The organism is Streptomyces sp. NPDC002870, assembly GCF_042888505.1.
Classification (GTDB): domain Bacteria; phylum Actinomycetota; class Actinomycetes; order Streptomycetales; family Streptomycetaceae; genus Streptomyces.
Window position 1 is genome coordinate 1 of the sequence record NZ_JBIAPW010000024.1, and the last position, 55178, is coordinate 55178.

The 55178-nt window shown below is 68.1% G+C and carries 54 protein-coding genes and 9 pseudogenes; 26 read left to right on the forward strand and 37 right to left on the reverse strand.

The features are described 5' to 3' along the window. Positions 1-109: 109 nt before the first annotated feature. The 6 genes from ACFYWY_RS25580 to ACFYWY_RS25605 all read right to left on the reverse strand — a co-directional run bounded on the left by ACFYWY_RS25580 (position 110) and on the right by ACFYWY_RS25605 (position 3746). A protein-coding gene (locus ACFYWY_RS25580) for an IS5 family transposase (protein WP_389190356.1) occupies positions 110-954 on the reverse strand; the annotation gives its coding sequence in 2 pieces (ribosomal slippage) (positions 110-595 and positions 598-954; 843 coding nt in all). 37 nt (positions 955-991) lie between these two features. Then, entirely contained in the window at positions 992-1972 is a 981-nt protein-coding gene (locus ACFYWY_RS25585; RefSeq protein ID WP_389190357.1) for a DUF4253 domain-containing protein, read from the reverse strand. Between the two features lie 284 nt (positions 1973-2256). Next, positions 2257-2601: a DUF397 domain-containing protein gene (locus tag ACFYWY_RS25590; RefSeq protein WP_389190358.1), complete on the reverse strand. Its 345-nt coding sequence runs from the start codon at positions 2599-2601 to the stop codon at positions 2257-2259. Between the two features lie 219 nt (positions 2602-2820). Continuing rightward, positions 2821-3003 (reverse strand): hypothetical protein, encoded by a 183-nt coding sequence (locus ACFYWY_RS25595; protein WP_389190359.1) that lies wholly within the window; start codon positions 3001-3003, stop codon positions 2821-2823. A gap of 32 nt (positions 3004-3035) precedes the next feature. Further along, on the reverse strand, positions 3036-3281 hold the full coding sequence (locus ACFYWY_RS25600; protein WP_389190360.1) for a hypothetical protein: 246 nt from the start codon (positions 3279-3281) through the stop codon (positions 3036-3038). A gap of 234 nt (positions 3282-3515) precedes the next feature. After that, complete coding sequence (locus ACFYWY_RS25605; RefSeq protein ID WP_389190361.1) at positions 3516-3746, reverse strand: hypothetical protein; 231 nt, start codon at positions 3744-3746, stop codon at positions 3516-3518. A 172-nt stretch (positions 3747-3918) separates the two neighbouring features. Here ACFYWY_RS25605 and ACFYWY_RS25610 point away from each other — a divergent pair, with 172 nt between their 5' ends. Further along, positions 3919-4341 carry a hypothetical protein gene (locus ACFYWY_RS25610; protein ID WP_389190362.1) on the forward strand — a complete coding sequence of 141 codons (423 nt, stop codon included), beginning with the start codon at positions 3919-3921 and terminating at the stop codon, positions 4339-4341. Positions 4342-4464: 123 nt separating this feature from the next. Here the strand turns inward: ACFYWY_RS25610 and ACFYWY_RS25615 are convergent, their stop codons facing one another. Further along, on the reverse strand, positions 4465-8820 hold the full coding sequence (locus tag ACFYWY_RS25615; protein WP_389190363.1) for an HAD-IC family P-type ATPase: 4356 nt from the start codon (positions 8818-8820) through the stop codon (positions 4465-4467). Between the two features lie 629 nt (positions 8821-9449). Here ACFYWY_RS25615 and ACFYWY_RS25620 point away from each other — a divergent pair. Further along, on the forward strand, positions 9450-9869 hold the full coding sequence (locus ACFYWY_RS25620; RefSeq protein WP_389190455.1) for a CBS domain-containing protein: 420 nt from the start codon (positions 9450-9452) through the stop codon (positions 9867-9869). An 85-nt stretch (positions 9870-9954) separates the two neighbouring features. On the opposite strand, the gene ACFYWY_RS25625 is transcribed toward ACFYWY_RS25620, so the two are convergent. Further along, positions 9955-10914 carry an SDR family oxidoreductase gene (locus ACFYWY_RS25625; RefSeq protein WP_389190364.1) on the reverse strand — a complete coding sequence of 320 codons (960 nt, stop codon included), beginning with the start codon at positions 10912-10914 and terminating at the stop codon, positions 9955-9957. Positions 10915-11673: 759 nt separating this feature from the next. Here ACFYWY_RS25625 and ACFYWY_RS25630 point away from each other — a divergent pair. Together ACFYWY_RS25630 and ACFYWY_RS25635 are read left to right on the forward strand one after the other, a co-directional pair. Beyond that, the gene (locus ACFYWY_RS25630; protein WP_389190365.1) at positions 11674-11865 is read left to right on the forward strand and encodes a hypothetical protein; all 192 of its coding nucleotides are present in this window, start codon (positions 11674-11676) and stop codon (positions 11863-11865) included. 45 nt (positions 11866-11910) lie between these two features. Beyond that, positions 11911-12261, forward strand: coding sequence for a PRC-barrel domain-containing protein (locus ACFYWY_RS25635; RefSeq protein WP_389190366.1), 351 nt, complete (start codon positions 11911-11913; stop codon positions 12259-12261). 89 nt (positions 12262-12350) lie between these two features. Here ACFYWY_RS25635 and ACFYWY_RS25640 read toward each other — a convergent pair whose 3' ends face one another. Together ACFYWY_RS25640 and ACFYWY_RS25645 are read right to left on the reverse strand one after the other, a co-directional pair. After that, on the reverse strand, positions 12351-12767 hold the full coding sequence (locus ACFYWY_RS25640; protein WP_389190367.1) for a CBS domain-containing protein: 417 nt from the start codon (positions 12765-12767) through the stop codon (positions 12351-12353). Positions 12768-12941: 174 nt separating this feature from the next. Then, on the reverse strand, positions 12942-13112 hold the full coding sequence (locus ACFYWY_RS25645) for a hypothetical protein (protein WP_389190368.1): 171 nt from the start codon (positions 13110-13112) through the stop codon (positions 12942-12944). Between the two features lie 287 nt (positions 13113-13399). Here ACFYWY_RS25645 and ACFYWY_RS25650 point away from each other — a divergent pair. Then, positions 13400-13546 (forward strand): annotated as a pseudogene (locus ACFYWY_RS25650) (IS5/IS1182 family transposase); the annotation flags it as partial. 72 nt (positions 13547-13618) lie between these two features. Here ACFYWY_RS25650 and ACFYWY_RS25655 read toward each other — a convergent pair. Next, positions 13619-14968, reverse strand: coding sequence for a transposase (locus tag ACFYWY_RS25655; protein ID WP_389190456.1), 1350 nt, complete (start codon positions 14966-14968; stop codon positions 13619-13621). Further along, a pseudogene (locus ACFYWY_RS25660) lies at positions 14920-15027 on the reverse strand (hypothetical protein); the annotation flags it as partial. The gene ACFYWY_RS25655 and the pseudogene ACFYWY_RS25660, both read right to left, overlap by 49 nt. 596 nt (positions 15028-15623) lie before the next feature. Here ACFYWY_RS25660 and ACFYWY_RS25665 point away from each other — a divergent pair. Next, positions 15624-16115, forward strand: a complete 492-nt coding sequence (locus ACFYWY_RS25665; RefSeq protein ID WP_389190457.1) for an IS3 family transposase — start codon at positions 15624-15626, stop codon at positions 16113-16115. Here the strand turns inward: ACFYWY_RS25665 and ACFYWY_RS25670 are convergent. The 4 genes and pseudogenes from ACFYWY_RS25670 to ACFYWY_RS25685 all read right to left on the reverse strand — a co-directional run. Then, positions 16035-16925: pseudogene (locus ACFYWY_RS25670) on the reverse strand (transposase domain-containing protein); the annotation flags it as partial. The gene ACFYWY_RS25665 and the pseudogene ACFYWY_RS25670 sit on opposite strands and share 81 nt — an antisense overlap. Next, positions 16912-17573: pseudogene (locus tag ACFYWY_RS25675) on the reverse strand (IS630 family transposase); the annotation flags it as partial. The pseudogenes ACFYWY_RS25670 and ACFYWY_RS25675, both read right to left, overlap by 14 nt. 107 nt (positions 17574-17680) lie before the next feature. Beyond that, the gene (locus ACFYWY_RS25680) at positions 17681-19030 is read right to left on the reverse strand and encodes an IS630 family transposase (protein ID WP_389190369.1); all 1350 of its coding nucleotides are present in this window, start codon (positions 19028-19030) and stop codon (positions 17681-17683) included. A 45-nt stretch (positions 19031-19075) separates the two neighbouring features. After that, entirely contained in the window at positions 19076-19342 is a 267-nt protein-coding gene (locus tag ACFYWY_RS25685; protein ID WP_389190370.1) for a hypothetical protein, read from the reverse strand. A gap of 199 nt (positions 19343-19541) precedes the next feature. Here ACFYWY_RS25685 and ACFYWY_RS25690 point away from each other — a divergent pair, with 199 nt between their 5' ends. Then, positions 19542-20660 carry a hypothetical protein gene (locus tag ACFYWY_RS25690; RefSeq protein ID WP_389190371.1) on the forward strand — a complete coding sequence of 373 codons (1119 nt, stop codon included), beginning with the start codon at positions 19542-19544 and terminating at the stop codon, positions 20658-20660. Positions 20661-21262: 602 nt separating this feature from the next. On the opposite strand, the gene ACFYWY_RS25695 is transcribed toward ACFYWY_RS25690, so the two are convergent. Both ACFYWY_RS25695 and ACFYWY_RS25700 read right to left on the reverse strand, forming a co-directional pair. Continuing rightward, positions 21263-22150 carry a universal stress protein gene (locus ACFYWY_RS25695; protein ID WP_389190372.1) on the reverse strand — a complete coding sequence of 296 codons (888 nt, stop codon included), beginning with the start codon at positions 22148-22150 and terminating at the stop codon, positions 21263-21265. Between the two features lie 337 nt (positions 22151-22487). Further along, complete coding sequence (locus ACFYWY_RS25700) at positions 22488-22718, reverse strand: hypothetical protein (RefSeq protein ID WP_389190373.1); 231 nt, start codon at positions 22716-22718, stop codon at positions 22488-22490. A 251-nt stretch (positions 22719-22969) separates the two neighbouring features. Here ACFYWY_RS25700 and ACFYWY_RS25705 point away from each other — a divergent pair, with 251 nt between their 5' ends. The 3 genes from ACFYWY_RS25705 (at position 22970) to ACFYWY_RS25715 (ending at position 25539) form a co-directional block, all read left to right on the forward strand. Then, the gene (locus ACFYWY_RS25705; protein ID WP_389190374.1) at positions 22970-24037 is read left to right on the forward strand and encodes a TerC family protein; all 1068 of its coding nucleotides are present in this window, start codon (positions 22970-22972) and stop codon (positions 24035-24037) included. Positions 24038-24104: 67 nt separating this feature from the next. After that, positions 24105-24305 carry a hypothetical protein gene (locus ACFYWY_RS25710; protein ID WP_389190375.1) on the forward strand — a complete coding sequence of 67 codons (201 nt, stop codon included), beginning with the start codon at positions 24105-24107 and terminating at the stop codon, positions 24303-24305. Positions 24306-24420: 115 nt separating this feature from the next. Beyond that, a complete protein-coding gene (locus ACFYWY_RS25715) occupies positions 24421-25539 on the forward strand; it encodes an amidinotransferase (RefSeq protein ID WP_389190376.1) in 1119 nt (372 codons plus the stop codon). Between the two features lie 29 nt (positions 25540-25568). On the opposite strand, the gene ACFYWY_RS25720 is transcribed toward ACFYWY_RS25715, so the two are convergent. Then, positions 25569-27290, reverse strand: coding sequence for an ISAzo13 family transposase (locus tag ACFYWY_RS25720; protein WP_389190377.1), 1722 nt, complete (start codon positions 27288-27290; stop codon positions 25569-25571). A gap of 321 nt (positions 27291-27611) precedes the next feature. Between ACFYWY_RS25720 and ACFYWY_RS25725 the strand changes: the two genes are divergently transcribed. Beyond that, the gene (locus ACFYWY_RS25725) at positions 27612-29114 is read left to right on the forward strand and encodes a dsDNA nuclease domain-containing protein (RefSeq protein WP_389190378.1); all 1503 of its coding nucleotides are present in this window, start codon (positions 27612-27614) and stop codon (positions 29112-29114) included. After that, positions 29093-31219 carry a serine/threonine-protein kinase gene (locus ACFYWY_RS25730; protein WP_389190379.1) on the forward strand — a complete coding sequence of 709 codons (2127 nt, stop codon included), beginning with the start codon at positions 29093-29095 and terminating at the stop codon, positions 31217-31219. The genes ACFYWY_RS25725 and ACFYWY_RS25730 overlap by 22 nt, the downstream gene beginning before the upstream one ends. An 81-nt stretch (positions 31220-31300) precedes the next feature. Here the strand turns inward: ACFYWY_RS25730 and ACFYWY_RS25735 are convergent, their stop codons facing one another. Beyond that, positions 31301-31642: a hypothetical protein gene (locus ACFYWY_RS25735; RefSeq protein WP_389190380.1), complete on the reverse strand. Its 342-nt coding sequence runs from the start codon at positions 31640-31642 to the stop codon at positions 31301-31303. A gap of 284 nt (positions 31643-31926) precedes the next feature. Between ACFYWY_RS25735 and ACFYWY_RS25740 the strand changes: the two genes are divergently transcribed. Beyond that, entirely contained in the window at positions 31927-32181 is a 255-nt protein-coding gene (locus ACFYWY_RS25740; RefSeq protein WP_389190381.1) for a hypothetical protein, read from the forward strand. A gap of 422 nt (positions 32182-32603) precedes the next feature. Here ACFYWY_RS25740 and ACFYWY_RS25745 read toward each other — a convergent pair. After that, positions 32604-32843 (reverse strand): annotated as a pseudogene (locus ACFYWY_RS25745) (protein phosphatase); the annotation flags it as partial. Between the two features lie 139 nt (positions 32844-32982). Between ACFYWY_RS25745 and ACFYWY_RS25750 the strand changes: the two are divergent. After that, positions 32983-33765, forward strand: a complete 783-nt coding sequence (locus tag ACFYWY_RS25750; RefSeq protein ID WP_389190382.1) for an IS5 family transposase — start codon at positions 32983-32985, stop codon at positions 33763-33765. 34 nt (positions 33766-33799) lie between these two features. Here the strand turns inward: ACFYWY_RS25750 and ACFYWY_RS25755 are convergent, their stop codons facing one another. Next, on the reverse strand, positions 33800-34366 hold the full coding sequence (locus ACFYWY_RS25755) for a hypothetical protein (RefSeq protein ID WP_389190383.1): 567 nt from the start codon (positions 34364-34366) through the stop codon (positions 33800-33802). Positions 34367-34459: 93 nt separating this feature from the next. Then, positions 34460-34612 (reverse strand): hypothetical protein, encoded by a 153-nt coding sequence (locus ACFYWY_RS25760; RefSeq protein ID WP_389190384.1) that lies wholly within the window; start codon positions 34610-34612, stop codon positions 34460-34462. 422 nt (positions 34613-35034) lie between these two features. Between ACFYWY_RS25760 and ACFYWY_RS25765 the strand changes: the two genes are divergently transcribed. Continuing rightward, complete coding sequence (locus tag ACFYWY_RS25765) at positions 35035-35490, forward strand: hypothetical protein (RefSeq protein WP_389190385.1); 456 nt, start codon at positions 35035-35037, stop codon at positions 35488-35490. A 63-nt stretch (positions 35491-35553) separates the two neighbouring features. Beyond that, positions 35554-36435, forward strand: a complete 882-nt coding sequence (locus ACFYWY_RS25770) for a transposase family protein (RefSeq protein WP_389190386.1) — start codon at positions 35554-35556, stop codon at positions 36433-36435. 150 nt (positions 36436-36585) lie between these two features. On the opposite strand, the gene ACFYWY_RS25775 is transcribed toward ACFYWY_RS25770, so the two are convergent. Then, positions 36586-37602, reverse strand: coding sequence for a helix-turn-helix domain-containing protein (locus tag ACFYWY_RS25775; protein ID WP_389190387.1), 1017 nt, complete (start codon positions 37600-37602; stop codon positions 36586-36588). Positions 37603-37778: 176 nt separating this feature from the next. On the opposite strand from ACFYWY_RS25775, the gene ACFYWY_RS25780 reads away from it, so the two are divergent. The 3 genes from ACFYWY_RS25780 to ACFYWY_RS25790 all read left to right on the forward strand — a co-directional run bounded on the left by ACFYWY_RS25780 (position 37779) and on the right by ACFYWY_RS25790 (position 39753). Further along, complete coding sequence (locus ACFYWY_RS25780; RefSeq protein WP_389190388.1) at positions 37779-38801, forward strand: hypothetical protein; 1023 nt, start codon at positions 37779-37781, stop codon at positions 38799-38801. A 116-nt stretch (positions 38802-38917) separates the two neighbouring features. After that, positions 38918-39472: a ricin-type beta-trefoil lectin domain protein gene (locus tag ACFYWY_RS25785; RefSeq protein WP_389190389.1), complete on the forward strand. Its 555-nt coding sequence runs from the start codon at positions 38918-38920 to the stop codon at positions 39470-39472. Between the two features lie 113 nt (positions 39473-39585). Then, on the forward strand, positions 39586-39753 hold the full coding sequence (locus ACFYWY_RS25790) for a hypothetical protein (RefSeq protein ID WP_389190390.1): 168 nt from the start codon (positions 39586-39588) through the stop codon (positions 39751-39753). Positions 39754-40183: 430 nt separating this feature from the next. On the opposite strand, the gene ACFYWY_RS25795 is transcribed toward ACFYWY_RS25790, so the two are convergent. Next, entirely contained in the window at positions 40184-40477 is a 294-nt protein-coding gene (locus ACFYWY_RS25795; protein ID WP_389190391.1) for a hypothetical protein, read from the reverse strand. A 240-nt stretch (positions 40478-40717) separates the two neighbouring features. Here ACFYWY_RS25795 and ACFYWY_RS25800 point away from each other — a divergent pair, with 240 nt between their 5' ends. Next, positions 40718-41335 carry a hypothetical protein gene (locus tag ACFYWY_RS25800; protein WP_389190392.1) on the forward strand — a complete coding sequence of 206 codons (618 nt, stop codon included), beginning with the start codon at positions 40718-40720 and terminating at the stop codon, positions 41333-41335. A gap of 35 nt (positions 41336-41370) precedes the next feature. After that, positions 41371-41499 (forward strand): annotated as a pseudogene (locus tag ACFYWY_RS25805) (IS110 family transposase); the annotation flags it as partial. 21 nt (positions 41500-41520) lie between these two features. Here ACFYWY_RS25805 and ACFYWY_RS25810 read toward each other — a convergent pair. From ACFYWY_RS25810 to ACFYWY_RS25835, 6 genes are all read right to left on the reverse strand, one after another. After that, positions 41521-42132: a hypothetical protein gene (locus ACFYWY_RS25810; RefSeq protein ID WP_389190393.1), complete on the reverse strand. Its 612-nt coding sequence runs from the start codon at positions 42130-42132 to the stop codon at positions 41521-41523. A 465-nt stretch (positions 42133-42597) separates the two neighbouring features. Beyond that, complete coding sequence (locus ACFYWY_RS25815; protein ID WP_389190394.1) at positions 42598-43686, reverse strand: methyltransferase domain-containing protein; 1089 nt, start codon at positions 43684-43686, stop codon at positions 42598-42600. Beyond that, complete coding sequence (gene tgmB, locus ACFYWY_RS25820) at positions 43683-44663, reverse strand: ATP-grasp ribosomal peptide maturase (protein ID WP_389190395.1); 981 nt, start codon at positions 44661-44663, stop codon at positions 43683-43685. Before tgmB ends, ACFYWY_RS25815 begins: the two co-directional genes overlap by 4 nt. Continuing rightward, positions 44660-44881, reverse strand: a complete 222-nt coding sequence (locus ACFYWY_RS25825) for a hypothetical protein (RefSeq protein WP_389190396.1) — start codon at positions 44879-44881, stop codon at positions 44660-44662. The genes tgmB and ACFYWY_RS25825 overlap by 4 nt, the downstream gene beginning before the upstream one ends. Positions 44882-45102: 221 nt before the next feature. Further along, positions 45103-45258 carry a hypothetical protein gene (locus ACFYWY_RS25830; RefSeq protein WP_389190397.1) on the reverse strand — a complete coding sequence of 52 codons (156 nt, stop codon included), beginning with the start codon at positions 45256-45258 and terminating at the stop codon, positions 45103-45105. Next, entirely contained in the window at positions 45255-45491 is a 237-nt protein-coding gene (locus ACFYWY_RS25835; protein WP_389190398.1) for a hypothetical protein, read from the reverse strand. Before ACFYWY_RS25835 ends, ACFYWY_RS25830 begins: the two co-directional genes overlap by 4 nt. A 125-nt stretch (positions 45492-45616) precedes the next feature. Between ACFYWY_RS25835 and ACFYWY_RS25840 the strand changes: the two genes are divergently transcribed. Then, on the forward strand, positions 45617-46966 hold the full coding sequence (locus ACFYWY_RS25840; RefSeq protein WP_389190399.1) for a hypothetical protein: 1350 nt from the start codon (positions 45617-45619) through the stop codon (positions 46964-46966). Positions 46967-47036: 70 nt separating this feature from the next. Here the strand turns inward: ACFYWY_RS25840 and ACFYWY_RS25845 are convergent. Then, positions 47037-47225 (reverse strand): annotated as a pseudogene (locus ACFYWY_RS25845) (hypothetical protein); the annotation flags it as partial. Between the two features lie 62 nt (positions 47226-47287). Here ACFYWY_RS25845 and ACFYWY_RS25850 point away from each other — a divergent pair. Next, positions 47288-47524 (forward strand): hypothetical protein, encoded by a 237-nt coding sequence (locus ACFYWY_RS25850; RefSeq protein ID WP_389190400.1) that lies wholly within the window; start codon positions 47288-47290, stop codon positions 47522-47524. Here the strand turns inward: ACFYWY_RS25850 and ACFYWY_RS25855 are convergent. From ACFYWY_RS25855 to ACFYWY_RS25870, 4 genes and pseudogenes are all read right to left on the reverse strand, one after another. Continuing rightward, positions 47518-47931: pseudogene (locus ACFYWY_RS25855) on the reverse strand (integrase core domain-containing protein); the annotation flags it as partial. The gene ACFYWY_RS25850 and the pseudogene ACFYWY_RS25855 sit on opposite strands and share 7 nt — an antisense overlap. A gap of 610 nt (positions 47932-48541) precedes the next feature. Beyond that, positions 48542-49366, reverse strand: a complete 825-nt coding sequence (locus ACFYWY_RS25860) for a DUF4832 domain-containing protein (RefSeq protein WP_389190401.1) — start codon at positions 49364-49366, stop codon at positions 48542-48544. Between the two features lie 59 nt (positions 49367-49425). Next, positions 49426-49836 (reverse strand): annotated as a pseudogene (locus ACFYWY_RS25865) (DUF4874 domain-containing protein); the annotation flags it as partial. 221 nt (positions 49837-50057) lie between these two features. Next, complete coding sequence (locus ACFYWY_RS25870; protein WP_389190402.1) at positions 50058-50336, reverse strand: hypothetical protein; 279 nt, start codon at positions 50334-50336, stop codon at positions 50058-50060. A gap of 605 nt (positions 50337-50941) precedes the next feature. Here ACFYWY_RS25870 and ACFYWY_RS25875 point away from each other — a divergent pair. From ACFYWY_RS25875 to ACFYWY_RS25885, 3 genes are all read left to right on the forward strand, one after another. Beyond that, positions 50942-52222, forward strand: coding sequence for a DUF6185 family protein (locus ACFYWY_RS25875; protein WP_389190403.1), 1281 nt, complete (start codon positions 50942-50944; stop codon positions 52220-52222). Continuing rightward, positions 52162-52575: a DUF6185 family protein gene (locus tag ACFYWY_RS25880; RefSeq protein ID WP_389190404.1), complete on the forward strand. Its 414-nt coding sequence runs from the start codon at positions 52162-52164 to the stop codon at positions 52573-52575. Before ACFYWY_RS25875 ends, ACFYWY_RS25880 begins: the two co-directional genes overlap by 61 nt. A 1240-nt stretch (positions 52576-53815) precedes the next feature. Then, on the forward strand, positions 53816-54235 hold the full coding sequence (locus ACFYWY_RS25885) for a DUF3307 domain-containing protein (RefSeq protein WP_389190405.1): 420 nt from the start codon (positions 53816-53818) through the stop codon (positions 54233-54235). 150 nt (positions 54236-54385) lie between these two features. Here the strand turns inward: ACFYWY_RS25885 and ACFYWY_RS25890 are convergent, their stop codons facing one another. Further along, positions 54386-55111 (reverse strand): dienelactone hydrolase family protein, encoded by a 726-nt coding sequence (locus ACFYWY_RS25890; RefSeq protein ID WP_389190406.1) that lies wholly within the window; start codon positions 55109-55111, stop codon positions 54386-54388. Positions 55112-55178 lie beyond the last annotated feature (67 nt).

Consider the following 55178-nt stretch of genomic DNA (forward strand, 5'->3'; position numbering starts at 1 on the left):
AACTCACCCCGGAGCCGTTCCACCTCCCCAAGCCTCATACCTTCACCATGCCCCCGACCAGCCAAGATCGGCAGACCTCACGAAGCACTACTAGGCCGTTTCGTTTGGATCACCGGGCAGACCAGAGGAAGATGCCCGCGACGTGGAGTCCGGCCAGGTAGATGGTCGCGGTCTTCTCGTAGCGGGTGGCAATGCCTCGCCACTGTTTCAAGCGGTTGATGCAGCGTTCGACCGTGTTGCGTTGCTTGTACGCCTCGCGGTCGAAGGCGGGTGGCCTGCCGCCGCGGCTTCCGCGACGAAGCCGGTGGCCGCGTTGATCGGCCGGAACGGGGATCACAGCGCGGATCCCGCGCTTGCGCAGGTGCTCGCGGATCGCGCGGGAGGAATACGCCTTGTCAGCCAGGACCAGGTCCGGCCTGGTGCGGGGCCGTCCTCGTCGTCGAGGAACGCGCAGGCGGGCCATCACGTGCGCGAAGGCGGGCGCGTCGCCGGCCTGTCCGGCGGTGAGATGGAAGGTCAGAGGTCGGCAGTGGGCATCGGACGCGAGATGGATCTTTGTGGTCAGTCCGCCGCGGGATCGGCCGATGGCGTGGTCGTCCGGCTCGCCGGCCGGGGCCCTTTTTTGCGGGCCCCGGCCGCGTGCTGGTGAGCGCGCACGATGGTGGAGTCCACCGAGACGGCCCAGTTGAGGTCTTCTTCGGCGTCGGCCTGCGCGATCAGCGCAGTGAACACCCGCTCCCATGTGCCGTCGATGGCCCACATCCGCAGCCGGTTGTAGACGCCCCGCCAGTTGCCGTACTTCTCTGGCAGGTGCACCCACTGCGAGCCAGTCTGGAACTTCCAGGCGATCGCGTCGATTACTTCGCGATGGTCCCTCCATCGGCCCCCACGCCTCGGCGTCCGGTCTGGGAGCAACGGTTCGATCCGCGCCCACTGCGCATCAGTCAACGGCACATCTGAACCAACGAAGGAGGCAGCCCAGTCGTCATGCCTAGTCCCACCAGAACGACCAGGAAGTCCGTCCCCCGAGGTCCGTCGCGTACTCGGGGAATGGTGTGGGCGGGTCATCGACGATGTTGTCCGCGGTCGACAGAACGTGCTCCAAAGCGAGCAGGTTCGCGTGCTCTGCTTTAACGGGAGGTCTCGCGACCGAGACGTGCAGCTCGCTGCCGAACACCGCCACGACCTGGGCGCCGAAGCGGTCCTCCCAGCTCCGCAGGAGTGCACACACCAGAGGGAGTGGTGCCTCCGTGGACCAGCCGATCAACGCCAGAGCATCGCTGCCGCGATGGGCAGGGACGAGAACGAGTCGACACTGGTCCAGCCCGAACTGGTTCGTCTCGATGAGCCCGGCCAGCAGGCTTGACGCAGCCTCCTGGGGCGTGGGGCCTTCAGAAGTGATGGGCATCTCCGGTGCCAGGCCCGGCCACTGTTCGAAGGGTGGCCCTGGGTCGTGCGGCCACGGTTCGATTCCTTCAGGTACCGGGGCGGGCGTCGGGTTCGTCCAGAACGGCAGCCTCCTGCGGCGGTACTCGGCGAAGTCCGCGGCCAGCACCTCCTCCAGGCGGACGGCGTCGGCATGTTCCAGGCTGAGCGGGCTTCCCATGGCGTTGGGCCAGCACAGAAGCGGAACCAGGCCGTGTTCCCTCTGCTCGCTCAGCAGGCGGGGCCACAGCCGTTCGACGTCTTGCGGGAAGTCGTCAGAGACCCACACACGTGCGGGACCACGAGACAGGAACCGGCCGGGAAGCAGACCATCTGGCAGGGCAAACGACATGGTCGCACCGTAGACCGCGGTACCTTGGCGGAGTCGTGTGGTTCGGCGGACGATGACAGCCAGGCGGGTACCGCGGGGGGTGCCGTGCAGCACGCTGTTGCCGTTGGCCTCGCGGACGACCAGGTTGGCCAGCGCGAGTTCAGAGCGGATCCCGAACTGCCCGTAGGCGTACTTCAAGGTGAGGCAGCTGTCCACGCAGATGTTGGCCTCGGCTGCCCGCTCGCCGACCTCGTACGGGAGTAGAGCCCCGGCCTGCCCCAGGGGGACGGGTGGCAGACCGGGGCGGCACAGGGGCTAGGCCGGCGCGCTACGTACGAGACGACCCTTCGGGGTTGCCCCTCCGCAGGACTCGCACGAGCAGATGACCACGCCCTCATAGACCATCGGGACCGTCTGCCGACTCAGGCACTCCCGGCAGGGCGTGCCGCGGAACTGCTGGATGGCCCTGAATGCTGCGGCAACCTGGGTTGCGTCCATGGTCAGACAGCCGCGGAGAGCTCCTGAGCGGCCTTCAGCTCTTCCTCGCTCGCCCGGAGATGGTCGAACTCGCCCGCGATCACGCCGGCGATGAACTTGCTGATCTCCACGCGGCTCATGTACAGGACCGGGCTGTCCGTGTCCTTGTCGTCGGAGATCGCCACCATGCGAGTGCCGTCCGGGATGCGGTCGTGCGGGTGGTCCTTGGCCTCCGGCGCTTCGGCCAGGATCACGCAGTCCTTCACGATCGGGTCGAGGTCGGTCCGCCCTGCCTTGCGCCAGTCCAGCCCGGGGGCGTTCGCGTTCTCGAACGAGACCGTCGCGCGACCATTGCTGAGTGTGCCCATGAGTGGTGTCCTCTCTCGTGGATGTGCTCGGTCCTTGCAACCCGCCCCGGCCAGGTTTTCCTGGCTGGGAGTGATCGGCCGGGGCGGGGATCAATGGGGCTGCAGCCCTGACCCTGCGGCTGCCTGGGGTGGGGAGTTGCGTGACCGCTCACGGCCAGACGAGAGCATGAACAAAGAACGCGCAGGCCGTGATGTACATCGGCACGGCAAGCCACTGCTTCATAACGACCGCACCTCGCTCTGTGCGGCCTGGTAGGCCTGCCAGACCTTTTCGGCTGTGCTGCACTGGTTCCCGGTGGCACGGCACTCGTCGCACATCGAGGCGTGCTCGATCCATCCGCGATAAGTGCGCTGCACGGCGGTCTCGACCGTGTTGATGGCGCGCCTGACGGGGCTCGACACGCCACCGGGATGGCTCTTCCAGAGGGCTGCTGTCACAGCAGTCCGCCGGTTGATCGAGCGTTCGCCTGCGTCACGCCGAACGTCAGCCGCTCGCTGGGCGTGGCCGGGCGAAGGCCGTCCGCGTCGGCCTCCCACTCGCGTCCGCCCTCCGCCGAGCGGAGCTGCCAGTGCACGCCGACGTGGTCCATAACCTGACCCACCCGCCGGGCGATCGTGTCCCAGACCAGATCATCAATGGCGGGCTCGTACCCGTCCGTTCGGGCGGTACCTTGTCGCATGTCGACTCCTTCGCAGTCGGCCACGCCCCGGACCGTCGCGAGCGGTCGCGGGGGTCAGGCGCCTCGGCTTCCACCCAGCCAAACGCGTGCCGCGTGCGACTGCGCCCAGCGCCGGGCCGGGTAACCGATGGCCGCCTTACCCGCCGGCGCGGAAGCCGGCCAGCCGCTCACCAGTACGGGGCGGGTCACCCTGTCCCGTACCGGCGGCGCCGGCTTCGGCGCGTACGCGCTGCTCTACACCACCAGGCTGGTGCCCGGCGGGGGAGTGGAGGCGATCATCGCCGCCGCCCGCCCCGAGGACACCGACCGGGCCTGGGGACTCCAACAACCCCGGCCGTACGGGCCGCAGGCCAGTGAGAAGCGGCCGCTGATGCGGTGGGCCGCTGCCCTGGACGAGCAGCTCAAGGCCGACAGCGTGGCGACTACCGCGTGCGCCTGGCCGTCGACCTGGTCCGCATCGGCCACAACACGCGGATCAACCCGCCGCCCGGTTCGGTCGATCTCCCGCTCGCACCTGGGAGATGACCACCGAACACCACATCGAGCTCGTCAGCAGGAAGTGGCCGACCGGATACGCCGGCCACACCGTCGCCCGGATCGGCCGCCTGGTCGCCGTCGTCGCGAAGGAGGAATGACCATGCCGATCCGGCCGGAGAACAAGGACCGATACCCCGCCGACTGGCCAGCGATCTCCCTCGCTGCGAAACAAGCCGCGCAATGGCGCTGCGCCTGCACAGGGCAGTGCGGCCGCGGCACCCATCAGGGCCGCTGCCCCAACCGGCACGGCCAGGCCGCGTACGGCACCGGCACGAAGGTCGTCCTGACCACCGCCCACCTCAACCACCAGCCCGAGGACGTGAGCGAGGCCAACCTCGTCGCAATGTGCCAGGGCTGCCACCTTCATCACGACCGGGCCCATCACCTGGTCACCGCGGCGCTGACCCGCGCGGCTGAGCTGGCCGCCGCCGGCCAGCTCGCCTTCGAGGCGATCGCCGACCTCGCCGTCCCGGCCGAGCGCCAGCACGGCTTGGGTGTGCCGTGGAGGGCGTGGCCTGCGTGAAACTGGCGCAGTGCGGCCGCGTAAGGGCCTGGGACACGGGAGTTCCTCCGGGCGGCCGACCGGGTTCAGAGCCTGGGGTACTTGCTCCGCGAAATGGGACTGGTTCCTGCGTACCGGCAGGGATTACTGGTCGTTGTCCACAGTGGTGAGCGAAGCGATCAAGGGTGCCAGGGCGTGTCCTAGCAGGGTGGCGGCGGCGATGGCGCCGAGGGTGATGCCCCAGGCGACGGGGCCAAGAGGGGTGCAGCCGAAGAATTGGCTGATGCCGGGGGTCTGGATGATGGCGACGAGGACAGCGGCTGAGCCGAGTCCTGCTGTGAGGACGTTGCGGTCGAGCCCGCCGGTGGTGAGCGTCTGGGCGAGCTGGGTGCCGACGACGGCGGCGAGGGCGACGGTGCTTGCCCGGCGGCCGCGGCCGGTCAGGCTCGCCGCCGCCCAGGCCAGGCCGGCACCGGCGGCGGTGGCGGTACCTCGCAGGAGCATTTCGTGGGTGAGGGCGGTGCCCAGAGAACGGTGCGGGCCTTCTTTGAGGAGGCGTTGGCCCATCTGAGCGGGGGGTTCGCGTACGGCGATGGCGAGGGAGGGGGCGAGGTCGGTGAGGAGGTTGACGAGCATGATCTGCCGGGCGTTGAGGGGGGTGGTGCCGGTGAGGCCGGAGGCGAGGACGCTGAAGGTAACCTCGCCGAGGTTGCCGCCGATGAGGATGGCGAGCGCGGCGCGCACCGAGGCCCACATGGCGCGCCCTTCCATGAGGGCGGAGACGATGGTTTCCAGCCGGTCGTCCGTGATGACGAGGTCGGCCGCGGCCGTTGCGGCGGGGGTGCCGCGGCGACCGAGCGCGATGCCGACATCGGCGAGCCGGATGGCCGGGGCATCGTTGGCGCCGTCGCCAGTCATCGCGACGACGCGGCCGAGGCGCTGGTAGGCCTGGACGATACGGACCTTGTGGGTGGGGCTGCAGCGGGCGATGACGTCAACGGTGGGCAGCAGGTCGTCGAGGGCGTCGTCGTCGAGTTCATCGAGCTCCGGGCCGGTGCACACCCTGGGCTCGGTGGCGTCGCTGATGGAGGAAGCGATGGCGTCGGCGGTGGCCGGGTGATCGCCGGTGAGCATGACCGTCTGCACGCCCGCCTCGCGCAGTCGGGCGGTGGCGGGGCGGGCGCTGGTGCGCACGGGGTCGGCGAGGGTGAGGAAGCCGAGGAAGACCAGGTCCCGTACGGCTTCGTCGGTGAGGTCCTCGCCTGGTTCCATGCGTCGTTCGGCCACGGCCAGGACCCGGCGGCCCGCAGCCGCAAGTTCCCCGGCTGCTTCGGCAAGGGCTCTCCTGGCTGCGTCGTCAAGGGGTACGGAGCCGTGCGGCCGCCGACGCCGCGAGCATCGGCTGATGACGTTCTCCGGCGCTCCCTTCACGCTGAGCAGGACGCCTCCGCTGGTCTGGCCGGCGGTTGCGTGGTAGGCCCGGGCCGGCTCGAAGGAGAGGGTGTCCGTACGGCGCCAACGCGGGGCGCCGGTGCGGGTCGTGACGTTCGCCCGGCGGGCGCCGGCGATGACCGCCCGGTCGGTCTGGTGTGCCATCGGCTCAGCCTGGCGGGCGGGTGGGGTGGCGCGCAGTGCTGCGGCGAGGATTTCCTTTCGGTGGGTGTCGAGTCGGTCGAGGGGAGCGGCATGGTCGCCGTCGCTGACGTCGGCGAGCTCCAGGGTGCCTTCGGTGAGGGTGCCGGTCTTGTCGAAGCAGAGCACATCGGCGCGGCCGAGTGCCTCGATGGTGCGGGGATTGCGGACGAGGGCGCCCACGTCCGCCAGGCGGCGTGCGGCGGCAAGTTGGGCCGCGTTGACCAGGAATGGCAGGCCTTCGGGTACGGAAGCAACGGCCAGGTTGACCGCGGAGGCGAGATTGTCGGTGAGGGGGCGGCCGTGGAGCAGCCCGGAGAGGGCCACCGCGACGGCGGATCCCAGGGCGATGGGCATGCTGGCCCGGGTGAGGGAGGAAAGCCGTGCCTCCACACCTGTTTCCGGTGCGGCCTGGCGGGCGGTGGCGAGACTGCGCCCGGCTTCCGTGGCTGAGCCGGTCGCCACGACGACGGCAACGGCCCGCCCGGCCGAGATCGTGGTGCCCTCGTAGAGCATCGAGCGGCGACCGGCGATGTGTGCGGCGACCACCGGTGCCGGATCCTTGCTCACTGCGAGCGACTCCCCGGTGAGGGAGGACTCGTCGACCTCGAGGCCTTCCGCTTCCAGCAGACGGCAGTCCGCGGGCACAACATCCTCGGGTCCCAGAGCGACGACATCACCGGGGACCAAATCACCCGAGGTGACCAGCCGCTCCCGCCCAGCGCGTCGCACACACGCCCCGATGGCCGACTGCGCGAAGAGCTCCGCCAGGGCGCGATCGGTCCGCACCCGCTGGAAGCCGCCGACAAGAGCGGAAATGCCGGTGATCGCGGCGACCAGCGCAGCGTCGGTCCGGGATCCCACAGCCGCGGCCAGAGCGGCGCCGGCAGCGAGGATCGGGGTGAGCGGATTGGACAGCTCTTCGATGAAGGCGTACGGCAAGGTCAGCTTCGCCGGCTCACCCGCGTGCGCCTCGGCACTGCGGGCAGCCGCCTCCTGCGCGGAGAGTCCCTCTGGGCGGGTGCGCAACCGCTCCATGACGCGATCTGCGGGCATGAGGTGCCAGGGGACGCTGCTTACCGGCGGGGCGAGGGGCCGGCTCAGCAGCTGCCGGGCCCGCCAGGCGCCCAGGCAGAAGGCCACGGCGCCGGCCGTGTTGCTCACCGCCAGCACCCGCGCGGTTGCTCGCCAGGCAGGTGCCTGCAAAGCGGCAATCGCCCCGACGCCACTCCCGCCGGCAGCCAGGTAGTGACTGTCGCGGTCCACCACGGCTGCCGTCCCGACCGCGTCGACGATCAAGCCCGCCGCCTCGAGGTCCGACCCGACCAGAACGTGGGCCCCCCAGGGGGTGTGCTCCTCATCGCGGTGCACGCCGATCGCGCAGTCGGCCACGCCCAGCGCCCGGCGATTGCCGGAAATCAGCAACACGACCGCACCGTCGGCCTGCAGGCCCCGCACCGAATCCGCCAGGCGGCTGCCCGCCGGCACCACGGCATCGGCGAATGAGAGGGCTGAGCTTTCCCGGTCGGACGCCACCACCACGCGAGCCCCGGCCCGTCGCGCAGCCGCGGCGACCGCTTCAGCGCCGGGCGCGGACTGGGTCCCCAGACCTGCCACGGCTTGGAGGCGCCGGCCCTGAGCCAGACCGAGCACCCTTTCACTGCCGCGGCGCCGGAGCCGTTCCACGGCCTCGCGGCCGGTGGGGCTGTCGAGCTCCAGCTCGTCCAGAGGCCCTAGGACCCAGCCCGCTGCATACCTGACCCCCAGGGGCGTGTCGGATTCGAAGAGCGCGAACAGCCGCTCCGACGCCTGCTCGGGTTCGGCGCCCTCGAGCAGCTCCAGGTCCACCGGCTCGTACCGGTCGCCTCGCAGGGCCTCTTCTTCAAGGAGGATCGTGTCCACCTGCCCCAGGCGCCGCAGGGCGGTGCGGTCCATCGTCACCACACTGCGCAGCGCCAGATACCGTCCCAGGCTGGTGGCGAAGCCCTCACGTCCCGCGCCGGGTGCCTTCGGCACCGAAGCCACAGCGACGGCGATCGCCTTTCGGATGCCGGCGAAGGGCCACCCGGCCAAACCGGCGGCAAGGCCTGCCGCCATCGACCGCTCCGCATAGCGATCGGCACCGTCCTTGGGCGGCGGACCGGCCCGGCCGATCACCACCGCGTCGGCCGAGGCTTCTTCCGGATCGCGGACGAGCCGGGGCTCGCTCTCCCGCCACGCCGTGCGTTCCGCGCTCGCCTCCCGCCACACCGCGAGGCGCTGCAGCACGTCCAGGGCGAGCCCGCCGCCGCCCGTGGCCACACCCTGCACCAGGGCGCCGACTACGGGCAGCAGCGGCTCGGCCTGCTCACCCCCGCCGACATCCTCGACCAAATGCCGCAGCCGCGGGTGGTACCGAACGGCATCGATGCCACCGGCGATCTCGGGCGGCAGCCCGAACCACGGAGCGAGGCGCCGAAGCGTCACGAGTGCCAGCCCCAGCGTGTCCGCCCCCAGGGCTGGCACCGAAGGGAAAGGCGGGCCCTCCGCTGGATGATGCGGCTCCGGCTGCCATTCGTCGAACGCTTCTGCATCCGCGGCATGGTCGCCTTCCGCCTGCTCCACCAGCGCGACCAGCTCGCTTTCGGACGGAGGAGGCGAATCAACCGCAATGATCACTCGTTCCATGGGCGCGTTCACCCGGGCCCACAGCACCCCCAGATGCTGTTCCAGCGCCCCTTCCACACGACGGGTGACGGCTTCGCCCCCGGGGCCGTGCACACCGGACACGGTGATGTAACAGCGCCCGGGTCCCCACCACACCTCACGGCGACGCCCCTCGAGAAGACTCTCCGCCATCCCCCAGGCGGCCTGCGCACCTGCTGCCATGTGAGAAGCAATGCCCGAGAGGATCGAACCCAGAAAAGAAGGCGTCCCCACATGCGAGGCGGGCTCCGGTGGCATGAACCGTGCCTCCTTGATCAAAGCGGTCGATGCGAATGAACCATCAGAAGCAGTCTGAGCGAGACCCATAAAACCGGCGAGACGGGATAGACACACCGATAAGGGAATGACTAGTTCATGATCGAACAGGCGAGGCGATATCCGTGACCTCCACGTCCCGAACCCACTTCCCATCGAGCACTGGAACCGCCGCCCCGGGCGAGCGCCTGGCCCAGCCTTCTGAGGCCCTTCCGCCGTCAGCCAAGCAGCGTACGGTCACCCTGACCCTGCCCTCACTCGGCCAGGTGGCAACCGGTGCTCTGAACACCGCCATGCTCCCCATCGCCGTCGCCCGCCAGGTCCTCCCCGCCAAACGAGGCCTCCCGCTTTACCTGGGCCTGGGCGCCCTCGGAGCCGCGGACGTCCTGGAATGGCCCGTCGCCATCGGCATCGGCGTCGGCTACGCCGTCCTGCGCCGCGGCGGCGCCGTCCTCGCCGGCCCGCCAAGCTCCGCCCCGGGCAGCCACCCCACCACCCAGCCGTCGGCAACGACGGAGGAGGAGAAGAAGGAATTCATGACCACCGCACGCGAGATCATGACTCCGGACGTCACCTGCGTCGGTGCCCGGAAAAGCGTCCTGGACGCGGCAAAGAAACTGACCGAACTCGGCGTCGGAGCCCTGCCCATCTGCGGCACCGATGAAAGGCTCAAGGGAATGCTCACCGACCGCGACATCGTCGTGAAGGTCCTCGGCGTCGGCAAGGACCCCGCGCAGGTGAAGGCCGGTGACCTCGCCCAGGGTGAAGTGGTGACCATCGGCGCCGACGACGGTGTCGAAGAGATCCTGCGGACCATGAGCCAACACAAGGTCCGCCGCCTTCCCGTCATCGACGGCCACACCCTGGTCGGCATCGTCGCCTTGGCCGATGTGGCCCGCGCCCTGCCCGACACTACGGTGGGCGATCTTCTGGAGACGCTCTCGACGGACTACTGAGATTTTCGGTTCAGGGTGACGTCATGTGTCAACGACCTTGAACAGTGGAGGGCCCCGGCGGGGAATCGTGCTCAGCACGCCGAGGTCAGCGAAATGAGTCGATGTTCTCGCTCACCCAGTCGTCGTAGGTGCGCAGTGGGCGGCCGATGATGTCCTGCACTGACGGCCGCTGGTCGAGTGTCCACTGAACGAGTTCGGCGAAGCGGGCGCCGTACTCTTCAAGTGCGTACAGCGTCACGTCGATCGCACCGTCCGGCCAGCCACGACGTCGCCAGATCGCCCGACTCTCGTCCGCCGCCAGATCGATCGTGTCGATGTCGCGGCCGAGAGCGGTGGCGATGCTCCGTATCCGTGAACGCGTGCTCAGCGGCGGGCCCACAGCCTCGACGACCGTCCCGGTGTAATCATCGCTGATCAGTGCCGCGGCCACGACGACGGCGAGGTCCTGCTCGTGGATGAAAGGGTAGTGGCCCTGGTTGAGGAAAGCCTCCCGGACCACCCCGTCGGCGCGGACGGTGTCAGGCCAGTCCGACCCTGTCGCCGGGTAGGTGCCCTCGATGACGGCACCCATCACAGCCGACGGCCGGATGTGCGTCCAGGCGATGCCCGAGTGCTCCACCGCCTTCTCGATCGCCAGCCAGAACCAGGTCTCCGGCGGATTCGCCTCTTCGTACTCCGGCCCGTGAGACGACAACAGAACGACTTTACGGGCGGAGGCGTTTCGCGCCAGAGTGAGGGCGTCTTGGACCGTCGACGGATGGGCACCGGCGAGGAACACGGCCTCGACACCGTCGAAGGCCCGGGCACACTCCAGCGGCCGGGTGATGGACCCTTCCACGACGTCGACCGTGTCAGGCCAGCCACCGCACTGGTCCGGCTCGGCCATCACCCGCACATGCCGGCCCACTGCGAGCAGTTGTCGGGCCAGGCACCGGCCGACGATCCCGGTCGGGCTGTTGCCTTCATCTCTGCGCGGGCTGACGACGGTCAGCAGGCAGATGCCTTCGGTTACCGGCGTCTTCTCGTTCTGCTCGAACCTGTCCACGGCAAGACCTTTCAACGCGTGTGCGGAGATCTTGCACCGGGCCCGGGCATCGGACGGCCTCTGCCGTGCCCCACGGCCGCAGGGCCACGGCTGCGGATCGAGGCCGGGAAGGTTACCAGGATGCTCGGCAGCCTCGAACCGCACTTGCTCCCGCCGGGCCCGCTGCTTCGCGGTCAGGCCACCCCCATCGGGATACCGCATGACACCGAGATACACCCACCACCGAGATCACCGTCACCCTAGGCAGAAATCCTCAGTCGTTCGCCGGAGCCTGTCCGGAGCCAAGAGTTCAGGGGACCGAGTTGTTCTTGCCCGGCTGATCTGGCACCTCGCCAGTGGTCTAGAACTCTCGCCACCCATATTCGAGCACGCGTATGGTTCTGGTTATGCGGCTTCCCCCAGCACCTGCGTGACGCACAGACCCGCCTCCACCAGGCAACAGCCGAGCTGGCTGCCCTCTGCCGTGGTCCGTCGACCCGATGCCCGGCTGGGAAGGCCAGACCCCTCCCCATACCGGTGAGGTGACCGGCGGTCGGCCCGACAGCCCCGGCTACACCGAGGAGCAGAGGGGCGAGGTGGAGCGGCTGCGTACGCAGTGCCGCGAGCTGTCCATCAGGTGGCTAACCATCCGCACTGGGCCCAGGTCGAGACCGGCAAGGTCGTCGAGGAGCGGATGCGCCTGAAGCGGGTGACCAGGCCGGCCGGGCAGCCTCTCGCCGTGGCCGCGTGAGCACCGCCCCGCACAGAGAACCTCTGATCATGTCCGAGCGGCGCCGCGATCTGTCCCGTCTGGACAAGCGGCGCATCGTGGAGGAGTACCAGGCGCCCACCCCTGGCCCGCCCGTCACTTGGGCGGGGCCGCGCCGTCCCTCCCGGCCTCCCCACGGGAGGGCCGACGGCTGCGCACTGGCCGAGTGGCAGATCCCGGTACTGGGGACGTACGTTCGGTGACGAGCGGCGGATTCTCGTATCTGTCATGCACCGCAAGGCACTGCTGTGAGTGAAGACATCTGGGGCTATCGACCGACTGCGGGATATCAGCAGGGGATCGACCTCGTCGGTTACAAGGTCGAAGCCAGCGACGGCCACATCGGCAAGATCGACAAGCACTCCGAAGACGTCGGCTCCTCCTACCTCGTAGTCGATACCGGAGTGTGGATCTTCGGCAAACGCGTACTGCTGCCCGCCGGCGTTATCGAGCGCATCGACACGGCCGCGGAAACGATCTACGTCAACCGGACCAAAGACCAGATCAAAGACGCTCCCGAATTCGACGAGGGCAAGCACGCCGGCGAGCCCACCTACCTGGAGCAGTTCGCCCGCTACTACGGTCAGCCGCACATGTAGCAGGACCGGACCCCGGTGCAGGGGACTCCATCCGCAGAAAGGAGTCCCGAGCACGGCGTCACTACCCGCCGCTCGCACACGCGGGCCGATCAGTCGGTGGACAACGCCTGGAGGAGATCACCGACCTTCGGGTTCGGCAGGGCACGGGCGACGTCGGCCTGGGCGACCATGCCGAGCAGAGTGTGCCCGTCGATGACGGGCAGACGCCGGACCTTGTGCTCACTCATGGTGCGCAGGATCTCCTCGGCATCATCGTCGGCGCCGATGGTGACCGCCTCGCCCTGGGCGAGGTCACCGGCCTTCACCTCGGCCGGATCCTTGCCCACCCCGAGAACCTTCACCACAATGTCGCGGTCGGTGAGCATGCCCTTGAGCCTCTCGTCCGTGCCGCAGATCGGCAGCGCACCGACACCCATCTCGGTCATCTTCTTCGCGGCCTCGAGCACCGTCTCCTGGGCGCCGATGCACTCGGCGCCCGCCGTCATGATCTCTCGCGCGGTCGTCATCCGCCAGCACTCCTCTCCTCACCTACGGGTGCGGGCCACACCGCTGACGCGGACAAGCCCCGGGCACCCCATGGGTGCCCCGCACCAGCGCCCGCTAACGGCATCGGCCAGTCGTCCACCCGGCGGCGCTCACTCGACTGGGCGGAGGCTGACCGCGAACTTGGCCGCCTATCTTCAGTACTTTCGCGTCCAGGTACGGATCTCCAGGCCCACGATGACTGCATCCGGGTCGAGGCGGTGTACCGCGGCCGCGACGTCTCCGCCGGCGGCGTCGACCATGGCTTTGAACTGGACGCCGTCGAAGCCCTTCTCGCCTGAGCCGGGACCGCCGACGTTGGGACGCATCCGCGTGCCCAGCTCGGCCTCGGTCGCCCGCGGTGCCGCCCCCGCATCCGGGCGGGTTCATTCTGTTGCGCGACGAAAGTCGAATCAGTTCCTTTGGCGTCCCAATGGCGCCCGCCAGCCAGTAGACCGAACATCGAGCACGCGCCTCGTGGGATCACGTAAGGCCCGTCACGGTTTTGGCTCAGGGCAGGGCCCGGACCCCTTCTGGTGGTCCGTTGCCTTGCCGGGCCCTCAATTGCGCGTAGGGTCCGGACCGCCCGTTCGGAAAGGGCCCCTCATGGCCGACGGACGCGGGCAAGACGATCGTGGGCCGCAAGCGGAACACCGCCACGGACACGCTCGGCTTGTTGCTCGCGGTGCTGGCCACCACAGCCGGCGTCCAGGACTCGGTAGCCGACGACGCCCACCCGCTCGACCAGGTCGCCACCGCTCACACGACAAACGACAAGGCTGCTCCACCACGAACTCGCCTGCTACCGCCGCGATACCCCCGCCCAAATCGGCGGTCAGCAGGAGTCTGCGCCGACGGGCGAGACGTAGATCGCGGACAGCACCCCGTCTCCGTCCACCTCGACCGGGACGGGGGCTGTCGTATCGGTCAGCTCCAAGTCGTACGGCAGGGATCGCAGTGGAATGTCTTCGCCGAGGTAGGCCACCGAAACCGTGCCCCGGCAGTCGGTGCCCCCCGGCGGCGCGGTATCGGGGACTCTGCCGTCCTGCGGGCCGGCCTTGTGGGAGGTGACGCTGATCAGCGTGTACCGGTACTCGTAGCGGGCTGGGGTGACGGCACCCGCCTCGCTCGTCTTCTCGACATCGACCCCGTAGTGGGCGAGCTTTACCGTGACTGCCTCGCACGGCCTCTGGATCGCCTCCGGGGTGAAGTTCAGGCCGGAGGAGTCCAGGGTCAAGCCCCTGGACTGGTATTCGCCGCTGCTGCTGCGCAGTTTCCTCAGATAGCCGGTCAGCTGCTCGACGCTCATGCCGGTGGTCTTCACGCACTCCGCGGGCGCGGCCGTCGTTGGGCTCTGCGTCGGAGTGGCCGGGCCGGGAGCGGCCGTGTAGCGAGCGAGCTCAGACGGGGAAGCCTGGGCGGCTGGCTTATCCTCCGAACACCCTGAGACTGTGAGCAGCGCTGCTACGGCGGCGGCCGGTATGAAGAACTTGCGTGCACTTCCCATGAGTTCCCCTGCCTGCTTCGAGACTGCTTTCCTTACCGGGCGGACCCACAGTACGAGCTGGATAAACAGGTCCACCAGCGAGTCGGTTCTGGTTGCACAGCGTGAGCGCAGGCGTTGGTTCTCTCGGTTCCTCAAGCCGTAGGCGTTACGCGCTTCGAGCTTGATGAGGCGGTTGTTGCCTTCGGAGGCGGCGCTGGTGATCCCGGTGGTCAGGTAGGTCTCGATGCCGTCCCACCATTGCTCGACGGTCTCCGTAAGGGTGACGAGTTCGGGCAGATGGGCGTGGTCGGCGACATGGGCGAGGAAGCGGTGGCGGGCGGTGGAGATCGCGGAGCGGTCGGGGGTGACGTGGGTGCGGCTGACGGCCAGGTGGAGGAGGGCGCAGTAGTTCCTTGGTCTGCCAGGCCGCGTAGATCTGTCGGCCGTGGCCATGTACTTCAACTCGGTCCTGAGGAGGGTGCGTTGGTCCTCGGTAAGGTCTCTCTTGTTGCGGCGCAGGAGTCTGTGGACGGTGTAGATGCTGTCGCCCTTGCGGGCTCGGCGGCCGTGCTGCCGCGAGGTGAGGCGTCGGCGCAGGTCGGCGAGGTGGGCTGGGCGAGTTGCACGATGTGGAAGCAGTCGACGACCACGGTCGCGTGCGGCAGGGCACGGTGGACGGCGGCGCGGAAGGCGGAGCACAGGCGATGGCGACGTAGCGGACCTGCTCGCGCCAGGCGGCGGGCCGGGAGGTGAGCCAGTCGGTGACCGACGCCCGTTACGGCCCTCGACCTGGCCGAACAGCCCTTGTCCGCCGATCGCGTCGACGCAGCCGATGTGCCAGGCGTCCGCGACGAGTTCCCACTTGCCGGTGGCCGGGTTCTGCTTCCACACCGGCTTGCCCCGCCGGGTCTCGATCGCCGAGGTCTCGGGCAGGGCCGTTGCGACGTAGTCCTCGAAGCACTGCTGCACGATCGGCCAGCTCAGACGCAGGTCGCGGCTGGCCTGCACGACGGTGCGATAGCCGTCGCAGACCGCGGCCCCCGCCGCCTGGCGCAGAGCCCGGGTGGTCCGCATCCCGGCGGGATCTGGCCTATCGCCTCGGTGAACGAGCCGCCCTTCGATGAAGTCGAAGATCGCGGTGCGGGCGGCGGCCCGGTCGAGCCGGGCGGTTGTGTCGAGCAACTCCCGTTTGATGGTGGCGACCTCGCCGAGGCCCTCGCGAACAAAGCGATCGACGAAGGCATGAAGGTCTGCTGGTTCACGCTGGAATCACTGACCGCTCACGTGGGCCGGCCCGACCGAGGAGGGCTGGCTGTATCTGGCAACGGTCATCGACATCGCCTCACGCCCGGTGGTGGGAGCTGCAGGTCTCCCGAACCGCCTTCTACGCCCGCCGCACCGGCACGCCGGCCCGCGAGCGGTCCGCGATGCCGAGCTGACCGAACAGATCACCGCAGTCCATCAGCGGTCGCGCGGCATCTACGGCGCCCCGCGCGTGCACGCCGTGCTCAAGCGGGAGGGCGCCGGATGCGGTCGCGGCCGCGTCGCCCGATTGATGCGGGCCGCCGGTCTGCAGGGCCGGCACCGCAGGCGGCGGCACCTGACCATAAGGGCCGCACCCACCACGGCCGGAACCCTTACCGCGCGAGGGTGCGATGCAGCCCAACGGTGCCGGCCGGTCGGTGATCAAGGTGAGATGGGTGCCGTCGGGCAGCGGCCGGATCACCGGCAGCAGGCGTCCGGACTGGACACGCCAGAGCAGGTCGGCTCCGGTGGCGGCGGCGTCGCGGAGTGCTTCGAAGCCGTCATAGCCGCGGTCGGCGAGCAGCAGCATCCCTGGCCGTAGCGACGCCAGCAGGCAACGGGCCTGCGGGAGCTCGGTGTATTGCTGCGGCCCGAAGACCGCATCGATCAGAGCGCGGGTGCCGCACTCGACCAGCGCGGTCAACCGCACCTGCGGAAAGCCCGCCGGACGCGTGGTGCGGGCCGCATGCCGGCGGAAGCACGCCACGTTCTGCGGGCTGTCGGCCAGTTCCAGGCAGGTGCCGTCCCAGGCCACCAGCCGCAGCCCCCGCCAGAACACCCCCGGCGTTGCCACAGTGCCGACCGGCCCGCGCAACCGGTCGAACAGCAAAACCAGCGGCTTCACCCCTAACCGCTGCCGGGCCTGCCGTAATGCCGCCGCCGAGGGATCAGCCACCATCCCAGCAGGCCACCCGGCCGTCATCGCCGCCCACACTCGGCGATACCCACATTCCCCGAACAAGCCCAGGGCCAGCACGAAATACACAACCACCCGGGCCGGCAACAGCCGCACACGACGCCCCCACAGCCCGCCGCCTTCACGACGTCGTCCACCAACGACGGCGGAACCCACCGCGTCAACGCCCCTAAATGACCCGGCAGCCACACCCACGACCGGTCCCGAACCACCACAGCGGTGCCACACTGAACAGACAACGGAGCCCCCACGAACCGTGACCTCGACACTCACAGTCCGCGCCGGGCTCCGTTCCCACGTCAACCACCAAGACCGCCTTAACTTCCCGGTCTTGGGCTTTAATCCGTTTCCCGCCACGAGTCGAAGGTCTTCCCGGACGGGAGTTGGGCGAGCCGGCGGTGGTTGCGGCGGGTGGCCTCGTCCCGGTGGTGACATCGCACGCCGCGAACAACGTGGTCAGGCCGTTGCGTACGTAGTCGGTGGGTCCGCCGCTCAGGCATGCCCGGCATTATCGGCAGGACCGGCTGGGACCGGTCCAGCGCCTGGATCTGGGACTTCTCGTCCATCGAGAGGACCACCGCGCCTTGGGGCGGGTCGAAGTACAAGCCGACGACGTCGTAGACCTTCTCCAGGAACAACGGGTCCGTCGACAGTTTGAACGTGTCCGTCAGATGTGGCTTGAGCTGGAACTTCCGCCAGATCCGGCCGACGATGGACTTGGACAGGCCGCTGTGCTGTGCCATCGACGTGCGCGACCAGTGGGTGGCGTTCTTCGGGACTTTCTCCAGCGTCGTGACCACGACCGCCTCCACCTGGTCGACGCTGATGGTGGGCGGTCGGCCGGGCCGAGGCTCGTCAACGAGCCCGTCCAGTCGTTCGGCGAGGAACCGCCGCCGCCACTTGCGGACCGTGTCCGCGGCCACCCGCAGATCCCGGGCCACCGCGACGATCGGAGGCACCTCAGGCCCCGCGCACGCCAGCACAATCCGTGCGCGCAGGGCCAGAGCCTGGGCCGATGTCGCCCGACGCGCCCACCGCTCCAACACCGCCCGCTCCTCATCCGAGAGCCAGCAACGGTTCCAGCTTCGGGCCCCGACGAGGAACTGACGCACCAGCAGCAGAAGTCACACAACAACTAGCGAGCAACTACTGGCGCAGGACACTAGTGTCCTGCGCCTGAAATGGCAGTCTTAAGTGTCTTGCTGTTTTGGGGTGGCTGGTGGGTTGATTTTGGTGAGGTAGTCGGCGAGGGAGTTGAGGATCTCGTCGGCGGTCTTGGTCCAGGTGAAGGGCTTGGGGTTCTCGTTCCATCCGTCGATCCAGGCCCTGATGTCTTGCTCCAGGGCCCTCACGGAGATGTGCACCCCGCGGCGGATGAGCTTGTCCGTCAGCAGGCCGAACCATCGCTCGACCTGGTTCATCCAGGAGGAGCCGGTGGGGGTGAAGTGGACGTGGAAGCGTGGGTGTTTTCCGAGCCACGTCTTGATCTCGGCGGTGTTGTGGGTGGCGTAATTGTCACAGACCAGGTGGGTGTCGAGGCCGGCGGGCACGGCCTTGTCGATCGTGACGAGGAACTTTTTGAACTCGATCGCCCGGTGGCGGCGGTGCAGTTCCGATATGACGCTGCCGTCGGCGATGTTGAAGGCGGCGAACAGGCTCGTGATGCCGTGCCGGTAGTAGTCGTGGGTGCGCCGTTCGGGCATGCCCGGCATCATCGGCAGCACCGGCTGGGACCGGTCCAGCGCCTGGATCTGGCTCTTCTCATCCACGCACAGCACCACCGCTTTCTCGGGCGGATGGTGGTAAAGGCCGACGACATCGACGACCTTCGCGATGAACTGCGGGTCGGTGGAGAGCTTGAAGGCGTCCTGGAGATGGGGCTTGAGGTCGAACTTCTTCCAGATCCGCCCGATGGTGGACTTCGACAGCCCGGAGTGCTTCGCCATCGAGGCCCGCGACCAGTGGGTGTCCCTGCCGGGGGTGGACTCCAGCGTCGCCGTGAGCACGTCCTCGACCTGGTCCAGCAGGATCGAGGGCGGCCTGCCGGGACGCGGCTCATCGGTCAGCCCGTCCAGCCGTAAGCGGATGAACCTCGACCGCCAGCGGTTCACCGTTCCGTGCGAGACACCGAGTTCGGCGGCGATCTCTTTGTTCGTCCCGCCTTCCGCGCACCGCAGCACGATCTTCGCCCGCAGCGCCAGGAACTGCGCGGTCTTCGCACGCCGCGCCCACCGGGTCAGCTCCGCACGCTCAGCCTCGGAGAGCACCAACTCCGGCTTGCGCCGGCCCGGCCGCGGCTCGTCCACCAGGCCCGCCATCCGCCGGGCCACGAACCGCGAGCGCCACTTGCGCACCGTCTCCGTGGACACCCCGACGTCCGCTGCTACACCGGTATTTGACGCTCCCTCCGCACAGGCCAGAATGATCCGGGCCCGCTCCGCCACACGGGCCGGCACCCCACCACCCGCCCAATGTGCCAACTCCGTCCGCTCCTCAGCAGACAGCACCACTTCCACAGCACGAGGACCCCGAGACGCCATGAAAACAGCCTACCCAGTAAGGCTCGCCATTTCTGGCGCATCACACTAGTTGAGCAGGCCGCGGCGGCGGGGCTGGTTCAGCGGCTCCGCCTCGTATACGGCCAGCAGGGCGGCTTCGGCCCGGTCCGGACTCTTCATACCGCGGGCCTTCATGCTCTTCTTCGACTCGATGATGCTGTACCCGGCGGTGTTGGACCCGAGCTTGGGCGTGGAGAGCTGGATACCGGCCTGTCGGTCGACCTGGAGGCGCAGCCGACCGGTACCGGTCGACGGGTCCGGCTGGAGGAGCGCCCGGGTGGCGAGCCATATCATGAACAGGAATGCGATGGTCGAAATTAGTAGCGTTTCTGTTCGTGATCACCGGGTGGTTTTTTCGTCGGCGCGATGAGTGATCGGGCGCCGTTCTCGACATCGTGGTGTTTAGGGCCAACTGGCCCCCGGCGCGGGCTCGTTGCCGTGCCGCCCTCAACAAAGAGAGATCTGCGATGACTACTGGACGCCGGAGGCCCGAGTGAGCGACGACGACGTCGTGGGGGACATCTCGCCCCAGGGCGGATACGGCCAGCCGGTGCGTGCCCCGCTGCCGCTGCCCCTTGACTACGAGGGCTTCTACCTCGGCCATCAGGAGTTCTTCCATGCCTTCGCCGAGATCCATCTCGGCAGCCGCCGCGCGGCCGAGGAGGTCGCCCATCAGGTGTTCCTGGAGATCCTGGCGGGCTGGGAGCAGCTGCTGCAGGAGGGCGATCTGGAGCAGCAGACCCTCACGGTCCTGCACCGCCATGTCACCCGCCGGCTCGAGCGCGAGGGCCGCACACCGGCATTCGTGATCAACGGGCCGATAGCCCAGAACCTGCGCGCGGTGAGGAACGAGCTGGAGATCAGGGAGGGCACCAGCGGGCTGTACGAGGTCATCGCAGGGCTGCCGCCGCCGGCGGAGGACCGGCTGGTGCTGCAGTGGGTGGCCAAGGCATCCCGGTCCCTGGTCGACCTGTATGACCCGGTGCTGGCCCGCGAAGTGCTGGAGTCGTTGCGTCGCAAGCTCGACGGTGGTGAGGCGGCCGTGGAGACGATGCGCCGCAAACGCAAGGTGCTGGTGCACGCGCTCCACTTCGCCGTGGAGCGGGGCGAGTTGGGCAGTCATCCGCTGGCGCGGATCCGGTGGCGGGTGCCCAAGCTGGCTGTCGCGGTGGATCCGAGGGTGGTGGCCAACCCGTACGAGGCAGGGGAGCTGCTGAGTGCCGTCTCCTACGTGGGCGGCTATCGCCATGCCCGTGGCCGTCGGCTGGTCGGGTTCTTCGCCGGCATGTACTACGCAGGTTTGCGTCCGGAGGTGGTGGGGGAAGCAGGCGCTCGCCGAAGACTGCACGGCGCCCGTTTCGGATGGGGTGATGAGGTGTCGCGGATCGTCAGCTGTCGGGTGGGCGAGGTATTTTCGCTGCTTGGGCATCGTGGAGTTCCCGGCGCGGTGGTCGGGTTCTCCGGGGTCCTTCGGGTTGTGGGCGGGCAGGGTTTGCCGGTCAGCCGACGGGTCGGGGGAGTGCGGCAAGGCGATGGAAGGCCGTGGCCAATTCGTGGTTCCAGGGCCAGGTCGCCGATATCCGCAAGCGCAGGTGCCGGGCGCCGCGGGTGAGGCGACGAGCCGGTAGCGGAGTTTCTTCGGCTCGGCAGCCGCGAATTCACCCTCCAGCAGCAGGATACGAGTCCAGGCCAGCAGATCGATCGCTGCGAGGCTGAGTTCCAGCCAGGCCGCGTTGACGGTGAAGTCGCGGGAGGGGAAACGGCAGAGACCGGTGGTCTTGCCGCACCGGATGTGGTCCTCGACGGTGGCATGCCCGCGGTGACTGACCTCCAGGAACTGGGCGGAACCGCCACCGGAGTAGGGGGTTCAGTGCGAAACACCTGATGACGCAGGCCCTCGTCCTGGTCGAACAGGGGCAGCTGGGCTCCGGGGTGCGGCCTCTCCCGGCGCACGATGATGAGAGGGCCGGCCGGAGAGCCGTCCAGATCGACCATGCCGGTCAGCTCGGAGACCTCGGCGCCATCACGCAGCGTCCCGTCCTGGTTCAGAGCGGGACGCTAGACGCGGTCGGGGTGGCCCGGATAGCGCGGCGGAGCGGCTCGGTGATGGCGTATCCGACCGAAGATGGTACGGATTCCTCGTTTCCGAGGTCTCGGACGTGGGCGAGGAAACCTCTGGCAACCGCTGGGTCGCAACAGCCGCCGGTGAGGCGGTCAGAGGTCGGAGCGCACCACAGTCACCGGGCAGCGGGCGTGATGGAGGGCGGCCTGGCTGACTGATCCCAGGAGCAGGCCGGTAAATCCGCCGTGCCCGCGTGCGCCGACCACCACCAGTTGGGCGTCCGCGCTCGCTTCGATCAGTGCCGGGCGGGTGCGCCCGCGGACAAGTCGGGGCCGTACGGTGACGCCCGGGTATCGGCCACGGTGTCCTGAGAGGGCCTCGGTCAGCACTCGCTCTTCCTCCTGGCGGAGCCGGTCCACGTCGCCCACCAGCTCGACCAGGTCCACCGGATGGCCCAGAGCGTGCTCGCCGTGATCCGTCCAGGTGCTCCAGGCGTGGAGCGCGATCAGGTCTGTGCCCCGCAGGGCTGCCTCAAAGAAGGCGAAGGCGATGGCGGGCTGCCCTTGCGGGGAGCCGTCGACAGCCACCAGCACCGGACCGGCCGGGTCCGGGCGTCCTCGAACGACCATCACCGGACAGTGGCCGTGCACGCTCAGATGTACGGCGGTGGAACCCAGGAGCAGCTCGGCGAAGCCCTGGGAGCCTCGGTGGCCGACCACGATGAGCTGCGCCGTGCGCGACTGTGCTTGCAGGACCGTCGATGCCTCACCCGCGATCACGGCGTGGCTGACGTGCAGGCCCGCGGCCTTGCTCCGCGCGCGTTCGACGGCGTCGGCCACGATCCGTTCGACCGTTTCGTGCAGGGCGCCGGTGGGAGGTCCCAGCGACGATGAACCGGGCGGTGCGTGCATGGCGGGCCACAGAAAAGCATGTACCACGCGCAGTTCCACACCTCGCAGTGACGCCTCGTGGGCTGCCGCGTCTACCGCTGCCAGGGCTGAGGGTGAACCGTCCACTCCCACTACCACCGGCCCGTTCATTGCCTGCTTCTCCCGTCCGGGGCGTCCGTGGCCAGGCGCATGCCGCCCCGGGGCACCGTCGCGCAGGAGCCCGGTGCGTGTGGGGCGCTCGCCTGCCGTGCTGTGTTCTTCCCCAGCTTCCCCCGGGCCCTGGCACGGGGCCACAGGGTGCCCGATGGCCCGTGGTACGCGCCCCTTGTGCGCCGCAGGGGTCGTCCAGCGGCACGCCGCTCCGGGCGCACCAGGGAGAGCGCCCTTCGTTGGGCAGCGCGGACAAGGGGGCAGGAAACTGCCGTGCCACCGTCACGCCGACACGTGGCACGACCGCCGAGACCCCAGCACCGGGCGATGCCCAGACTCAGAACGCCCGTGGAGACATCACCGTCTCCGCCCCGTCGATCACGGCGATACAGCGTGGCACGCCGGGCCCGGGCGTGATGCGTACGCTCACGGGCAGTGGAGGATCGGAGGGAAGTTCGCCGGTGAGGATCAGGGGCCGCCCCCCTTGGATCTCGGCGCGGCCGGTTTCCTTGCCGTCGACCAGGAGCTCGACCGCCCCACGGTGGCCGCCATCGATGTTCACGGTCACCGAGTGCCCCCTGGCGTCAAGGTGAAAATGGTGAGTCCGCACCATCACAAGTCTCCCTGGGGGATCCGCAGCCTCTACCCCAAGCATGCCCCCGCTCGCTCGTCCCCCGCCCCTGCAGGGGGGCGACGCCGGTGGAGCCCGGCATGCCTCGCTGGCGTCCTTCTGGCCCTGGTGTCGCCCAGTGCAGTGAAATGTCGCAGACTCCCGTATAGGGCCCGTATCGGCGTAGGGCGCTAAGAAGGTGACGGGTTGTGCTTGAGGTCCCGTTCTGGCTGTGGGGGGCGTTCGCCGCGACGGTGGTGGTGTCGCTGGCGGTAGACCTGCTGGCCCACCGCACCGCGCATGTCATCGGCTTCAAGGAGGCCGCCGCCTGGAGCGCCCTGTGGGTGAGCCTCGCTCTGATCTTCGCCGCCGTCGTCTTCCTTGTCCTCGGCGCGACAGCCGGCACCGAATACACCACCGCATGGCTGCTGGAGAAGAGCCTGTCGGTCGACAACCTGTTCGTCTTCGCCGTGATCTTCGCCTACTTCAAGGTGCCCCGCGCCTACCAGCACCGGGTCCTGTTCTTCGGCGTGATCGGCGCCCTCGTCTTCCGCGGGATCTTCCTCTCCCTCGGCGTCGCCGTCGTCAGCCGCTTCACCACGGTGCTCTTCGCCTTCGCCGCCATCCTCTTTTACAGCACCTACAAGCTCCTCAAGGACGAGGCGGAGAGCTTCGACCCGGGCAAGAGCTTCGCCGTGCGGATGCTCCGTAAGATCATCCCGGTCCGGGACGAGTACGCCGGCGCGAAGTTCTTCGTCAAGGAGGCCGGCAAACGCGTGGCCACCCCGCTCCTCGCGGTGGTCGCCGCGATCGAGGCCGCGGACCTGATCTTCGCCGTCGACAGCGTCCCCGCCGTCCTCGCCGTCAGCGACGACGCCTTCATCGTCTACACCAGCAACGCGTTCGCCATCCTGGGCCTGCGTGCCCTGTACTTCATGCTCGCGGGCCTGCTTGACCGCTTCCACTACCTGAACAAGGGCCTCGCGATCATCCTCGCCTTCATCGGCGTAAAGCTCATCCTCCAGGCATCCCACAAGACGATCAGCACCAGCATCCCGGAAATCCCCTCACCGATCAGCTTGGCCGTCATCGTCGTTGTCCTGGCCGCATCCGTCGCACTCAGCCTGCGCCGACCCGCCCCACCTCACCCGGCTCCCGCCGCCCGAGATGAGAAGGCACCCTCCCTGTCAGACGCCGCAACCGCGAACCCCGGACTCGACGGCGCGCATGCCGAGCAGGACCAGCAGCCGGATGATCCGCCCCGACCGGCGCCCTGATCAACACCGCACGACGAGTGGTAAGCCGACCGTCTCTTTCTCCGACCGCACGGCCTATTGTTAAAGAATGAGCAAAGCCGAGCATGAGACCAGTCCCCAAAGGACGCTTGTGTGCCCGGTCTGCAAGCACCCCCTGGACACGACAATCAAGAAACGGCACAAGACTCTCGGAGTCTTCGTGCCCGTGTGGGGCCCCGGCCCCTGCCACAACCCCGACTGCCCCGAATACCTGGAAGAGTCGGAGCGCAACAGCCCCCAGGACCACTGATGTCAGCTGACTTCTGTATTCGAAAGCGGTTGAGTATGGCGGTAGTGCAGAGGCCTGGCATTCTGACGGCGGCGGCAGGCAATGATGGCCATGCGCGGGCTGTGGACTACTCGTGATGTCGGCGCCATCGGCTACGACTGCCAACGCTGCGGAACCCGTGTCGCCGGTCAATTCACACAACGAGTGGGACCCGCTGGAGGAGGTCATCGTTGGGCGTCTCGACGGTGCGACGATCCCCTCCAGCCATCCGGTTGTGGCCTGCAACATCCCACCATGGGCGGCGCGGTTGCAGGGGCTGGCCGCCGGCTTCAAGTATCCGCGCGTGCTGATCGAGCGGGCGCAGCATGAACTCGATCAGTTCATCGCCCTCCTGGAGTCCCTCGGCATCACGGTCAGGCGCCCGGACGCGGTCGACCACAGGCGACGCTTCGGCACCCCCGACTGGTCGTCCCGCGGTTTTTGCAACGCCTGTCCGCGTGACAGCATGCTCGTGATCGGCGACGAGATCATCGAGACCCCGATGGCATGGCCGTGCCGATATTTCGAGACCCATTCCTATCGCGCGATCCTCAAGGACTACTTCCGGCGCGGCGCGCGCTGGACGGCCGCACCGAAGCCGCAGCTCACCGACGCACTGTTCGAGGCGGATTTTCGTATCCCCGAGGCCGGCGAGCCCATGCGCTACGTCCTGACCGAGTTCGAGCCGGTGTTCGATGCGGCGGATTTCGTGCGCGCGGGACGCGACCTCTTCGTTACGCGGAGCAACGTCACCAACCAGATGGGCATTGATTGGCTGCGCCGCCATCTTGGACCTGGCTATCGCATCCACGAGATCGAGAGCCGCTGCCGTACGCCGATGCACATCGACACGACGTTCGTCCTGCTCTCGCCCGGCAAGGTACTGGTCAATCCTGTATACATCGACGTCGACCGCCTGCCCGACGTCCTGAACTCGTGGGACATCCTGATCGCCCCCGAGCCCAACCCGATCGACGAGCGCTTGCTTGAGCTCACCTCAGTGTGCGGCAAGTGGCTCAGCATGAACGTTCTGATGATCGACGAAAAACGGGTGATCGCGGAGCAGCATCACACCGACATGCTGCGCGCGCTCGAAAAATGGGGGTTCGAGCCGATCCCGTGCGACCTGCTGCACTACGCGCCGTTCGGCGGCTCATTCCACTGCGCGACACTCGATATCCGACGTCGCGGAACGCTCGAATCCTATTTCGATTGATCTGCCCACCGATCGTAAGTGCCAAAGGTTCACACGCGGTGTCTTAGGGCGTGCAGATCTTTAACTCGTCTATTGACCTTGGTTTGGGTGGGGTTGGAAGCGAGGAACGTCGCGACGTCGGCTGGTGTTCGGAGGCGGGCGGTAGAGGTGTTGATGTGGTGGCCGTGTGCTTCTAGGAGTGGGCGGACTTCCTGTTTCGCGCGGCTGATGGTCATGGCGGTGACTCCGAAGAGTTGCCCAAGGAGGTCCATGGTGGCGAGTTTGCGCAGGTGGAGCACGGTGGTCAGGATCCGGTCGGCTGGGGTGAGCTTGGCTTTGGCGCCTGTACCGGGTGCTACCAGGCGCTCGTGGCCGCGACGTGTGCGGAGCACTCGCTCGCGTTGAACCTCCAGCGCAGGAGTCAGGGCGTCGATGAGCTCGCTGAGCTGTTGGCGGGACATACCGGTCAGTTCAGGGTCCTGCAGCGAACGCCGCGTGAGGCGATGCGGCCTGTTCGCCGGGGCCTGGTCTGACGTGCTGTTGATCGCCGTCGCGTCCAGCGGATGCTGGGGGTGGAGGGTGTAGTTCCAGTCGCCGTGGAAGCGGTGCCGGGTGATCGGCAGGGCGGCGATCTCGTCGTCACTGACCTGGATGCCGGTGGGGTACGGATTGGTGTCGAGTTCGGCGTGCACTGTCAGGCCGGACTTGGTGGTGGTCGCGGCGATGCTTTCGACGATGACTTCGTGGCTGGTCAGGGGCCTTCCACGCCAGTTCATGGTGATGTGGGAGAACAGCCGGTGCTCGATCCGGTTCCACTTCGATGTTCCGGGAGGCAGGTGGCAGACGGTGATCGCCAGTCCGACCTCGGCGGCGAACCGGGCGAGTTCGGTCTTCCAGGTGCGGGTGCGATACCCGTTGGAGCCGCCCGCATCGGCGGTGATCAGTAGCCGCCGGGCCGTCGGATAGGCGGCCCGCCCGGCTCCGTTCCACCAGCGGCGGATCGACTCGACAGCGAACGCGGCGGTGTCGTGGTCGGTGCCCACGTTGACCCAGCCGGTGTTCGCGGCGACATCGTAGATGCCATAGGGCACCGCCCGGCCAAGCTCGCGGTCGGGGAAGTCGTGGGTGTCGACCCGCACCGGCTCGCCTCTCGGCTCCCATTCACGGCCGTTGTTCTTGAAGGGGCCGACCAGTTCCTTCTTCTTCGTGTCCACACTGATCACCGGAGCCCCGCCGTCCTGGTGGTTGCGGGCCTGTTCGTTGAGGTAGTGGAACTGCGCGTCCCGGTCGGGGTGCTGCTTGCCTTCCAGGGTCTTGGCGTTGCTCTGCAGGCTGAAGCCCTCCTCGCGCAGGAGGTCGCCCACCGTATCCGCGGAGATCCTGTGGCCTTGCCGGGTCAGCTGCTCGGCGAGCTTGCGGGTGGATTTGGTGGTCCAGCGCAGCGGCGACATGGGGTCTCCGCGGACGTCGGGCTCGACCAGTGTGAGAAGCGCCTTGCGGACCGCTGGGTTCAGGTCGGCGACGCGTTTGCGGCCGCCGCCGGGCCGGCGGACCCGTCCCAACCGAGCCTCTCCGGAGTCGAGTTCCCTCATTCCGGCAGACACTGTGGCCTCACGAACACCTGCGGCACGGGCGACCACTCTGATCCCGCCGTGGCCGAGGGACTGGGCCTCCGCCCCTATCAACAGACGACGCTGCCGCTCGTCGAGGTGCGGCAAAATCACCCCGAACTTGGCTGCCAGCACGGCCCGTTGCTTTTCCAACCGGCTCATGCCAGACCAACGAACCACCGAACAGGAAGCCACGAGTTAAAGATCTGCACGCCCTAACTGACGCCCATACGGTGCGCGTTGTACGCCCCGGTTCGTCATGCAACGATCTTGCCGACCAGAGGCGATCTCCGGGCGCTCACGGCAGTTGTGCACCGGGCGTGCTAGCGCCCATCGGCACGATGGCCAGGCCTGGTGTCAGCGGGCGCTGCGTTCTCATGTCGGCGCTGTTGCCACGTATCCGAGGCAATTCGGTGGAAGTGATCGACTTGCCGGTGGGCTGGTTTTACGCTGCGTGTCCGAGGGGTGACAAGTGGGGGGCGTATGGAGGATCCGATCGAGGTCGCGGCACCGGACGACTCCGGATCGGTCACGATGCTGCGGTACGAGTACCAGGTGCATGTGGCGGTGCAGTCGGTGCTGGAGATGCTGGCCGACGGCTCGGTACGGCATGTGACGTGTGAGCACATCGAGGACGTCGTGGTCGCCCGTTCCGGGGAGCCCGGGCTCGACGGAGCACTGTTCTGGGATTTCCAGCAGGTCAAGACGCGCGAGAAGACCGATCCGTGGACTTTGACCGATGTGATCGCCAAGGGCGCGCTGAAGAGCCTGTGGCGCACTCACGATGCCGTCCGGGACAAGGGTTTGGCCTATAGGCTCACGATCGGCGTGGAGGGATATCTGGATCCTGCCGACGACCTCGTCGTCGCCCTGTCACGTGGCGAGGGCGCGAGCCGGGAACAGTGCCTCAAACGCGTAGCCAAGCACGTGAAGGCCGACTCGGGCCCGGCGACGGAGTACCTCAACCTGGTGCGCGTCAAGCAGCTCCCTCTGCGTGACATCATTGAGGCGCGCAGCATCGCCGTCCTGGGCGAGCTCGGCCCGAATCTCACGATGAGTGAAATCACGGCGCTCTACACGCAACTCCTCGATCGGACCCGGGAAGCCATGCAGGGCCGTCTCGGGCCGCGGTGGATGGAACAGCTCAATCTGGTCGATCCACCAGAGCGGCTGCGCCGTAAGCGCGTCGACGCAGCGAGTGTGGCCGACATCAGACAGCGACTGGTCCGCCCCGACCGCGTTTTGCTCGGTGATGTGTCACGGCAGCGGGGTAGCGCATGGCTGCCATACGGCCGGAGGGGAGGGAACGTGATGGACGACGTACGGGGGCTGTTGGCCGAGTACGGGCAGTGGAGAAGGGACGACACTGCTTCCGTTCGGGAACGGTCCGAACAGCTCGCTGACATGGTCATGGTGCTGTTGCGCCGGTCCCTGCCGTACGAGGCCGTCCAGCCGGTCGACCTCGACGGCGACCCGGGTGTCTCGTTCGACTTCGAAGGCCGCGACTACCTGGTCAGCTTCGCCCAGGACCCGGACGACGCGGGGCAGTCCCTGGGGCGGGCCGTCACGCGCACGGTGCGGGCGGCGGGGCTGACCGGACAGCGGGGCGATACTCGCTGGCCGTTGCTTTACTGGTCCGACGGACAAGAGCGAGCCGACGTGCAACTGGTCGACTCCGTAAAGGCGTTCGGTGTCGTTCTGGACCTGACTCACCTGGACGCGGCCCTGACGGGCTTGAGTCCGCTGGCCGAGCTGATCCGAGACGTCTTCCGGCAGCATCGGCCATACGTGCCGCTGGCCAGCCTGCTGACCACCGGTGGGCCCGCGGTGGATTCGTGGGGGATGACGCCGGCCGCAAGGCTGACGTCCCCGGTCCGCGTGGAGACGCAGACCTGGGAGGGCGCGGGGGTCGAGGTTCTGCTTCTCGGGCAGGCGCAGGATGCCCAGCCGTCGGGACTGGCCTGGTGGACTGGGACACGCTGCTGATCACCTGCCCCGACGGCCTACTGGCGATCGACTCCCGCGGGCAGGCCCGCTGGAAGATTGCCCTTCCCGGCTGCCACGGTGCACCGCTGGTGCGCGCCGATGGCGCCGTGCTGGTGATGTGCGGCTCCACCCTAGTGTGCTGGCAGCAGGGGCAGTTGAGCGCCGTCGCGGGAGGCTTCGAGCCGGGCTCGGTGCTGCTGCCCGGGCCGGACCGTGAGCCCTGGGTGCTCTCCGGGAGCGGCGTCACGTTCGGCGCTGGCAACGGGACCCTAGCGCTGACCCGCGCCGGTGAGCGAGCTGGTGACCAGCTGCGCTACCCGATCACCTTCGAGGCACCCGTGCGCTCGGCGATCTGGCTGGACCGGCGCCGGTTCTTCCTCGCTGGCTCAGGGTGCAGCGCCGTGGTCGATCTGGCCCGCACTACCGACGCCGGGCAGCGCGACCAGTGGATTCCCACCGCCGGTCACTACCCGGCCCACCTGCTGCTAGCCGGCGCGGACAGCGTGGTCAGCGCGTCGCCCGACAGCAGCGGCTGCAGCGTCGCCCTGCACCGGACCGACGTCATCAGCCGAAGGAGCGGGCCGCTAGCAGAGGCCCGGCTGGGCAAGGTCTTCGGCCTCGCCCAGGCACCCGACGACGGGCCGGCCTACCTGCTCGCCTCACTGCCCGACAACGATCCGACGCGCGCCCGCCCGGTCCTGATGCGGGTCACCGGCCACCGCCTGCTCGCTCCTCAGACCGCAGCCGCACCCGACCTGGCGGTTGCGGCCGCCCAGGGTTACGACGTGGTCAGCCAGTCGGCCCGTGGGGAGCGCCGCGACTACCGGCTTGAGTCGCGCCCTCTAGCACCACCCGGGGGCCAGGCTGAGGTCTTCCCCGCCGAGCACAAGACCTCGCAGACGGTCGTGGCGTTCAAGCGACGCCTGAGCAGAAACCCGAGGGCTGAGCGGCGCATGCGCCGCGAGGTGGAGATCGCCCAGCGTCTGGGCGCCAACCCGCACGTCATGCCAGTGCTCGATCACAGTCCCGCCTACGACTGGTTCGTCATGCCGAAGGCCCAGGCGACTGTTGAGGACAAACGGACCGAACTGCAGGACCCGACCCAGCTGCACGCCCTGGTGAACGCCGTCGCCGCCGGCCTCGCCGAGGCGCATCGGCACGACTGGATCCACCGGGACATCAAGCCCGCCAACATCCTCCTGCTGGACGGCCGCTGGATGGTGGCGGACTGGGGGATCGTGCGCCGACCCCGCGGGCAGACCAGCACCGCCGGCGTCCTGACCAAGACCTCTATCGGCACGGAGGGCTTCGCGGCCCCGGAGCTGTCCATCGACGGGCACGACGTGACGCCCGCCAGCGACATCTACAGCCTCGGACAGCTCATCGGCTGGATCTTCAACGGGACCTGGCCCCGGAGCAACGTGCCGCTGCTGCCCCCGCCCGGACCGTGGTACGGCGTCGTCCGCCAGGCCACCCAGCTCGACCCCGCACACCGGCCCCAGGACATCGCCGCCTTCCTCGACCTCGTCGCCCGCGAGACCGCCCCGCACACCGAGCTGCCCATCACCCGCGCCCACCGCCTGCTGGAAGACGCCAATGACCGCGACGACTCCACGGCGGCCGCCCAGCTGCTCGCCCTTGCCGCCGACCAGCCTGGCAGCTACGAGCTCTACCTGGACGCGGTCGCCAAGCTGAGCGTCCCCACCGCAGAGCGCGCGCTGCTCGCCAACACCCACCAGGCGGTCACTGTCGTACGGGCCCTGACTGGGCACGCCGCAGGCGACGACCGCGGCGACTGGCCTGAGTGGCCAGAGCGGGACAGTGCGGTGTGGTGGCTGCTCGACGTGGCCCGCCTTGCCGCGCGAGAGAACCAGTGGGACCTGCTCGACGCGGCTGTCCAAGGCATGTGCGACTGGGACGGCCGCTGGGACAGGTGGAAACCGCAGAACGACATCAAAAGCTGGCTGCGCACCCTGACCGGACAGGCCGCAACCGTCGTCGCCTCCGCGCTGCGCGCCCAACCGCACGGCGCCCGCCACCTGCACGAGCTCGCAGACGACCGCCACGTCGACATGGCCATCCGCAGCGCTATCCATGCTGCTTAGGCAGACACGAGGCCCTCGCCAGCAAGATCAATCTCAGCGTCAACCGCTGTACGGCTGCTACAAGTGGCCGGGCATAGGGCGTTACTCGGACTCCGGATGCATCTGGACCCATCGGCCGTCAACGGACTTCATCTCTACCCCGTAGTACGGCTGGGGCGCGATGGTGGGGCTGGTAGCACGTTTAGTTGAAGCCTTGGCCTTGGGGCGGGGTCTGGGCTGACCCTTCGCCTGGGGCTTCTTCTTCGCGTCGCGTTCCCGTAGCTCCTGAATCCGCCTGAGGAGTTCGGTGCGGCTCATCTGCTTCTGCTTCCGGGCCCGGCCAGGCGGAGCAGCAGAAGCGGCGGGCTCGCCGCCAGTGAGCAGGCGGCAGGCGCGGTGCGCCGCCCGCGCGCCCTTGATGATGACAAGCTTCTTCTTGGCCACCGGATTACCGCATACGGCACATTGCTTGGGCCTGGAAGCGTCAGACACGATCCCCCCGATCTCAATGCCATGCTGAGACGGAACGATAGTTGGTTCGGGATAATCCTGGCCGGACCCTTCCGCATTACTTCCGCCTGGGAGCGGGGTCCGGTCGTGCGCCGGCACGACAGCAGTGCCCTGGGACACAGGGGCGGCGGCCCTCCTGATTGGTCAGTGTGCGGACCTTGACCGGTGGTGCCACCACGCCTCCCGCACCGCGTCGGATGTGTCACAACATCCAACCGGTGCAGGCTCCCTCGAAGACCCTCGACGCCTGCCAGCGCCCCATCCACCTGGGCCTCGGCAACTCTGACCAGGCAGGCGGCCGTCATTTGGTCCTCAAACTGAACAGGACCTACCCCCAGCCAGGCCGGCTCCTCGGCAGCGGCACCCTCTACACCGCCGAGGCTTTCCACAACTGGATGGCCCACAGCATCCCCCTCACCCCATGGACCCCCGACAACGGCGAAGGCACCCCCAACGATGCCCGGGCAGCATGAACCGCCCCAAGCCACGCCCTGTCCGACCACGAACTCCGAGGTGACCCGCCACTACTTCGCGGAATGGACGGGGACCAAGAGCGTCGAGTCCGACGGTTGACGCCGACACGCGCAAGCGGCGGTGGCGGTAGGCCTCCCACGGCTGGCGCCTACGACCACGCGTACTCGGCCAGCGTCGTTCGGGCCGTCGGGGGCGACGGCTCATCGGCGCGCGGCCTACGGCCCTCCGGCCCTCACTTGACCTGCGAACTTTCTCGGCGAGCGGGGAGCTACCACGCCGGGCGGGGCCAGCAAAGCGTCCTCCAAGCGCGGGGTCCGTTCGACCTGGCCTGGGACTACGGTCGTGCCGGGCAGCTGACCGGTCGGACGCGGCAGGCGTCCGACGCCAGCAGGATCCCTTCGCCCCGCAGATGACCAGTAGCTCACTGTCTTCCGCATTGGGTGGCCAACTTCTGCTCCAGTTCACTGAGGCTGGGGTTGTTCCCGCCGCTGTCGCGGCGTTGCTCGACCTTCTTGCAGGCCAAGGCCTGGACAGCCAATTGATCGACCTTGGTCCTAGCCTGGTCGACGCTGTCTACCGTGACCGTGTCCTCGACCTGTTTGCGCTGATAAGCGGGGAGATACTTGAGCTCGATCTCTGGATGGTCTTTGTACGTGTCAGACGCCATCCGCTTATCGATCACGGGGCTGGTCTGGTCGAACAGGGTTCCTGATCGGGTGATCGCGCGAGGGCGGGCGCATGACAGCAGGGCCTCTTGGTAGTTCGGGGGTGCGAACCAAACCGATTACCAGGAGGCCCTGTTGCCGCAGTCTTTCGCGCTCGCGTGCGTGGAGTCCAACTCGCCCTCCCTGTCGTGTGACTGCCTCGCGCACAGGTTCGGCAACGCGGCGGACGGGCCGGAGCGGGTGCGGTGTTACACCTCCGACATGACGGAGGCGGAATGGCAGGTCACCCGGCCGTTGCTGCCCATTCCGGCATGGTTGGAGGGGCGGGGCGGGCGGCCGGAGGGCTACTGCCACCGCGTGATGCTGGACGCGGTCCGCTACGTGGTCGACAACGGCGTCAAGTGGGCCAACCTGCCCGCGGACTTCCCGCCGTACCGGCGCGTGCATGCGTTCGCCCGCCGCTGGCAGGTGACGGGTCTGCTCGCCGAGCTCCACGACCGGCTGCGCGACAAGGTCCGCCAGAAGGAGGGCCGCTTGCCGGACCCGACAGCCGCGATCGTGGACTCGCAGTCGGTGCGGGCAGCGGCGAACATCCCGCGCTCGACATCCGGCTGGGACGGCGGAAAGAAGGTGGGCGGACGCAAGCGGCACCTGGTGGTGGACTGCCTCGGCCTGGTCCTGGCCGTCGCGGTGAGCGCGGCGAGTGTCCAGGACCGCGACGCCGCCGTCGGGCTGCTGGAGCGGCTGCGACGGCAGTACTTCTCGATCCGCCTGGTGTGGGCGGACGGCGGCTATGCCGGCAAATTAGTCGACTGGGCCCGCGAGAAGCTCCGGCTGACCCTTCAATCGTCAGGCGCGCCGATGACGCGTCGGGGTTCGTGGTGCTGCCGCGCAGGTGGGTGGTGGAGAGAACGCTGAGCTGGCTGATGCGCTCGCGTCGCCTGGTGCGCGACTACGAGACGCTGCCCGCCATGCACGAGGCCACGGTGCTGTGGTCGATGACCATGCTGATGAGCAGCCGCCTGGCCGGACGCCGCCCAGCCGGCTTCAGGGCGGCCGGCACCGCGAGCGCGGTGAACACCCCCGGCCGCATCTGGATGGCCCACCCCCGCTCCACCAGGCGTTTCGCCTTCGAGCGCAGACCCTCGACCTTCGCCGGGACCGCCTCCAACCCCAGCGCGACGGCCAGCTGCTGGCAGCGGATGCCCTCCCGGCCCGCCTGCGACTCCAGCACCGACAGGATCCGCTGGTAGTCCGACGTGAGAACCGACGCCGCCATGCCCTCCGCCCGTCGCGGCACCACTGACCGCGCTACCCCGCTCCGCGCCGGCTTCGCGACTGCGTCAGACGGCTCGGCCAGCACCTCGGCCACCGTTGCTCGGGCGTCCACCAGTCGCTGAAGAGCGCGTTCCGCATCGTCGAGCGCGGCCTGTACCCGCTCGGCCTCCTCCCGCAAACGCGCGATCCCTTCCCGGACCCTCTTCTCCCGGGCCTCCAGCAAACCGAGCACCGACGGCACCAGCCACCTCCGTGAGCGAGACGAGCAGACGAACCACGCCCATCTCTCCCGCCTTCGACCGTAGTTCATGCCCACCCACCCCGAACTAAACGGTCACGTTCGGAAAGCGGATGGCGTCTCAGAGAAAGAGATCCCTGCCACCCTCTGGTTCAGGCCCTGATAGATGGCGACATGCTCCCCGCTCACGCCGACGAAGTACTGGCCACTGCCCCACTTCTGGCCGCCGATCAGCACCGCGATGATCACGAGGAGGACAATCCCGCTCACCATGGCGCGCCGCCGGATCCACCGATTGTGCGTGCCGTCGGCATTCGCAGCCCGTGACCTTCGCGGAACCTGACGCGGAGGGAAGACCGGAGGCTTTGCAGGTGGCGCGGCCCTGGAACGCCTGCCCATCCTCATCGGCGTCGCCCACGACCACTACCAAGACACCGGCCTCCTCACCATCCTGACCGCACTGAGTGGTGTGCATCGTGAAGTTGCTGGTCACGGGCGTGGTGTGAGGGGCGGGAGAGGTACTCGCGCTGGTCGTCGGCCGGTGCCCACGCCGAAGATCGTCCGACCTGTCGGCCGTAGCCGTTCTCGGGTTCTGCTGCGCTCGCCGTCCTGCTGCTCCTACGATCCGTGGCCGGGCCGGTACGCCGGGAGAGCGCGGGGAGGATGCGGGGATGCAGGAGTTGGAGCGGATCACGGCTCGCCGGAGTGAACTGGACGCGCTCACTGAGGAGTTGGCCAAGCAACTGCAGGAGGTCCAGGCCGAGCGGGAGGAACTGGTGATCGCCGAGCGGGTCCTGCACCGGCTGGCCGAGCAGGACCGGGCCGCGACGGAGGCTGCCGCGGCCGTCGCCCCGGCTCCCGCCCGGGTGGCGGGGCGGGCGGTGCTGCTGATCCCGCACCGCAGCGAGACTTCCGACGAGGCCGCCCTGCCCGGCGACTACCGCAAGATCCTGGCGATCGTCCGGGCTGCCGACGGCCCGGTGCAGGTCAGGGGCGTCGGCGAGGAGCTGGGCCTGGAAGTGACGGCGCGCGGCAAGCTGGAACCGCTGCGCGCGAAGTTGACCAAGCTCGCCGACCGTGGCTGGCTGCACAAACGACCCGACGGCAGGTTCACCGCACGCCTGTAGCCGCGCGAGATGGGCACGAAATCGGCGTAACCAGGCGGGCCCCCGGCGGCAGTTGAGTTTGGTGTGAAGAAAAACAACCACGCCGTCGAGGGCCCTGACGGCCTTGTCTACACCGCCCGCCTGCCGCTGTCGAGTGCCACCCTGAACTGGCTCGCCGATCTGATTCGCGGCCACATGAAGAGAATCGGCTCACGGTGGCGGGCCCTGCCCGCGGGAAGGATCACCGGCCTTGTGCTGGCGGTGCTGCGCTGTGACCAGCGGCCGGGCGACCTGGCCGACGGCAACGGGATACACCGCACCACCGTGGGACGGTGGGTCAGGGAAGTCGTGGGCCTGCTGGCCGCCCGCGCCCCGCGCCTGGACCGGGCCCTGAAGAAGATCGCCCGGAAGGGTGGCGGGGTGGTGCTGCTGGACGGCACGCTGATCCGCACCCGGCGGCGCACCGGCACGGAGAACCGGAAGAACTACTCTGGCAAGCACAAATGCCATGGCCTGCTCGTGATCGCGCTCACCGACGACCGGGGCCGGCTGGTATGGGTCTCCGCGGCCCTGCCCGGGCGGACCTCGGAGATCACCGCCTGCCGTCACGACAAGCTCACGCAGAAGTTGCGGGCGGCCGGGCTCGGCGCGATCGCCGACCTGGGATTCGTCGGGCTCGACGACAGTGATCCCGACGCCGACCCGGCGGTGATCACCGGCTACAAGGCCGCCCGGAACCGGCCTCTGACGCGAGGACAGAAGCTGTCCAACAAGGCATTGGCGACCGTCCGGGCACCGGTCGAGCACGGGTTCGCCCACCTGAAGAACTGGCGTGTCCTCGGCAAGGTACGCACCGACCCGACGTGGGCGACTGCGCTGGTGAGGGCTCTGCTGGTCCTGACGAACCGTGAAGTCGCCCGCTGGCCGACGATCTTGACCGAAGTCATACGCCCGCGACCAGCTTGAGCATCCTGAACCCGCGCACACCAGCCCCGTGACCTGCAATTTCACGATGCACATATCTCATTGGGCGCTCGGACCGTCGAGGGTGTCCCAGAAGCGCGGGCTGACGCGTAGTGCGCCAGGCTGGTCGTTCCAAGCGCAGGTGCTTGTTGATCACGCAGGCGAGCCGAGGTGGGCGGTGGCGCGCCATTCACGGGGTGACGCGCCGTAGGCGGCGCGGAAGGCGCGGCTGAAGTGGGAGGGGCTGGTGAAGCCGAAGCGGTGTGCGATGGCCATCACCGCTGGAACATTTCGGCCCGGGCGGCCGAGCTCGCGTCGGCAGGCCTCCAGCCGGCGGTGCTGGATCCAGCGGCCGGCGGTGGTGCCCTCGTCCTGGAAGAGCCGGTGCACGTGGCGTACGGAGATGTGGTGCGCGGCGGCCATGGTCTGCGGGGACAGGCCGGGGTCGGCGAGGTGGCGGTCGACGAAAGCCTTGACGCGCAGCCGCAGCGCGGTGCGTGCGGCGTCGGTGCCGGTGCCGGTGCCGGTGCCGGTGCCGGTGCTGATGTCGGCGACGTCGCGGTCCAGTCGCTCGGCGATGAGGGTGGCCAGCAGGTCCGCGGCGTTGCGGGCGAGTAGGTCACCGATGTGCGGCGGACGGCTTCGCGCCTGGGTGGCGAGCTGGGAGAGGAACGGGATGATCAGCGACGCGGTTTCGGTATCGGCGTCGATGGGCACCGCGGTGATGCGCCGCAGGTCGGCCTCGCGAACGCCCAGCATCCACCGCGGTATCTGGATGACGTGCATGCGGAAGGCGGCGGGGTAGGTGACCGTGTAGGGGCGGGTGGTGTCGAAGATGGTGAGGGTTCCAGGCCGCAGTATGGCCTGGCTGTCGTTCTGGTCGATCACCAGGTGACCGCGGTCCTGTAGGCACACGTTGAGGTATTCGTCCTCCGTCCCGGCGACCCCCCGTGTGGTCTGGCGGACCTGCAAGGGGTCGGAGTCCGTCGTGGCCACACGTACGGAGCCGAGCCGGCCGGCCGTAAGCGTGCCCCTGTAAGGCGCGTCGGTGGGCGTGGAGACGTCCAGCTGGACAGACGCCAGCTGGTCGTACGTCTGACTGATCGCCTCATGCCAGTAGGCCAGCCGCTCCCTGGCGGGCACCGATGCGGTGGACAGCACGATGCTCATGATGGTCCCCCTTTGCCGTGGTCATTCCCCGTCGTGATGACGGGCCTGGAGGCGATTCGGTTCAGTCGATGAGTCGCTCCGGGGCAAGTTCTCGGGCACGGACAGGCCACTCGGCCCTCGGCGTTGCCCGTAGCTTCGTCCCGCAGGGCTGATCTACGTCGCAGAGAAAGAGCGGAATGGAAAACTTGGACCCCAACAGGCAGTTAAAGGTGCGTCGGCGCAGCGTGCTGCGCGGTGCGGCGGCCGCAGCGGCCGGCATCACCGCGGGCGCGGGCGGGATACTCGCCGGCGCGGGGCCGGCGCAGGCCGCGGGCCCAGGCGGGATGCCGACGTACCGGTATCTGCGGGACGCGATCGTCCTGCCGGCCGTACCGGCTCACAACCCCACCAAGGAGTTCATCTTCCCCTGCATCCGCGGGGTGTCCGACAAGATCAGCGGTGCCCGGGCGAGGTACTACCTGTACTACGCGCCGCACGAGAACCCGGGCGGCATCTGCGTGGCATTCGCCGACTCCCTTGAGGGGCCGTTCACCGAGTACGAGGGCAATCCGCTCATCGACAGGCACCTGCCGGGCACCACGGTCAGCCACGTCTCGTCCCCTCACATCACCTGGGACGCGGCCACCCGGCAGTTCTTCTGCTACTTCCACGGCGAGAACACCGTGACGCGCGTGGCACGGTCGGCGGACGGCCTCCACTTCACCGACGAAACGCCGATCCTGAGCACCCGTCTGGTACCCGGCACCTCAGAGACCTCCTACGCCCGCGTCTTCGAGCACACCCTGCCGGGACGCGGCAACAGGTACGTCATGGTCTTCATGGGCGTACGGGGCGGGCGGCGGATCTTCTACGGTTGGTCGCCCAACGGCTGGGACGGCTGGCAGTTCAGCTCGGCCCCGCTGGTCAACCCCGAGCCCGACGGCGTCACCGACATCGCCGGGCCCACCCTGGTCAAACGCAACGGCACCACCTACGTCGCCTACAACGGCAACGACGGCCGGATGCGCATCACCGAGGTCGGCAACGCCTTCGACAAGGAAAACCACCTCGGCGTCTTCCACACCCCCATCGCTTCCGACAACGGACGTGTGGCGGCACCGTCGTTCGGCACCGACAACGGCATCGATTACATGTTCTACGAAGCCGGCTCACGGCTCAAGGCGCGTATCTGTATCGCACGCGCCGTTCCCTCCGCGTGAGCGGCGCTTCTCGGAAACCCGCATCTCCATCTCACCGAACCACCCCAACCAACCGACTGACCGCGCCATTCGGCGCTCAGTATCTCCTGCACCACTCCACCTGGAAGGTTTTCGATATGCTGTCTTTCCCACGTCTCGGCGGCCGGAACAAGCGCACCATATTCGGTGCGTCGACCGCGGCGGCGATCCTGCTGAGTCTGGCTGTCCCCACGGCGAGTTCGGCATCCGTTGGAACCCAGGAAACAACGTCGGCCACGGCCGCGGTGTCGGCTCAGGCGACTTTGCCAGAAGGCTCGATTTTCCACATCCTGAACTATGCCAATAAGAAGTGTCTGTTCATGTGGGACGGGGTCAAGGCCGCTGAATGCAAGTTCGGCAACCCTAGCGAGGTCTGGATACAGGGAGCGGGGAACAGCATTCGCAACTTCGGTTACGAACATTCGGGGCCTCGTTTTCCCAATCACCAGTGCCTGCTCGCCGGCCCAACCGGAACGCGAGTTCAAGTTGTCCAATGCAGTGGCGACAATTGGCAGAAGTGGACGCGCTATTCGGAGGGCTACGTGAAGAACTGGCAGACCAAGGACTGCCTGACCCTGGTGGGCGATTCGGACAGGCCCATCACCGCACCGTGTCAGCACGGTAACCAGCACCAGATGTGGGCTTTCAAATAGTTTGCCGAGCGTGCCCGACGGCTCCGGGACGAAACCCGGAGCCGTCGGGTACCCGCCCGCCCACCACTGCCGCCCAGCCCGGCCTGGCGGCTGAGCGTGATCGTGGTCTCGCCGTGGCCTCCGGAGACGCCGCCGCCGGCACGCTGCACCGCCGCGATGATCTGCGCCTGCGTCCTGCACGGGCAGCTTTCGACACCGCGCCCGTCGGCTTCGCCGCGCTGCTCGGCGCCGCCGCGTGCTGGACCTCGCGTGCCGCGAGACGGCAGCTCGGAGGTGGCTGAGTGCCTTCCGGCAGCCTCATGAGCCGAGTCTGTTGGCACACGGGATCTGATGAGTGCCGTACGTACGTCGACGGGTTGAAGAATCGTCTGGTCCGGCGCCCAGGCGCGAGGGCCTTCCCACCGCGTGCCGCACGCCTCCCATGGGGGAATGACTCATCCGGCCGCGTCCCCTGGCGGGGCGGGAATCTGTCTGGGGGCTGCACCTTGTTGGTGCTGAGCGTGGAGTTTGGCTATGGCTCGCAGCTGTCGCCGCTCGTACGCGGTAGCCGGCCGTACGTTGACCCAACGCGACCGCCACGAAAAACCGGTCGGGCGGGTGAGGCAGATCAACGGCCCCTGGAAATCAGCGACCATCGCGGGCAGGTCGTAAAACCGGTCGTAGACCACGCTGCCGACCTTCAGCCCGTGCGGGTTCATATTCACGCCCACCTCACACCACCCAGCGAGTGCGGGAATTCGCCTCGGCCACAACGGGTCTGAGCGCGTCGGACAGCGGCACCGGCACCAGATACTCCGGCTCCACTTCCCACTCCTTGCCGCCGTTGAGCGGACGGAGTTGATAACGCGGTCCATCGTGGCCCATCACCCGGCCTACGCGTCCCGTACTGGAATCCCTGGCCGTCTCACCCACAGCGGGCACATAACCGGGCACCTCTGTCAGGTCGTCACGCGCTTTCTCGGCCGCTCTCAGGTTGTCGGCCTTGTTCTGTCGGTCAGTCGGCATGGGGGGGCCTCTCGCAGGTACACATCCAACTTCACTGTGTGTACTGCAAGGGTTGCTCTCAGTCCGTACGATCTCCATAGGGATTTGTCCCAAGTCCCAGGTCGAGACAAAGGAGTTGGACACATGGGCCGACCGTCGAAAGAGCTGACACCTGATCGATCCGCCCGACATTTGTTCGGGGCGAAACTCCGGGACCATCGCGAGGGCCGAGCCTGGTCGCTCGAAGTACTGTCGGACAAGGTGAAGATCAGCAAGAGTCATCTGTCCCGCGTTGAGATATGTGCATCTTCGGCGTGGGCACCGGCCGACGACCAGCGCGAGTACCTCTCCCGCCCCTCACACCACGCCCGTGACCAGCAACTTCACGATGCACACCACTCACTGGGGAACCAGCCCGACCTGCCCCCAGCCACCCGGGCCGACGCCAGCTTCGAACTCGCTCTCGCCACCCTCCACCAAGCCCTCACCGCCACCAACCCCACCACCATCGAACAGCACCTGCGCACCGCCCTGATGCGCCTCACGACACTGGACCGCGAACATGAGAACCGGCTGGACGCCTGCGCCTACGCCGCCGCCATCGACGCCGTCCTCGCCTTCACCGACTCCACCCATCACCCAGGCTCCATCGATGTCCGAGGGCGCGTGAACGCCGCCGCCGACCGGCTCGAGGCCTGGAGGAGGGGGCTTTCACGGTGGGGGAGCTGCTCGCCCTGGCCGCCGAAGCCGCTGGCGACAGCACCACATGGTCGCGGTCCAGATGCCGGTCAGTCTGGTGATGATGACGCCGATCGCGCAGGCACTGGACGGCCCGGGCAGGCCCTCTCCCGGCCGCCGCCGGGGCTGGGCTGCGGGTGATGGCCGCCGCGCCGCTGCACGGCGGGGAGCTCTTGGGCATGGTGATGGCCTCCTTCGTGCCCCACCGCGACATCCGCGAGTTGCGCGATCTGACCCGTCGCCGCACCGATCTGGCCCGGGCGGCGGGCTGGGAGTCCCAGCGGCTTGAGAAGGAACTCGAGGACAGAGCAACTGGTCGAAGTCGTTCACGGACGCAGCTCGGGAAAGAACAATTCCATGGCGTCGCCGGTTGTGATCAAGGAGGAGCCCTCGCGCCGTAGGGCTGACACACGCAATTGCTGCCCAGGCAGCAGCACGAGCAGCATGAGCGGCGACCTGACGTCGGTACTGAATCGCCCGCCCCGCGCTGTGGGGGCCGGCGACAGATCCTCGATCTCGATGAGATCCGCCGTGCCGCCGACCAGGACTGTCAAGACGCGTGCGGGTTCGTACCCCTCCACTGCGCTGCTACGGCCCGTGTAGATCAGGAATTCGGACTCGGACACCACGGCAACGGGGACGCCGGCCAGGACATCCTTGATGGCTGCAGGCACCTCAATGTCGAACCCCAAGATGGCGCCACCAAGGTGTTCACAGTCCAGCCAATCTTCGTTCCTGTTCCGTACGGAGTAGTACAGCTCCTCGGACACAAGCCCGTCACCGCGCCGGTGGATGAGAAGAGCAAATCCGAGACTGCCATCAATCCAGACATCGGCGGCGACAGGTCCATCAGCAAGGCAGGCAGGCAAAGTATGCCGGGCTACGGGATCGGGCCGAGCCTGGCCTGCCTGCAAGGCATCCAGCGCGATATCCGCCATGGCTCGTCTCATTGCGCTACTTGATCCTTTCTCGTTCTTCAATATGGCTTCCATACGTACGTGTTGTCTGCGGGTTTCCGCGGGCGGAGAGACAGGCCCCGAAAGCAGCTGCGCCCGCTCCAGACTGGGCGACGTCTGTAGATCGCGTTCACGACCGCTTGGTCCGGGATCTGCATATCTGACATGCGACGGCCCCGGTACCTCGTTCGGGGGAACCGGGGCCGTCGTGTGGGGGACCGCGCTGTCCCCGTGGGGGAACGGGGGCGGTGCGGCGAGGTCGTGTGGTGCGGGGTTCAGCGGCCGGGATCGCCGAGGATGGCCAGGGGTAGTACCACAGCGACCGAACCGATGATCATCACAAGACAGAAGAGGCGTTGCCTCATCGTGAGCGGCCTCGATTGTGGGGGAGGGGGTAGCAATCAGTTGCCGTGCCGCATAACGCGGCGATGATGTCGGACGCGGTGATCATGGCCCGTCACCTCCGGGCAGTTCCCATGAAGGCCCGTCGGGCGCGTTGTACCAGACCGTTTGCCGACTGGGCGTGATGGTCACGTGGAAGTCATCGCGGGGCGGCACGTTCTCGAAGATGGCAAGGTCTTCCACGACATCCCACGGGCGCCGTGGCCCGATCTGGCGGACAGCCCCGGAGACGTGGGCGGTTGCTGTTGAGCCGTCCTCAGTCCACAGGCCAACGGCCGTGAGTTCGCCGTCATCGTCCCGCCACGAGCACGAGCTGTGGCCGGGCAAGGCGATCGACAGGGGGAAGCGCAGGCGATCTAGGATGTCGGTTGGCGCCACCTTGGTATCCGCGGGTTCCACGCTACGCACCGCGTCGAACGCAGGGGCAGCGCCTTGCGTCCGACGCGGCATGAAGTGCGCGGGTGTCGGCAGGAACCTGCCCGTGGCGTGGCCGGGGGCGGTGACGGTGGCACGTAGTACGCCGTACCCGATGGGGGCGACGATGATCGCGCCGGGCGCGGCCTGGTCGAGGAATGGGGCCGGCACGGCACGCAGTGCGGCGGTGGCGATGATCCGGGTGTAGGGGGAGCGCTGCGGCCAGCCGCGGGCGCCGTCGCCGGTCGTCACGAAGGGGCGGTACCCGGCTTTTTCCAGCCGGAAGGCCGCAGCTTCCACGAGGCTCGGGTCGACATCGAGACTTGTCACGTTGTCGTCGCCGAGCCGGTGCGAGAGCAGAGCCGTGTTGTAGCCTGTGCCCGTCCCGAGTTCGAACACCGTGTCGCCTTGGCGAGCGTCGAGGGCGTCGAGCATTTCCAGCATGAGGGCGGGTTCGCTTGATGAACTGGTGGGGATGCCGTGTTCGTCAAGCTGGGTGGTCAGTGCCTGGTTCGAGTAGATCGTTTCCATGTAGCCGGGGTCACCCAAGGTGACACTCCGCCACGACCTGTTGTCAGACTGGGCGTAGTAGCGGGGGACGAAAACGTGCCGGGGGACGGCCGCGAACGCGTCTACCCAACCTCTGTCGAACTGTGGGTCGAGTTCCGCGGCGAACGTTTGCCGCAGCGCGGCCGACACTCCGGTGTCCGGCCAAGTCATTCGGTGTCTCCTTGCAGGTAGTCGGCATGGGCAGCGGCGATCGGCAGGCCGGTTCGGTTCTCCACCCATGCCCATGTGCCGGCGGGGTTGTTCTCGAAGAACACCCACTCGTCATCAGGAGTCACGGCGAAGTCGAACGACCCGAACACGATCCCGTAGTAAGCCAGGAAGCGCCGTACGCCGTAGATGATGTGGTCGGGAACGGACGTGGTGCCGTACTCGATGTGTTTGTAGTCCGTGCGCCAGTCGGTACGCGCGCGTTCCGACGTGGTGTGCAGGGTGCCGCCGAACACCTGATCGCCCACGGCTACGAGGCGTACCTCGTAAGCCTTGTCGATGGCTTCCTGGAAGTAGTGGGCGGTGGTGCGGATGCTGTCGTCGAACTCCTTGGCATTGACGTAGTGCGTGGCCACCATCAGGGAGCGACCTTCTTCGACAGGGAGGCGCCCGCCGAGGATGGGCTTGCAGATGATCGGGGCGTCGATCTGCTTTGCGAATGCTTGGGCGGCGTCGGGGTCGTTCGTGATGAGGCTGCGCGGCACCCCCAGTCCGCAGCGCGTTGCGGCGGTGAGCTGCTGGGGCTTGTGGGCGGCGATCCGGTCGTGATGAGGGTTGTTGATCCATCGGACGCCCGGGAGGGCTGCTAACAGGTTGAGTAGGGCGGCGTCAGCCTGGTTCTGGGCCCACGTCGCGTATGGCTCGGGGACGGTGTCGGCGATGGCGGAGCGTCCGGGCCGCCTCCAGTAGACGGCCCGGACGTCCTCAAGCCGCGCCGTCCGGTGCCCGTCGTCCAGTACCCCGGTCCATCCCAGCTCGGTCGGCCCGTGGCCGGCTGTGAGCGTGAGTTGTTGGGGGAACGTGGCGGCGTCGAACCGTATGACGGGAATGTCGCGCTGGTTCAGCTGATCGACGACCATGTCGGCAGCCGCATCGAGCTGTTCAGCGACGACGAGCACAGGGCGGGCGGCGCTTGTCATGACACGGGCGCGTAGTACGGGTCAGTGACGTCGTCGCCCTGGCCGTCGAGGTTGGTGTCGGTGGTCGAGGCGGCCATGTCCCCCGTGTGCCAGGGGGTGCCGTCCGCGTTCTCGTTCAGCTGCCGGCGACTGTTCCACGTCACCCCGGCGATCGAGGTGGTGACCAGGCAGGGCGGTGCCGCGGCACGCGCGGCGAACGGAATCGTGGCTGTCGTCATGTTCCCTCCAAGGGAATGCGATGGGTGGTGCAGGGCTCCCGCCGCGCGCTCGCTCTTCCTGTGCGTTCGCCGTTCGGCGGACGCGGCAGAGCGCGCGACGGGGGTCTATGGGGTGGCGCTGCTGTAGAGAGCGGCGCCGAAGGCGGTCACGATCAGGGCGACGAGAACGGTCGTGATGACGATTTCGCCGATCTGTGACAGGCGGCGTCGGCGTGGCGCGGTCACGGCACCTGGTACCGGCGGTGCAGGTCGAGCAGCGCGTGAGTGGCGTTGGCGAGGTTGCGTGTGTACATCCATGCCGTGTAGTTGGTCGTGGTCGGCGTGGGTCTGTGGGCAAGGTCGACCAGTTTGTACATGGCGCGGAACGCTGCGATCACGCCCGGGTTGTTCTGCTTGCCTGCCGGGTAGTCTCGCGTAGCAAGCGTTGAGCGTGCTCGGTCAGTTCTTGCGTGTGCTGGTCGACTTCGCTGCGAGGGGGCACGTCGAGCCGGATCGCGTTGACTTTGTTGACCGCCTCTTGAACGGCGTCGACGTTGATGGGCGGTTCGGCGTTGGCGGTGTGCGCCTCTGTGGCCGTGCCGACTGCCTTCTTTTCGGTCGTGGTCACCATCAGCCCCCTTTCAGGCCGAGAACGTTCGGGGTTCTGTGAAGAGGTAACCGTGCGGTCACCCTCCGCGGGTACCGTTGGAAGCTGGTGACAACGTGAACGCCATGAACGCCGTCGGGAGATGAGGCATGGCCACGAAGAAGCGCACACCCAACCCTGCGCTTGCGGGGTTGCTTGACCAGGCGAAATTGACGCGGACGCAGCTTGCGCAGCGCGTTAATCGCCTCGGCGTGCAGGCGGGATTGGATCTTCATTACAGCCAATCCACCGTTTCGCACTGGATTGCCGGTGCGCGGCCGAAACCCGAGGCCAGGGCGCTAATCGTTGAGGTGTTGTCGGCGCACCTTGGTCGGCCGGTCACGCATGCCGAAGCTGGCCTGACGCCCGCTCCGTCCGTCTTGAGGTCTGAACCGGCGGACACTGTCGAGGAGTTGATTGACCTCGGAAGGGCGGACATGGACCCATCCCGTCGCGGCGTGCTCGCCGCAGGCGTGTTCTCGGCGGCACTGGCCGTTCCCGGCTTCTCCGGCGCTGCGCATGCTGCTGATCAGCCCGTGAGTCCCGGTAAGAAGACGATTCGTATCGGTGCTTCGCAGGTTCAGGCAGTGCGCACCATGACGGAACGGATCGCGGACATCCTCGACGAACTCGGTGCGGGGCATGCCCGCCCCATGGCTGCCGCGTTCATTGTCAACACCGTAGGCCCTTGGCTACGTGCACAGGCGACTGAACGGGTTCGCCTCGACATGCTTGCCGCAGCATCCGACCTCACGTACCTGACGGGGTGGATGGCCATGTACGAGAAAGCCCACGGCCTTGGCCAGACCTATTACGTCAAGGCATTGAAGCTGGCGAATGAGGCGCAAGACCACGTGACCTACTGCCGGACGCTGCGCGGTATGAGCTTGCAGGCGTCCAACCTGGGCTACGGCCAGAAGTCATTGGAGCTTGCCGACTCGGCCGCGGAAGCGGCGCCCGCCGCAGGGCCTCGACTCGTGGCGTTCCTGCGGGGGCAGCAGGCACACGCCGCGAGCATGGTCGGCGATCGACAGTTGTCGCACAGGCGTCTGCGGGAGGCCGAGGCCGCACTATCCAAAGCCGACAGCCGGCGAGATGCGATCGGTGGGTACGATCAAACAGCGTGGCTGTTCCACGTTTCCCATGTGCTGTACGAAGAACGCGATCTTCCCGGCAGCATCAAGGCTCTTCAGCAGTCCATCAAGGTGCAACCGAAAGTGGAGCGCCAGGGGCGCGTGCACTCGTACGCGTTGTTGGCGCAGCGGCAGTATGCCTTTGGACATCTCGACGCCGCCTGTGACTCCTGGGGGCGGTTCTTGGACGAATACGAGCATGTCTCTTCGGCTCGCGGTGACGACCACTTCGAGACGATGACCACTCAGCTGCGGAGACATACGAACACCCGGCCGGTTCGAGAACTGGCCGGCCGCGCCCGCGAGGTGGCGGCGTTGAAGAACTGACGGGGAACCCTGAAAGCACAACTACGCCCCCCGTACGGCCACGCAGGGCCGTACGGGGGGCGTAGCTGTGTCACTTGGTGGCGAACTGCCAAAGGGACAGGGTGAGGCCGAGGGCGCCGACCAGGGCGGCGAACGAAGGAAGCGGCCACCGGGAGCGTTCGAGGGCGTCGAGTCGCTGGTCGTGGTCGGTGAGCTGCCGGTCGGTCTGGTCGCCGCGTTGTACGAGCAGGGCGAGCGATCCGTCGACGCGGGCGAACCCCGGCCCGCAGCAGCTTCATAGAACCGCGCCGTTCCGGTTCGGCGCTGCCCTACAGTCGCCCCGTGGACGCTGGCGTTGCTGGGCTCATCGGAGCCTTGGGTGGGGGAATTATCGGAGCGACCGAGGCGTGGGGGGCCGCGCTGATCGCCTTCCGCGGAGGCCGCTACCAGGCGGACCAGCAGCGACAGAGCGCTCATGAGCAGTGGCTGCGACAAATCCGCCGAGACGCCTACACAAGCTTTCTTACGACCGTCGGCATGCTGGCCCAGCAGTTGGCGACGGCCGGCCCGGTGTACTGACCCGTGAGGTTGGGGACGCGGCTGGCGGGTGGCTTGCCTCCCAGCGCGGTGTGTCCGCGGTGGTGATTGTAGGTGTGGAGCCACCTGGGGAAGGCGTCGCGTCGTTCCTGTTCGCTGCGGTAGGGCTTCGCGTAGGCCCACTCGTCCAGCATGGTGCGGTTGAGGCGTTCGACCTTGCCGTTGGTTTGCGGTCGGTAGGGCCGTGTGCGCTTGTGGGTGATGCCGGCCGTGGTGAGCAGGTCACGCCAGTCGCACGAGCGGTAACAGGAGCCGTTGTCGGTCAGGACCCGCTCGACGGTGATCCCTGCTTGCGCGAAGAATGCCTGGGCCCGGGCCCAGAAGGCGGTGGCGGTCTCCTTCTTCTCGTCGGTGAGGATCTCGCTGTAGGCGAGGCGGCCGTCAGACTCGGCGGGCCCGCCTACCTAGAACTCATTGAGCAGGCGGCCAGCCGGGAGAACCGTCGTGAGTTCCATGAGACGTTGCGTGCTTACATTCGGCTGATCACGCCCTTCGTTGACGCGGCGGCCACAGCACTGAATTTGACGTAGGCGCACTGGTGAGCACGATTCGGAGCGGCTGGACCTTAAAGCACAAGCTCAGCGGCCGGGACAGTCGCCGTCACATCCTTCGCCCTCGTACGCCGGTGCAGCGACCTACTCCCCAGACAATGACCAGCGGCGCGTGCCAACTGCAGGTTCCGGGCTACCGCCGGTACCTCGTACCAGGTCGGCTTCCCGGCCGACTCGGGCATCGCCTTGCCAGGGACATACAGGTCTTCGCGCTCGAAGCTCATGGGGTGCCAAGCAGGGCCCGGATGCTGACGATCGGCGGAAGCCGAGGAACCGGCCGGGTGCCCCCTCACCTGGCCGGGGTCGCTCGGACAGAGCGCGGCAGGGATAACGAGGCACGGCGGTAGTGAAGTTTCACCAGTCACCCGACACCACGGGCTCTAACCCGTCGCCAACTGCCGCGGGCGAGGACGGTCCGTCACCGGACCGGACGCCGTCTTCTCGTGGATCACAGGGTGACGGCGCCCAGGATGTTCACGCCGTTCAGTGACGGCACGAACCAGAAGCTGGCGTTGGCGCAGCGGACCGCGTAGGCCCCGGTGGAGGTGGTCGGGTGGGGCAGCAACAGGCCGAGGAAGTAGGTGCCCGGAGTGGTGGGCAGGGTGAGGGTGCCAGTGATGGTTTGGGTCGCAGGGTCGGCGGCGGTGTCGACCGTGCTGACCGTCCGGCCGAACGAGTCGAGCAGGGTCAGCAGGGCGGACCTGGGATGCTTGGGTGCGGCGAAGCCCCGGTTGACCAGGTCGACCTGGACGGACAGGCCGGACGAGAGCTTGGCGCAGCGGGCTTGCCAGATCTCGATGCGGTAGCCGAGGTGGTCGCGGATGTAGTCGAAGTGGGTCCGGGCGACCGAGTTGCCGGAGGAGTCGGTGAAGTAGCCGTCGGAGACCGGCAGCTTGGCCGCTGTGGCCTGGGCCTTGGTGAGGGTGGTCGTCTTCCAGGCGGGGAGCGTCACGGTCGCGTTGTGGACCATGGAGAGGGTGTCGAAGCGCAGGGTCTGCAGCCGTTTGGCCGCGCTCAGGCCGTCGATCACCGTGCTCCAGGCGTACGGGTCGCTGGCCGCAGCCGGTTGCTTGTTGGCCCAGGGCATCTCGCCGTCCACCATGTGGGTGGGGGTGACGTCCAGGTACGTAGGCCAGTAGGAGCTGGACGGCACGTAGAAGTCAAACCCTCCGCCGCCGAGAGTGAAGTAGTCGTTGTGGTAGCCGACCCTGGCCTTGACGCTGGAGGTGCCGATGTTCTCCCGCAGCCACGGGTAGCGCATCTGCGTGTCCATGCCGGGGGAAGCGCGTCGACCAGGCTGGTCATGATGGCCGTTGTGGCGTCGGGCCAGTTCTGGTGGTTGTAGTAGTTGGGGCCCCACTCGCCCCTGTCGCCGACGAAGCCGGCCTGCCAGACCGCGATCACGTCGCGGTTGGCGGCGACGATCGGCTTGAGCTGGGTGATGTGCCTCTGGATGTCCTGCACCGTGTACTGCTAGTCGGGCCGGCGGCCGTCGTCGTAGACGAAGCGCAGTACGGCCTGGTAGCCCTTGGAGCGCAGGCCGTCGAGGACCTTCTGGATGTTGGCCAGGGCGCTGGAGGGGATCGTGGTCGTGGCGTAGTCCCACAGGTAGAAGTAGAGCTGGGTGAGGTTGGCGCCGGCGCCGTACTTGGCTTCGAGCAGGCTCAGCGCATTCGCGCAGTCACCGGCGAGGTCGGCCTCCCACGGCCAGGGGCTGGTCAGGTCCTTGGCGTTGTAGGACATCTCGTAGCGGAAGTCGCGCGAGGGGTTGGCCAGGCCGGTGGCGCCGCGGTTGTCATCGGGACGGATGCCGCGGAGGGGGACGGTCGTCCAGGTCGGTCGGCCGCCGCGCTACCGCTCACACCGAGGGCGGCGCTCACGCCGGTCAGGCCGGCCAGGGCGAGGGCCCTGCGCCGGGACAGGGGATGACTCATGGTTTCCTCCAATGGATGGGGGCGGATGAATCAGTCACCGAGCTCCGGCTGGTCGCGGAGCTCGACGTTCGGGATGGAGGGGACGCGATCCAGCTCGAGGACGATCAGTTCATTGCTGCCGGGGCGCAGGACATCGGGAAGATGTTGGTGGGTCACGGGCCTTACCTGGTGGATCGGCAGGACGGGAGTATCCACCACATCCCTGCCACCACATACGTCGCCGATGTCTGGGAAGATCTCTACCTCCAGCAGATCAGGGGCGTCCGGCCGCCCGATCCGCTGGTCGTGGCCGTTGAGGCGCTCGTGCACTCCGAGGGGACCATGGCCGCGATGCGCCACCTGCGGAAGCAGGCCCCGCTGTTGGGGCTGCAGCAGGCGAAGGCTTATGTCATGGCCATCCGTGCCCTCCGCCGCCCATCAGCACCCTGGCCGGCCCGGTTCAGTAGCGGTCCGGCAAACGGGACGAGATCCTGGCCGTGCGGCTGGCCCTCGCCGGGGGAGTCGACGAACCATGATGCCGATCATCGCCGGCCCACTCTCCCTGGCATGCAGGAACTCCGCATACAGCTCCCGCTGTAGCTCCCCGGCCGCACCTCCCGCGCCACGGTTCACCGATACCTGAAAGCACATGCGGCAGGAGCCGCCGTGCTCCGCCTGCGGCCGGCCGTCCAGTCGCATCGGAGTCCCGCAAGGTCCGGCCCACTGGCCGGTGTGGTTCGATCGGCGCTGCGAGTGCTTTCTCACCCCATCGAGGCAACTACCGGCGCCCATCGATGAGTTCTCGTCGACGCACGGCAGGCTACCGATGCGATCGGCCAGTTGGCACGCTCGGCCGCAATCCCCGAGTCGGGGGAGTGAGACGAACGTTCCGGTGGCATGACCCCTGAGGGGACGGTGGGGAGCGGGGGCGGATTGTGCGGCTGATCGTCGTGGCGCTGGTGACTCTGGCGTGTTGGCTGACGGCACCGGCGGAGGCGTACGGCGCCGTGGGAATCGCGGGCGACTGTGCTGATCACCGGCTCGCCTCCGCACGCGCCTCCGCGTCGCTGCGTCTGCTCCACCACGGCCGTACGCACAGCAGGGCCGAGAGCGTGATGACCGTGCGCGTGCCCACGTCGTGGCCGCTGACGCCGAAACTCCTGATGGGCGAGGGCAGCGGAGCGTACCGGCAGGCCCTGGGCTGCCTGGTGCGGGAGGAAGCCGGTGCCCAACTGCTCCGCCCGGACGAGTGGAGAAGGGCCCCTCCCCGCATCACCTCCGACGGCAAGGAGGTGCGCATCCGGATGGAGACGCACGCCGGGGTCGACGCAGACCATGTGGCGCTCGGGCCCTGGCGGATCGAGACGGGACTGACCCGCTGGACCATCCGGTTCAAGGCACCCGAGGCCCTGCGGGCCGCGCGGTGGGACACCATCGAGATCGACCCGGGCACGCAGGGCGCGGAGTGGGCGCGGCCCGAGCCGTCGGCCGGCCGAGGCGCCCACGCCCTGGTGTGGAAGCCCTCGACGGGGTCCGCGCGATCGATTCCCGAGATCGCGGTACGAACGACCCCGCCTTGGCAGCGGGCGTGGGCCGCACGCGACGGCCGAGACATGAACAGCGTCGGTTTGTTGGGCGGCCTGGTCTGGATGGTCGGGATCGCCGCGGTCGCCACCACGGCGGCCCGATCGGCCCGGCGCCGACCGGCGGGCGCTCTGGGCACGCCGGAGGAGACGAGCGCCGCTCGACGACTGGTCGGCTGGGTGTGGCTGAGCCCCGCCCTCGCCGTCTTGAACGGGTTCGCGGTCGGCCTGCCGAACGATGAGGCCGTCCTGGGGGTTGCCCTGTCGGCGGTGGCGGCGGTCGCCATGGCCGCGCTGTGCCACCGTGGACTCGCCGTCGTAGCGGTGACCGGATCTCTCGGGGCCGCGGCCGTCACCTCGGTCCTTGTCTTCTCCTCCACCGGGGCCCTCATCACGGCGAACGTGCTCGCTCAGTCGGCCCTGGGCCCTGCTCTGCGGCGCCCTCGCCTGGGCCCGGCAGCTTTCGGCGCCGCACCGGCGACCCGGACTGCCCGTGCTGGTCCCGTTGTCCGTGGCGCTGGCGGCCGTACTTCGGCTGTCATCTGTGGCTGTCGGAGCGCGGATGGGGCCGTGTGTCCTGGCTCAGTGACCCGACCACCGACGAGTACGCCACGCGGCACGGCGAGCATCTGACCAGCGGGTTGCAGGAGCTGGCGGCCGACGGCGCCAGCTGGCTGCTCGGCTACGACACCGTCCTGACAGCGCTGGCGATCGTCGCACTGCTGCGGGCACGCGGCACCGCGCCGCAGTCCCAGCACGCTGCCCCGGCCGCACCGGACATCCTGCTGATGATGCTGCTCTACACCGCCTTCGTCACACCCCTGATCGGGTCCTACCTCAACAACGGCGCCCTTGTATGGCTCCAGATCGGCCTGGACATCGCCCTGCTGGGGTTGCTCCTCATCGTCGGCGGCCGGCGGCCGGCGGTCGACGCTCGCGCAGCGCCTGGATGTCTCCAGACGGCCACTGCGCGAAGTCTTCGCTGAGGCACACCGTTGACCCGGCCGCCGTAGAAGTCCGCCTGCTCCACCACCAGCGGCCTCTCCGGCCGCCACGACCCTTGCGACATCTCCCTGTCCAGGGCGATGTAGGAGTGCACCGACGCCAGCGAGGCGTAGTCGATCCAGGTCGTGCGTAACTTCCGCCCCTTGGCCGCCAGCTCCGGGACCACCCAAGGGATCGGCACCTCGGTCGGCTCGGCGGGCAGCGGCGGAACCTCATGAACCAGCAAGTGAGTGAGCTCCCGGCTCCGCATCCCGGTGCCCAGCACCAGACCACCCATCGCCGCGTTCCGGCCCGGGAACCGGCCGCGGAACGACGCGTCCTCCAGCCCATCCGGGCCCAGCCCGGCCAGGCCGTAGCGGAAAAGACCGGCGAAGTCCGACTCCAGGTACTGCACCTTCACGTGCGGCTTCGGCCGCCGCAGTCGGGCCCGGTTGTGTCGGGTCTCCACCAGCCGGCCCTGCACCATCCGCTTGCCGGTGGCCACCGTGAACGGCACCGCCGCGGCCAGGCCCTCACCCGCGGCCCAGTCGTAGAACCGGCTCAGCGCCGTGACCTGCAACTCCCACGACGAGAACTCCAGCCGCTCGTTCAACGGCCCCGACAGCCGACGGTCCGCGTACGTACCGAGCGCGGCCACCAGCTCCTGCCGCGTACCGAACACCGCGACACGGTGCCGGCGCAGATGCGTATGCCAGTGCCGGGCCGTAGCGCGTACGCCCGCCACGAATTCGGCGACGGCGCCCCGCTCGACGGCAGCGTACGAAGCCAGGAGTTCACCGCCCGCGTCGCCCGCGGGCCGCCCTCGTCCTCGAACAGGAAGTCCTCGTCGAACAGCACCGGCATCCGCTCAGGGATCAACGGCTCGCCATCGAGCCCCCAAGACTGCCAGCCCTCGGCAGAGAAGAAGTGCACCAACACGCGGCGGGACGGTACGTCCGCGACACGCCCCTCATCAACTGCTAACCCCACGTCCGATTAACGGGAGTTGAGGAATGTGAGACACGCCAAGAAAGCAGCGACAAACTGGGTACAGACCTCGGTCCAGAGCGCCGACAAGGGCCAGCACGACCGCATCCCGGGCCAGTCCAGCCACGTCGGCCGCCTCGCCTGCACACGACACGTCGCTTCTCTCGGGGTTGCTCGGAGTTCGAGTCCGGGAAGCACGATGATCGTGCAGCTCAGGCGCGTGTGTCCGCGGTCGTTGGGTGAGCGACAGGTGTCGTGGACCGAGGCCGTGGCTTCCTGGTGTTGTTCTTCGAGAGCCTGCTGGCGCATCTGGCTGGCGACTACCTCATCCAGTCGGACTGGATGGCGACGGAGAAGGTCAAGCGGTGGTGGCCCGCGATCGTGCATGGCACCACGTATGGGCTGCCGTTCCTGCTAATCACGCAGTCCCCGCTCGCACTTGCGGTGATCGTGGCGACGCACGTTGTCCTGGACCGCTATCGGGCCGCGAAGTACCTGGTCTGGGCGCGGAATCTGCTGGCCCCTGCCTCGCGTCGGGTCGCTTGGGCCGACGTGCAGAAGAACCAGGGCTCGCCCGTGGCCGTGCCGTCCGGCCTGGCGAACGCCCTGGTCATCGTTGCTGACAACACTGTGCACCTGGCGATTAACGCCGCCGCCCTGGCGTGTTGGGGGTGATGGCGACGACTTGGGTCAGGGGACAGGACCGGAATGCGCCTGAAACCTGCCGTGGCGACCGGTAAGCACCGGTGGTGGGTGGCCGAGCTTGGTGTGTGGTGACGGTCGACCGGCTTGGTTTGCGGTCCGGAATCGCGGTTGTCGACCAGATCACTCCGTGATGGGCAGGCACTCGGCGAGCAGGTCGACGACGTCACGCCACGCTCGCTGCGCGTGCCGTGGGTGGTAGCCGACGCCGGGGACCACGGTGTGGTCGACCGGTGGGTGGTGGAAGGCGTGTAAGGCGCCGCCGTAGACCACGAGGCGCCAGTCGACGCCCGCGGCCTGCATCTCGGTGGTGAATGCGTCCCGTTGCGCGGGCGGCATGATCGGGTCTTCCGACCCGACCCCGGCCCACACTGGGCAGCGGATGCGCGCCGTCTCGCCCGGTCGGCCCGTGGTCAGTGCGTTGACTGTCCCGATCGCGCGCAGGTCGACGCCGTCGCGCCCGAGTTCCAGCGCGATTGCGCCCCCGGTGCCGTAGCCGACGGCGGCGATCCGGTCGGGGTCGGTCCGCGGCTCGACGCGGAGCACGTCGAGCGCCGCGTGGCCGATGCCTCGCATCCGGTCGGGGTCGGCGAGCAGCGGCATGCAACGGGCAAGCATCTCCTCAGGGTCGCCCAAATAGCGCCCGCCGTGGAGGTCGAAGGCCAGCGCCACGTATCCCAGCTCGGCGAGTACATCGGCCCGGCGGCGCTCGACGTCGCTGAGCCCCGTCCCCTCAGGCCCGACCAGGACCGCGGGCCGGCGGTCGACACCGGCCGGGAGCGCGAGGTGCCCGATCATCGTCAGGCCGTCGGCCGCGTATTCGACCGTGCGCGTTGTAACCGTCGTCATGAGCCTGGACTGTAGTGATCGCCGGGCCCGGTCGGGCCGGTGTTCTGCTGCTGGCAGAAGGCAGGTC

What these genes read in the sequence shown, in the direction of transcription:
- ACFYWY_RS25590 (WP_389190358.1), bottom strand. Translation starts at nt 2,601, where the DNA reads ATGGGCACACTCAGCAATGGTCGCGCGACGGTCTCGTTCGAGAACGCG.
- ACFYWY_RS25600 (WP_389190360.1), bottom strand. Translation starts at nt 3,281, where the DNA reads ATGCGACAAGGTACCGCCCGAACGGACGGGTACGAGCCCGCCATTGAT.
- ACFYWY_RS25610 (WP_389190362.1), top strand. Translation starts at nt 3,919, where the DNA reads ATGCCGATCCGGCCGGAGAACAAGGACCGATACCCCGCCGACTGGCCA.
- ACFYWY_RS25615 (WP_389190363.1), bottom strand. Translation starts at nt 8,820, where the DNA reads ATGGCAGCAGGTGCGCAGGCCGCCTGGGGGATGGCGGAGAGTCTTCTC.
- ACFYWY_RS25620 (WP_389190455.1), top strand. Translation starts at nt 9,450, where the DNA reads ATGACCACCGCACGCGAGATCATGACTCCGGACGTCACCTGCGTCGGT.
- ACFYWY_RS25630 (WP_389190365.1), top strand. Translation starts at nt 11,674, where the DNA reads ATGTCCGAGCGGCGCCGCGATCTGTCCCGTCTGGACAAGCGGCGCATC.
- ACFYWY_RS25640 (WP_389190367.1), bottom strand. Translation starts at nt 12,767, where the DNA reads ATGACGACCGCGCGAGAGATCATGACGGCGGGCGCCGAGTGCATCGGC.
- ACFYWY_RS25645 (WP_389190368.1), bottom strand. Translation starts at nt 13,112, where the DNA reads ATGCGTCCCAACGTCGGCGGTCCCGGCTCAGGCGAGAAGGGCTTCGAC.
- ACFYWY_RS25680 (WP_389190369.1), bottom strand. Translation starts at nt 19,030, where the DNA reads ATGGCGTCTCGGGGTCCTCGTGCTGTGGAAGTGGTGCTGTCTGCTGAG.
- ACFYWY_RS25685 (WP_389190370.1), bottom strand. Translation starts at nt 19,342, where the DNA reads ATGATATGGCTCGCCACCCGGGCGCTCCTCCAGCCGGACCCGTCGACC.
- ACFYWY_RS25695 (WP_389190372.1), bottom strand. Translation starts at nt 22,150, where the DNA reads ATGAACGGGCCGGTGGTAGTGGGAGTGGACGGTTCACCCTCAGCCCTG.
- ACFYWY_RS25710 (WP_389190375.1), top strand. Translation starts at nt 24,105, where the DNA reads ATGAGCAAAGCCGAGCATGAGACCAGTCCCCAAAGGACGCTTGTGTGC.
- ACFYWY_RS25715 (WP_389190376.1), top strand. Translation starts at nt 24,421, where the DNA reads ATGTCGGCGCCATCGGCTACGACTGCCAACGCTGCGGAACCCGTGTCG.
- ACFYWY_RS25720 (WP_389190377.1), bottom strand. Translation starts at nt 27,290, where the DNA reads ATGAGCCGGTTGGAAAAGCAACGGGCCGTGCTGGCAGCCAAGTTCGGG.
- ACFYWY_RS25725 (WP_389190378.1), top strand. Translation starts at nt 27,612, where the DNA reads ATGGAGGATCCGATCGAGGTCGCGGCACCGGACGACTCCGGATCGGTC.
- ACFYWY_RS25765 (WP_389190385.1), top strand. Translation starts at nt 35,035, where the DNA reads ATGCAGGAGTTGGAGCGGATCACGGCTCGCCGGAGTGAACTGGACGCG.
- ACFYWY_RS25775 (WP_389190387.1), bottom strand. Translation starts at nt 37,602, where the DNA reads ATGAGCATCGTGCTGTCCACCGCATCGGTGCCCGCCAGGGAGCGGCTG.
- ACFYWY_RS25780 (WP_389190388.1), top strand. Translation starts at nt 37,779, where the DNA reads ATGGAAAACTTGGACCCCAACAGGCAGTTAAAGGTGCGTCGGCGCAGC.
- ACFYWY_RS25785 (WP_389190389.1), top strand. Translation starts at nt 38,918, where the DNA reads ATGCTGTCTTTCCCACGTCTCGGCGGCCGGAACAAGCGCACCATATTC.
- ACFYWY_RS25795 (WP_389190391.1), bottom strand. Translation starts at nt 40,477, where the DNA reads ATGCCGACTGACCGACAGAACAAGGCCGACAACCTGAGAGCGGCCGAG.
- ACFYWY_RS25810 (WP_389190393.1), bottom strand. Translation starts at nt 42,132, where the DNA reads ATGGCGGATATCGCGCTGGATGCCTTGCAGGCAGGCCAGGCTCGGCCC.
- ACFYWY_RS25815 (WP_389190394.1), bottom strand. Translation starts at nt 43,686, where the DNA reads ATGACTTGGCCGGACACCGGAGTGTCGGCCGCGCTGCGGCAAACGTTC.
- tgmB (WP_389190395.1), bottom strand. Translation starts at nt 44,663, where the DNA reads ATGACAAGCGCCGCCCGCCCTGTGCTCGTCGTCGCTGAACAGCTCGAT.
- ACFYWY_RS25825 (WP_389190396.1), bottom strand. Translation starts at nt 44,881, where the DNA reads ATGACGACAGCCACGATTCCGTTCGCCGCGCGTGCCGCGGCACCGCCC.
- ACFYWY_RS25835 (WP_389190398.1), bottom strand. Translation starts at nt 45,491, where the DNA reads ATGGTGACCACGACCGAAAAGAAGGCAGTCGGCACGGCCACAGAGGCG.
- ACFYWY_RS25840 (WP_389190399.1), top strand. Translation starts at nt 45,617, where the DNA reads ATGGCCACGAAGAAGCGCACACCCAACCCTGCGCTTGCGGGGTTGCTT.
- ACFYWY_RS25860 (WP_389190401.1), bottom strand. Translation starts at nt 49,366, where the DNA reads ATGGACACGCAGATGCGCTACCCGTGGCTGCGGGAGAACATCGGCACC.
- ACFYWY_RS25890 (WP_389190406.1), bottom strand. Translation starts at nt 55,111, where the DNA reads ATGACGACGGTTACAACGCGCACGGTCGAATACGCGGCCGACGGCCTG.